Genomic DNA, 56,032 nt, shown 5'->3' on the forward strand with positions numbered 1-56,032 from the left:
GCCAGGATCAAACTCTCCGTTGAAAAACAACACCACCACCAGACACAAAGCCCGACGGCGGAAAAAGAGATGCCCCTGACAGGAGAAACTGACATTCATTGGACCCCCGTAAAGGAGATCCAGCCAGAATCATTGTCAAAGAAACCATCAACCAACCAACCCCACAAAAGAGGGAGATCAGTCGACGGGGCATAACAAACTAATTCGTCGACTATGACACACTGTTGAGTTCTCAAGAATCACACGCACCCGTTCCGGACCCTTTCGGGCCGGCCGCGGGGCAACCTGCAGAAACTTACCGGTTCCGATCCTCCTGCGCAACTCCGGCGAGCTTCGCGTTCCGGTGGACCCGGGCCGGGGCCTGCTGCTCCCTGTCGTGCTGGTCTTCCGACCGGCGGGAGCCGCTTGCCGCGGCGAGGAAGAACGTTACGCGCTCTCCCCCGATGTGCCAAATCCGTTCGTCGCACGCTCGTCACACGCCGGCAACACGCGTGCCGTACGGCGTTCAGCCGGCGGGTCGCGGGAGCCGCGGCTTGGCGGGGCGGTAGGTCGAGACGGTCGGGTGGCCGGTCTCCCAGAACCGCCACGGCCGGTCGGGCGCACCGCGCAGGCCGACGCGCGGGCCGGTCGAGACCGCGGCGACCGGCTCCCCCGGCACCAGCAGCACCGGGCCGGCGGTGAGGTCGTTGCCGTCGTGGTCGAGGCCGATCCCCAGGGCGTTGCAGAGACGTGCCGGTCCCCGCGCGAGGTCCCGGTCGGAGGAGCCCGGGCGACGCTCCCGCGCGGTCGCGATCCCCTCGACGACCTCGCCGGCGCGGAGCAGCACCGCGCTCGGGTCCCCCTCCGGTCCGGTGACCACGTTGCAGCACACGTGCATGCCGTAGGTGAAGTAGCAGTACAGGTGCGCGGGCGGCCCGAACATCGTCGCGTTGCGCCGGGTCATGCCCCGGTAGGCGTGCGAGCCGGGGTCGGCCGGGCCGGCGTACGCCTCGACCTCGGTCAGCCGGACGACGACGTCGCCGTGGCTGACGAGGGCGCCGAGCAGCCTCGGCGCGACCTCGTCGACCGGCCCCCGCAGGAGGTCGGCCAGTCCGTGGGACCGCTCAGCCGAGCCGGGCACGGTACGACGCAGCGCGCTCGACCAGCTCGTCGAGCTGCTCGCGGACCCGGACGGGGGCGGTGCCGCCACGGCCGTCGCGGGAGGCGACCGATCCCTCGGCGGTGAGCACCTCGCGGACCGCGGGCACCAGGTGCGGCGAGATCGCGGCGAGCTGCTCGTCGGAGAGCTCGTGCAGCTCGATCCCGTGCTGCTCGCACTCCCGCACGCACGCACCGGCCAGCTCGTGGGCGACCCGGAACGGGACGTCCTGGCGCACCAGCCACTCCGCCACGTCGGTGGCGAGCGAGAAGCCCTGGGGCGCCAGCTCGGCCAGCCGCTCGCGGTCGAAGACGAGCGTGGCGACCATGCCGGTGAACGCCGGCAGCAGCACCTCGAGGGTGTCCACGGAGTCGAAGACCGGCTCCTTGTCCTCCTGCAGGTCGCGGTTGTAGGCGAGCGGGAGCGCCTTGAGGGTGGCGAGCAGCCCGGACAGGTTGCCCACCAGCCGGCCGGCCTTGCCCCGGGCCAGCTCGGCGATGTCGGGGTTCTTCTTCTGCGGCATGATGCTCGACCCCGTCGACCACGAGTCGTGCAGCGTGACGAAGCCGAACTCCTTGGTCGCCCAGAGGATGACCTCCTCGGCGATCCGGCTGACGTCCACGCCGACCTGTGCGGCGACGAAGGCGAGCTCGGCGACGAAGTCCCGGGACGCGGTGCCGTCGATGGAGTTGGCCGTGGAGCCGGTGAACCCCAGCTCGGCCGCCACCCCGGTCGGGTCGAGCCCCAGCGACTGGCCCGCCAGCGCGCCCGAGCCGTACGGCGAGTCCGCCGCCACCCGGACGTCCCAGTCGAGCAGCCGGTCCACGTCGCGCAGCAGCGGCCACGCGTGGGCCATCAGGTGGTGGGCGAGCAGCACCGGCTGGGCGTGCTGCAGGTGGGTGCGCCCCGGCATGATCGTCGGCCCGGGGTGGAGGTGGTCGCGCGCCTGCCCGGCGAGCACGTCGACGAGGTCGAGCACCTGCCCGGCGACGACCCGCGCGTGGTCGCGCAGGAAGACCTTGAACAGCGTGGCGATCTGGTCGTTGCGGCTGCGCCCCGCGCGGAGCCGGCCGCCGACGTCGGGCCCGACCTCCTCGAGGAGCAGCCGCTCGAGGGCGCCGTGCACGTCCTCGTCGGACGGGTCCGGGTGCAGCTCGCCCGCGGCGTACCGCTCCCCCAGCACGTCGAGGCCGCGCTGCAGCTCGGCGAGGTCGGTGTCGGAGAGCAGGCCGGCCCGGTGCAACGCGTTGGCGTGCGCCCGGGAGCCGGCGAGGTCGTAGGGGGTCAGCCGCCAGTCGAAGTGCGTCGAGCGCGAGAGCGCGTCGAGCTCGGGCGACGGGCCGCCGGCGAACCGGCCGCCCCAGAGCTTGCCCTCGTTGGTGGTGCTCACGTGCTGCCTCCTCCGACCGCGGTGACCGCGGTCCGCATGATCGTCGTGAGCTCCTCGCTCACGGCAGTGCCATCCTCGTCCAGCGCCGCGGGGGTCCACCACGCGGCCCGGTCGATCGTGCCGACCTCGAGCGGCTCGAGCCCGCCGAGGTGGACCTCCTGGCCGGGGGCCAGGTCGACACGCACCGCGAAGTACGTCTGGTCCTGCACCAGGTGCCACGGACCCCAGTCGAACCCCACCGTCTCGCGGTGCAGCGGGCCGACCAGGGCCCCGGGGTCGACCCGCAGGCCGCTCTCCTCGTGCATCTCGCGGGCGGCCGCCTCGACCAGCGACTCCCCCGGCTCGGTTCCGCCGCCGATGGTGAACCAGTACGGCGAGCCGGGGTCGGCGGGGTCCCACCCGTGCAGGAGCAGGACCTCGCCGGCCGTGTTGACCGGCAGCACGCGGGCGCAGACGCGCTCGCGCACCGGCCGGGTGGAACCGCCCATCAGTCCGTGCCCAGCTCCATGGCCGCCGCGTCGAGCGCGACCTCCTCGGTGCCCTCGGCGTACTCCGGGTTGTCGGTGATCCGGTCGTACCCGCCGGCCGGCAGCTCGCCGAAGAGCGTGCCGTTCTCGACCAGCACCTGGCCCTGGTCGAGCGGCTGACCGGCGTACAGCTCGAGCTTGGCGCGGGAGTCGGCGATGTCGAGGTTGCGCATGGTGAGCTGGCCGATCCGGTCGACCGGGCCGAACGCGGCGTTCTCGGTGCGCTCCATCGACAGCTTGTCGGGGTGGTAGGAGAAGGCCGGGCCGTCGGTGGCCAGGACGGTGTAGTCCTCGCCGCGGCGCAGCCGGACCGTCACCTCGCCGGTGACCAGAGAGGCGATCCAGCGCTGGATGGCCTCGCGGATCATCAGCGCCTGCGGGTCGAGCCAGCGGCCCTCGTAGAGGAGCCGGCCGAGACGGCGCCCCTCGTTGTGGTAGCTGGCGATGGTGTCCTCGTTGTGCACCGCGTTGACCAGGCGCTCGTAGGCGATCCACAGCAGCGCCATGCCCGGCGCCTCGTAGATGCCGCGCGACTTGGCCTCGATGATCCGGTTCTCGATCTGGTCGGACATGCCCAGGCCGTGCCGGCCGCCGATCGTGTTGGCCTCGTGGACCAGCGCGACCGGGTCGTCGTACGTCGTGCCGTTGATCGCCACCGGACGACCGGCCTCGAAGCGGATCGTGACGTCCTCGGTGGCGATGTCGACCGAGGGGTCCCAGAACTTCACGCCCATGATCGGCTCGACCGTCTCCAGCGAGACGTCGAGGTGCTCGAGCGTCTTCGCCTCGTGGGTCGCGCCCCAGATGTTGGCGTCGGTGGAGTACGCCTTCTCCTTGCTGTCGCGGTAGGGCAGCCCGTGCTCGGTGAGCCACTGGCTCATCTCGGCGCGTCCGCCCAGCTCGGTGACGAAGTCGTGGTCGAGCCAGGGCTTGTAGATGCGCAGGTTCGGGTTGGCCAGGAGCCCGTAGCGGTAGAACCGCTCGATGTCGTTGCCCTTGAAGGTCGACCCGTCGCCCCAGATGTCGACGCCGTCCTCCTGCATCGCGCGCACCAGCATCGTGCCGGTGACGGCGCGGCCCAGCGGAGTGGTGTTGAAGTAGGCGCGGCCGCCGGAGCGGATGTGGAACGCACCGCACGCGAGCGCGGCCAGGCCCTCCTCGACCAGCTGGCGACGGCAGTCGACCGCGCGGGCGATCTCGGCGCCGTACTGCAGGGCCCGGTCGGGCACGCCGGAGATGTCCGGCTCGTCGTACTGCCCGATGTCGGCGGTGTAGGTGCAGGGCACCGCACCCTTGTCCCGCATCCAGGCGACGGCGACGGAGGTGTCGAGGCCGCCGGAGAACGCGATGCCGACACGCTCGCCCTGGGGCAGCGTGGTGAGGACCTTGCTCACTTAGATCTCCTTGAGAGGACTGGTGGGGAGGGAGGAATCGGCCAGGGCGAGGAAGCGCTGCGCGAGCGCGTCGCCGCCGGCCGGGTCCCGCCCGATGACGAGGATCGTGTCGTCCCCGGCGATGGTGCCGAGGACGTCGGGGAGACCGGCGCCGTCGAAGGCGGAGCCGAGGTACTGGGCGGCGCCCGGCGGGGTGCGCAGGACGACCAGGTTGGCGCTCGCCTCGGCCGAGACGAGCAGCTCGCCGAGGAGGCGGGCCAGGCGGTGGGAGGCCGCCGCGGTGTCGGTCGGCGCCGCCGGCCGGCGGTCACCGCCCTCGGCGGGCACGGCGTACACGAGCGCGCCGGAGGACGCCCGTACCTTGACCGCGTCCAGCTCCACGAGGTCGCGCGAGAGGGTCGCCTGGGTGACCCGGACACCGCTCTGGGCGAGCAGCTCGGCGAGCTCGGACTGGGAGCGGATCTCGTGGTGCGTGACCAGCTCGACGATCCGCCGGTGCCGGGCGTTCTTGGTGGCCGGGCGCAGGGCGTGCTCGGTCATCACCGCTCCCCCGTCCCGGCCCTCTCGAGCAGCCAGGCGAGCACGGCCTTCTGGGCGTGCCGGCGGTTCTCGGCCTCGTCCCACACCACGCTCTGGATCCCGTCGAGCACCTCGGCGGCGATCTCCTTCCCGCGGTAGGCGGGCAGGCAGTGCATGGCGATGGCGTCGGGCTTGGCGGTCTCGAAGAGCGCCTGGGTGACGGAGTACGGCGCGAACACCTCGGTCCGCGCGGCGGCCTCCTCCTCCTTGCCCATCGAGACCCACGTGTCGGTGACGACCACGTCCGTGCCCTCCGCGGCCTCGCGGGGGTCCTCCACCCAGGTCGCGGACCCGCCGGTCTGCTCGCCGATCTCGCCGGCGCGCTCGAAGACCTCCGCGGGCGGGGTGTAGCCCTCGGGCGCGCTGATCCGGACGTGCATGCCCGCGGTGGCGCCGGCGAGCAGCCAGGAGTTGCCCATGTTGCAGGCGCCGTCGCCGAAGAACGTCACGGTGAGGCCGGCGAGCTCGGGCTTGTGCTCGCGCACCGTCACCAGGTCGGCCAGCAGCTGGCAGGGGTGGAAGTCGTCGGTCAGCGCGTTGACGACGGGGACGCCGGCGTGCTCGGCCATGTCCTCGAGGTCGGACTGGGCGAAGGTCCGCCACGCGATCGCCGAGGCCTGCCGGCCCAGGATGCGGGCGACGTCGGCGACCGACTCGCGCTCGCCGATCCCGGCGAGCCGGCCGTCGACGACCATCGGGAAGCCGCCGAGCTCCGCGACGCCGGCCGCGAAGGAGGCCTGCGTGCGCAGCGTGGGCTTGTCGAAGACCATCGCGACCGTCTGCGGCCCCTCGAGCGGGCGGCGCGCGTAGGGCTCGGCCTTCATCGCGGCCGCGAGCTCGAGCACCTCGGCCTGCTCGGCCGGGGTGAGGTCGTCGTCGCGGAGCAGGTGGCGCATCAGGAGTCCTTCCCGGCCGCGAGGGCGGCGAACGCGTCGTCGAGGATCCGCGGCCACGCGGCGAGCAGGGCGTCCGCGTCGGCCTCGGTGAGGACGAGCGGGGGCACGAGCCGGATCCGGCGCGGCGTGGTGTTGTTGAGCACGAACCCGTGCGCCAGACCCGCGGCGACCACCTCGGCCGCCGCGTCCTCGCCCAGGTCGAGCCCGATCATCAGGCCGGCCCCGCGGACCTCGGTCACGCGGGCGTCGGCGCCGAGGCCCTCGCGGAGCCGCCGGCCGAGCACCGTCGCCCGCTCGAGCAGGCCCTCGGACTCGATGGTGGCGATGACGGCCAGGCCGGCGGCGCAGGCCACCGGGTTGCCGCCGAAGGTGGTGCCGTGGTTGCCGGGCTGCAGCAGCGCGCCGGCGTCCCCGAGGCCGATGCAGGCGCCGATCGGGAAGCCGCCGCCGAGGCCCTTGGCCAGGGTCACGACGTCGGGACGCACGCCCTCGCTGGCGAGCCAACGGCCGGTGCGGCCCATGCCGGTCTGCACCTCGTCGATCCACAGCAGCGCGCCGTGCTCGTCGGCGACGGCGCGCGCCGCGGCGAGGTAGCCCTCGGGCGGCACGACGACGCCGGCCTCGCCCTGGATCGGCTCGACCAGGACCGCTGCGGTCTCGTCGGTGACCGCGGCGGCGAGCGCGTCGGCGTCGCCGTACGGCACGAACGTCACGTCCCCGGGCAGCGGCTCGAACGGCGTGCGGTAGGCCTCCTTGGACGTGAGCGCCAGGGCGCCCATCGTCCGGCCGTGGAAGCCGCCCTCGGTGGCCACGACGTGGGTGCGGCCGGTGCGGCGGGTGAGCTTGAACGCCGCCTCGTTGGCCTCGGTGCCGGAGTTGGTGAAGAAGACCCGGCCCTCGGCACGCGTGCCGCCGCCGACCAGCTCGAGGAGCTTCTCGGCGAGGTCGAGCTGGGGGCCGGTGGTGAAGAAGTTCGAGACGTGGCCGAGGGTCCCCAGCTGGGTGGCCACGGCCTCGACGAGCGCCGGGTGTGCGTGGCCGAGCGCGTTGACCGCGATCCCGCCGAGGTAGTCGACGTACTCGTTGCCGTCGGCGTCCCAGACGTGGGCACCCTCGCCGCGGACCAGCTGCAGCTTCGGCGGGCCGAAGGTGTTCATCAGGCTGGCGGCGTACCGCTCCTGGGCCTGGGTGACGGTGCTGGGGGTGCTGGTGGTGGTCACTGGCTGTCCCTGACCTTCCGGGTCTTGGTCTCCACACCGGGGAGCACCTGCGTGCCGACCCCCTCCTGGGTGAAGAGCTCGAGGATGACGGCGTGCGGCTCGCGGCCGTCGACGACGGTCGCGCGCGGGACGCCGTTCTGCACGGCCGCCAGGCAGGCGCCCATCTTCGGGACCATGCCGGAGGCCAGGGTCGGCATCAGCTCCTCGAGGGCCTCGGGGCTGATCTCGCCGATGACGTCGGTGGGGTCCGGCCAGTCGAGGTACAGGCCCTCGACGTCGGTGAGGACCAGCAGCTTCTCCGCTCCCAGCGCGACCGCGAGCGCCGCGGCGGCGGTGTCGGCGTTGACGTTGTGGACGGTGCCGTCCACGTCGGGCGCGACGCTGGAGACGACCGGGATCCGGCCCGCCTCGATCAGGTCGAGCACCGACTCCGGGCGGACGCTGGTCACCTCGCCGACGAGGCCGAGGTCCACCTCCTCGCCGTCCACGACGGTGGTCGCCGGCACCGCGGTGAAGAGGCCGGCGTCCTCGCCGGAGCACCCGACCGCCAGCGGCCCGTGCTCGTTGATGAGCCCGACCAGCTCGCGCTGGACCTGCCCGACGAGGACCATCCGGACCACGTCCATCGCCTCGGGCGTGGTCACGCGCAGGCCGCCGCGGAACTCCGACTCGATGCCGAGCCGGTCGAGCATCGAGGAGATCTGCGGACCGCCGCCGTGCACGACGACCGGCTTGAAGCCGGCGAACCGGAGGAACGCGATGTCCTCGGCGAAGGCCTGCTTGAGGGCGTCGTCGGTCATGGCGTTGCCGCCGTACTTCACCACGACGATCTTGCCGTGGTACCGCTTCATCCACGGCAGGGCCGCCGCGAGCGTGCGGGCCTTGGCCTGGTCGGGCTTGCTGGTGTCGAAGGCGCCCGTGGGGCTGCTGGAGTCGTTCATGAGGAGTACGCGCTGTTCTCGTGGACGTAGGCGTGGGTGAGGTCGTTGGTCCAGACGGTCGCCCGCTCGGACCCGGACTTGAGGTCGATGGTCACGCTGACCTCGCGGGCGCTCAGGTCGACGCCGGCCGGGTCCGCGTGCGGCGTGGACTGCCGGCAGACCCAGACTCCGTTCATCGCGACGTCGAGGTCGGCGGGGTCGAACCGCGCGGACGTGGTGCCGATGCTGGCCAGGACGCGACCCCAGTTGGGGTCGTTGCCGAAGATCGCGGCCTTGAACAGGTTGCTCCGGGCCACGCTGCGGCTGACCTCGACCGCCTCGTCCTCGGACGCCGCTCCGACCGTCGTGATCGCGATCTCGTGGTCGGCGCCCTCGGCGTCCTTGAGCAGCTGCATCGCCAGGTCCGTGCAGGCCTGGGTGAGCGCCTGGGTGAAGTCGTCGAGGCTGGGCGTGATCCCGCTCGCGCCGCTGGCCATGACCGTGACCGTGTCGTTGGTCGACATGCAGCCGTCGGAGTCGAGCCGGTCGAAGGAGACCCGGGTCGCCGCGCGGAGCGCGGTGTCGAGGTCGGCGGCCGGGACCACCGCGTCGGTGGTGAGCACGACGAGCATCGTGGCCAGCTGCGGGGCCAGCATGCCCGCGCCCTTGGCCATGCCGCCGATCGACCAGCCCGCGCCCTCGACGACGACCTGCTTGCTGACCGAGTCGGTGGTCATGATCGCCTCGGCCGCGTCCTGGCCGCCGTCGGCCGCCAGGGCGGCGTACGCCGCGTCGACGCCGGCGAGCACCTGCTGCCGGTCGTTGGTGAGGCCGATCAGCCCGGTCGAGCAGACGACGACGTCGATCGCGCCGGCGCCCAGGTGGCCGGCGACCTGCTCGGCGACCGCGTGGGTGGTCTGGAAGCCCTCAGGCCCGGTGTAGCAGTTGGCGCCGCCGGAGTTCAGCACGACCGCCCGGACGGTGCCGTCCTTGACGACCTCCTGGCTCCACAGGACCGGGTTGGCCTTGCAGCGGTTGACGGTGAAGACGGTGGCGGAGTCGAAGGTGGGCCCGTCGTTGACGACCAGCGCGACGTCCTTGCCGCCGCTGTTCTTCAGCCCGGCCTCGACGCCGGCGGCCCGGAAGCCCTGGGGGGTGGTCACGCTCATTACGGGGCGACTCCGATCGTGGTGAGGCCGGTGCCCTCGTCGAGGCCGAGGGCGAGGTTCATGCACTGCACGGCCGCGCCGGCCGTGCCCTTGGCGAGGTTGTCGACGGCGCCGACGGCGACCATGCGCCCGGCGGCCTCGTCGACCGTCGCCTGCACGTGGACGGCGTTCGACCCGGTCACGGACTTGGTCTGCGGCCAGAGCCCCTCGGGGAGCACGTGGACGAACGGCTCGTCGGCGTAGGCCTTCAGGTAGGTCTCGCGGACGTCCTCCGCGGTGACGCCGGCGACGAGGCGGGCCGAGCAGGTCGCGAGGATGCCGCGCGACATCGGGACGAGCAGCGGCGTGAAGCTGACGGTGACCGGCTGGCTGGTCAGCAGCCCCGTGAGGTTCTGGGTGATCTCCGGGGTGTGCCGGTGGGTGCCGCCCACGCCGTACGCGCTGGCGTTGCCCATCACCTCGCTGCCGAGGAGGTGCGGCTTGGCGGCCTTGCCCGCGCCGCTGGTGCCCGAGGCGGCCACCACCACGACGTCGGGCTCGATGATCCCCGCGGCGATCGCCGGTGCGAGCGTCAGCGTGGAGACGGTCGGGTAGCAGCCGGGCACGGCGACGCGCGTGGCGCCGCGCAGGGCGTCGCGCTGGCCGGGCAGCTCGGGGAGGCCGTAGGGCCAGGTGCCGGCGTGGTCGCCGCCGTAGAACCTCTCCCACTCCGCGGCGTCCTGCAGCCGGAAGTCGGCGCCGCAGTCGATGACGACCGTGCTCGGGTCGGCGGCCTGCAGCTCGTTCGCGATCGCGCCGGACTGCCCGTGCGGGAGCGCGAGGAACACCACGTCGTGCCCGCCGAGGGTCTCGGCGTTCGTCGGCTCGAGCACGCGCTCGGCGATCGGCACGAGGTGCGGCTGGAGCACGCCGAGGCGCTCCCCCGCGTTCGAGGCGCCCGTGAGGGCACCGATCTCGACATCGGGATGGGCGAGGAGGTGGCGCAGGAGCTCCCCCCCGGCGTACCCGCTGGCTCCGGCGACAGCGACGCGCTTCCTGGTCATGTGCATGACCATACCGAAGTCGGAATGACTATGCGAAGCGGGGTGCCGGTGCATGTTCCGTGGTGCTCGTCACGCGGGCGACGCCCGTGCGCAGCGTGCTCGACCCCACTGGTGCCCGGACGGGCGATTTCCATGCGTCGCCGCGTGAGGGGTCTGCGCGGTCGCTCCATCAAGGGATGCAGGTGAACCGGCTCGCGGAGCGGTTCGGCTGCATCCCTGGGGAGACCGTCGCTCCCCACGGTGAGCTCACCGTGGGGAGCGAGGGTCCGGCGACATCCCTTGGCGGACAGCCCGGCGGGGCGCTCCTCAGCTCCGCTGGGTCGCGCCGGTGAGCTCGGCGGCGCGGGCGACCGCGGCGTCGCGGGCGGCGGCCGTCTCGTCCTCGGTGAGGGTCCGGTCCGGTGCGCGGAACCGGAGCGCGAAGGCCAGCGACTTGCGTCCCTCGCCGACCTGCTCGCCGGTGTAGACGTCGAAGAGCCGCAGCGACTCCAGCAGCTCACCCGCGCCCTCGCGCAGGGCCGACCCGACGTCCGCGGCGCGGACGGAGGCGTCGACGACGAGCGCGACGTCCTCCTTCGCGACCGGGTACGTCGAGAACTCCGGCGCCGGCGCCACGTCGACGGCCGTGCGCAGCAGTGCGTCGAGGTCGAGCTCGACGGCGGCCGACCGCGCGGGCAGGCCGAACGCCTTGCACACCTTGGGGTGCAGCTCGCCGGCGTGGCCGAGCACGACCTCCCCGACGCTCAGCCGGGCGCACCGGCCCGGGTGCCACGGCGTGCGTGCCTCCGCGTCGACGGTGAGCTCCACGCCCAGCTCGTCGGCCAGCCGGCGGACCACGGCGATCGCGTCGGCCCAGCCGGCCTCGCGGCCCGCGCCCCACCAGCCGGCGCGCTCGCGCTCGCCGGCGAGGACGACGGCGAGGTGCAGCGGCTGGAGCGGCAGCGCGTCGACCAGCGCCGCGAGCTCCTCGGCCGTGGGTCGCCGGTCGACGCCGTAGATCGGGGCGGGGCCCCGGTCGACGGGGAACGCGACGGTCCCGGTCTCGAACAGCGCGACGCCCGTCGCGCCGCGACCCACGTTGCGGGCGGCGGCCTTGAGCAGGCCCGGGAGGAGCGTCGTGGTGTACGACGGCTCCTCGGCCGAGAGCGGGTTCGCGAGCCGCACCGTGTGGCGGCGCGGGTCGTCGGCGGCGAGCCCGAGCTGGTCGAAGGCCGCGTCGCCGACGAACGGGAAGCTGAGCACCTCGACGCAGCCCGCGCCGGCCAGGGTGCGACCGACGCGGCGACGCAGCCGCTGCTCGCGGGTGAGGCCACGCCCGGCGCCGGGGGTGGGCAGGACCGACGGCACGTTGCGGTAGCCGACGATCCGGGCGACCTCCTCGACGAGGTCGAAGGGGTCGGCGAGGTCCGGGCGCCACGGCGGGACCGTCGCGGTGAGCCGTCCGCCGTCCTCGACGACCTCGCACCCGACAGCGCGCAGGTGCGCCACGGTCGTGGCGGTGTCGATGTCCATGCCGGTCACGCGGGCGGGCAGGTCGGCGTCGACGGCGATGCTGCCGGCAGCCGGCGGCGTGCCGACCACGGTCACACCCGGCTCCGCCGTCGCGCCGCCGTACGTCGTCAGCAGCTCGACCACGCGGTCGGCCGCAGCCTCGCAGATCGTCGGGTCGACCCCGCGCTCGTTGCGCTTGCCGGCCTCGGAGGAGATCTTGTGCCGCTTGCCGGTGCGGAACATCGAGACCGCGTCCCAGTGCGCGGCCTCCACGAGCACGCGGGTGGTGGTCGCCGACATCTCGGTCGCCTCGCCGCCCATGACGCCGCCGAGGCCGATGATCCCGGAGTCGTCGGTGACGACGAGGTCCTCCGGGGAGAGCACACGGTCGGTGCCGTCGAGGGTGGTGAGCCGCTCGCCGGGCTCGGCCCGGCGGACGCGGATCGCGCCCTGCAGCTTGTCGGCGTCGTAGCCGTGGATGGGCCGACCGGTCTCGAGCATCACGTAGTTCGTGACGTCGACGGCCAGCGAGATCGGTCGCATGCCCGCGAGCTGGATGCGACGCGCCATCCAGTCCGGCGTCGGCGCGGCCGGGTCGAACCCGGAGACCGTGCGGGCCACGAAGACCGGGCACCCGGTGGGGTCGTCGACCACGACCGGGTGGCCCTGGTCGTCGGCCGGAGGGACCTCGCGCCGCGTCGGGTCGCGGTACGCCGCGTCGTACGCCAAGGCGGCCTCGCGGGCGACCCCGCGCAGCGACATCGCGTAGGCCCGGTCGGGGTTGATCTCGAACTCGATGACCTCCTCGTCGAGGCCGAGCACGCCGAAGGCGCTCTGCCCCGGCTCGCCGGCGCCCTCGGGGAGCACGATGATGCCCTCGTGGTCCTCGCCCAGGCCGAGCTCACGGGCCGAGCAGATCATCCCGGCGGAGAGGTGGCCGTAGGTCTTGCGCGCGGAGATCGCGAAGTCACCGGGGAGCACCGCGCCGGGCAGCACGACCACCACGAGGTCGCCGGGCGCGAAGTTGTGCGCGCCGCACACGATGCCCTGCGGCTCGCCGGTGCCGTTGGCGTCGCCGACGTCGACGGTGCACCAGTTGATGGTCTTGCCGTTCTTCTGGGGCTCGGGCTCCATGGTGAGCACTCGACCGACGACGAGCGGACCGGTGATCTGGTCGCCGGGCTTCTCGATCGCCTCGAGCTTGAGCCCGAGGTCGGTCAGCTCGGCGGCCAGCGCCTCGGTGGTGACGTCGGCCGGGAGATCGACGTACTCGCGGATCCAGGAGACAGGGGTCTTCACGGGGTGCTCAGAGCTCGCTTCCGAAAGCGGTGGTGAACCGGACGTCGCCCTCGAAGAACCCGCGGAGGTCCTCCACGCCGTGGCGGAACATCAGGGTGCGGTCGATGCCCATGCCGAACGCGAAGCCGGTGTAGCGCTCGCTGTCGACGCCGCAGGCGGCCAGCACACGCGGGTTGACCACGCCGCAGCCACCCCACTCGATCCAGCCCTCGCCGCGGCAGGTGCGGCAGCGGGCGCCCTCGAGGTCCCCGGCACCGCGGCACACGAAGCACAGCAGGTCGACCTCGGCGGACGGCTCGGTGAAGGGGAAGTACGACGGGCGGAACCGCGTCGTCGAGCCCTCGCCGAACATCGCCGTGGCGAAGTGGTCGAGGGTCCCCTTGAGGTGCGCCATGGTGATGCCCTCGTCGATGGCGAGGCCCTCGACCTGGTGGAACATCGGGCTGTGCGTGGCGTCGTACTCGTCGGTCCGGAAGACCCGGCCGGGGCACACGACGTAGATGGGCGGCGTCCGGGTGAGCATGGTCCGCGCCTGCACCGGCGACGTGTGGGTCCGGAGCACCACGCCGTCGTCCTGCGGGTCGGTCCAGAAGGTGTCCTGCATCGTCCGTGCCGGGTGGTCGGGACCGAGGTTGAGCGCGTCGAAGTTCAGCCACTCGGCCTCGATGACCGGACCCTCGGCGACCTCCCAGCCCATCGCCACGAAGATGTCGGCGATCAGCTCCGCGCCGGTGGTCAGCGGGTGCCGCGCACCAGCGGGCAGGCGGTCGGTGGGCAGGGTGACGTCCACGGTCTCCTCGACCAGCATCCGCTCCTCGTGCTCGACCTCGAGCACCGCCTGCCGCTCGCCCAGCGCCTTGGCCACGGCACCACGGGCCTGGCCGATCCGCTGGCCGGCCTCCTTGCGGGCCTGCGGCGGCAGTGCGCCGATCTCACGGTTGGCGAGCGCCAGCGGCGAGCGGTCGCCGGTGTGGTCGATGCGCACCTGCTTGAGCTCGGCGAGGTCGGTCGCGGCGGCGATGGCGGCGAGCGCGGCGTCGCGTGCCGACTCGACCTCCTCGGGCTTCAAGGCAGTGACCTCCACGGGGTCGTAGTCGGTGTTGGGTCCGGACATGGCACGCCTCTCCAGCTGGTGACCGGCCGGTCGAGGGGCAAGTCTAGGAAGCCGCACGCGCCGCGCTCCACCCGGTTGCCGTTCCGGTCACCGGCGGCCCGCCCGGCGCCTCGCCGGCACCTCACCGGCACCTCACCGGCACCTCACCGGCACCTCACCGGCCGGGGGCGCTCTCCCGGACCAGCAGCTCGTGGGGGACGACGACGTCGCGACCGGGCAGCGAGGGGTCGGCCATCCGCTCGGCGAGCGTCTGGAGGGCGAGCGCGGCGAGCCGCTGCTTGTCGGGCGCCACCGTCGTCAGCGACGGCACCGAGTAGCGGCCGGCCTCGATGTCGTCGAAGCCGACGACGTCGAGGTCGCCGGGGACGGCGACCTCGCGGGACGCGCACGCCCGCAGGGCGCCGAGCGCGAGCTGGTCGGTGAAGCAGAAGACGGCGTCCGGCGGGTCGGCGAGGTCGAGCAGGGCCGCCATGGCCCGTACGCCGTCGGCGTGGTGCAGCCGCTCGACGCCCACCTCGAGCGCCGGGTCCTCCGGCAGCCCGCCGGCGGCGAGCGCGGCCCGGTAGCCGGCGAGCCGGTGCCGGGCCGTCTCGTTGCTCAGGTGCGGCTGCAGGCCGACGGCTGCGACCCGGCGCCGCCCGGAGGCGACGAGGTGCGCCGTCGCCTCGCGCGCGGCCGCCTGGTTGTCGATGGCGACGCGGTCGACGTGCCCGAAGCCGGCCTGCTCCCCCAGCATCACCACCGGCGGCGCGCTCGAGCGGCGCGAGACCTCGGCCGGCGTCATCGACCACGGGCTGAACACCACGCCGTCCACGCCCTGCCCGCGGGCACCGTCGAGGAGGTCGCGCTCCCGCCGGGGGTCGCCGTCGGTCTGCTCGACCAGGACCGTCCAGCCCCGCTCCTCGGCGGCGCGGACGACGTGGGCGGCCAGCTCGGCGAAGTACGGCGAGTCGATCTCCGGCACGACCAGCCCGATGACGTCGCCGCGCCCGCGGCGCAGCTGGCGGGCCGCGATGTTGGGCCGGTAGCCGACCTCGTCGATCACGCGCTGGACCCGCTCCCGGGTGGCCGGGGCGACGACCTCGGGGGTGTTCACGACGTTCGACACGGTGCGGACGCTCACGCCCGCGCGCTCGGCCACGTCCCGCAGGTTCGCCCTCATGCCGCCTCCTCGCCCGTTCGTCGCGGATTTCTCGACGCAGGGTATTGCAACGTGGCATTGCAACGTTGCAAACTGGGTACCGAACGTCACACCACTTTCCCGGGAGGACCACATGACCGCCGCAGCACTCGACGTGCCGATCGACACGGACGTCATCCGCGAGACCATCCAGACCGACGGCATCATCGGCTGCAAGGGCGCCTTCTCCCGCGAGTGGGTCGAGCAGCTCCGCGAGGACGTCGAGGCGGCCTTCGCCGAGGCCCAGTCCCGCGAGGGCGGCTCCGTCGGCCGCGGGCCGAACCGGTACTACGTCGAGATCCACCCCGAGGCCCTGCGCGGCTTCGTCGACCTCGTCGACCACCCGTGGGTCCGCGCGACCTGCGAGGCCGTCCTCGGCCCGGACTACAAGATCGTCGAGGTCGGCTTCGACATCCCGTTCGAGGGCGCCAAGAACCAGCCGTGGCACCGCGACTTCCCGAGCCCGAAGGAGACCCTCGAGGAGGGCCGGCTCACCTCGCTCGCCTTCAACGTGACCTGCGTCGACACCGAGGAGGACATGGGTCCCTTCGAGGTCGCGCCGGGCACCCACTGGGACAAGGGCGAGGAGTTCAACCACGGGATGTTCCCGCTGAAGAAGGAGTACTCCCGCTTCGAGGAGCGCGCCGTGCGCAAGTACCCGCAGATGGGTGACATCTCGGCGCGCTCCGCGCTCACGGTCCACCGCGGGACCAAGAACGAGTCGGCGAAGTCCCGTCCGGTCCTGGTGCTCGGCGTGGACGCCCCCGGCGCCGGCAACGACGAGAAGCACGACCTCGCCGTGACCCGCCAGTACTGGGAGAACCTCCCCCAGCGCGTCCGCGACCACCTCGACTGCCCCGTCGTCGACGAGCTCACGCCGATCACCCAGAAGCACACCATCGAGGGCCTGGTGATGGGCGAGGCCTGAGCCTCCGTCCCACCCGGTCCCACGCCGACGGCCCGGCACCCGCAAGGGGTGCCGGGCCGTCGGCGTCTGCGTGTGCCTCTGCGTGTGCGTGTGCGTGACCCCAGGGACATGGCCCGAACGGGTGGGTGCCCGGACCGTTCGGCCACACGTGCGCCGATGGCCGGACAGCCGCCACCCCGGCAAAGTAAAAACGGACCGTCGGCCACCCGGACCGACGGTGGGGGGAAGACCATGGAGAGCGGCACGATCGTCACCTACTGCGACGGCGGCTTCTGGTGGAACGACGTCGCCGGGTCGCGGTACGACCAGGACACCGCCCTGCGGCACCAGACCTTCCAGGACGCCGAGCGCCTCGGGCGCGCCATGGCCCGGCGCCAGGGCGTCGCGCACGTCGTGCGGTACGCCTGAGTCGTTGCTCGGGCTGGGTCCCGCGGGTGCCGGGTGGCTGCCGGATTTCCCGGGGCCCCGGGGATTCCGGCACCTCTCAGGGGTTGCAACCCCTGAGAAGTGCCGGTTCTGCCTGAGAAGTGGCCGGGCTGGGGCGGCGCGGCGCGGCGGGGGCGGCCTGCGGGAGTCCCCGGTGCACCGGGGACTCCCTCGCTCACCGGGGTAGATCTGCCCTGGTAAGCGAGGGACTGCCCCGGGGAGCACCGGTGAGGAACGCGTCGTGCCCCTCACCGGCCGGAGCCGGTGAGGGGCACGATCAGGCGGTACCGCGCTGTGACGGTCGCTAGGTCCGGTCGACGCGGGTGAGCCAGCGCTGCAGCGTGACGACCAGCAGCAGGATGGTGCCGCTGACCACGGACTGCCAGTCGGAGTCCAGCGAGCCGATCTGGTTGATGACGTTCTTGATCACCTGCAGCAGCAGGACGCCGATGAGCGTGCCGAGCACGGTGCCGGCGCCGCCGGTGAGCAGCGTGCCGCCGAGGACCACCGCGGCGATCGCCTCGAGCTCGGTGCCGACACCGAGGATCGTGACGCCCGAGGAGGTGTAGCTGGCGATCATGATGCCGCCGAAGCCGGCGAGCAGCGAGGAGGCGACGTACGTCAGCACCTTGGTGCGCTGCACCGGGAGGCCCATCAGGTCGGCCGCGTCCTCCTGGCCGCCGATCGCGAGCACGGAGGCGCCGTAGGACGTGCGGTGCAGCACCAGGGCGCCGATCGCGAAGAACAGCACCACCAGCAGGACCGGGTAGGGGATGCCGAACAGCTCCCCCTGGGCGAGCTTCCGGAACGCCGAGCCCCGCGGGACCTTGTACGTCGTGGCGCCCTCGTCGCTGAGGAGCAGCAGCAGCCCGCGGGCGAACAGCAGACCCGCCAGCGTGACGATGAACGGTGGCAGCCCGCCGCGGGCGATGATCAGCCCCTGGGTGAGCCCGATCGCGCCGCAGACCGCCAGTGGCAGGACGAACGCGACGAGCGTGCCGTGCTGGCTGCCCCAGGCGGCGAGGACGCCGCCGAGGGCGAAGACGCTGCCGACCGACAGGTCGATGCCGCCGGTCATGATCACGAACGTCATGCCGAGGGCGAGCATCGCGAGGAACGACGCCTGCACCGCGATGCCGGTCAGGTTGCCCCGGCTCGCGAAGGTGTCGAAGCTGACGCTCGCCACGGCGACCACGACCACGAAGATCGCCAGCGCGCCCTGGCGCTGGACCAGCGAGGCGAACCGGGCCCGGGAGGCCGCGGCGGCCTCTGGCGCGTTCGACGTCGCCGGGTCGACGACGGTGGAGGTGCTCATGTGCGTCGCGCCTTTCCTCGGCCGAGCTGGACGTAGACGGCGGCGATGACGATGACCGCCTGCACGATCTGGGCCGTCGAGTCCGGGATGTTGTGGAAGATCAAGGTGGCGGTGATCAGCTGCATGAGCAGCGCTCCGGCGATGGTGCCGAGGATCCGCACCTGGCCGCCGGAGAGCGGCGTGCCACCGATGACGACCGCGGTGATGGCCGAGAGCTCCATCAGCTGACCGAGCTTCGTCGGGTCGCTCGCCTGGGAGCGGGCCGCCAGCAGGATGCCGGCCATCGCGGCGAGCAGCCCGGAGACGACGTACGTCGTCACGAGCACGCGCCGCACGGGCAGGCCGGCGAGCTGGGCGGCGAGCTTGTTGCCGCCGATCGCCACGAGCTGGCGCCCGTAGGTCGAGCGCCGCACGAGGAGCCAGACCACGATCGACGCGGCCGCGGCGATGAGCACGACGTAGGGGATGCCGAGGACGCTCCCCGTGCCGAGCTCGACGATCCCGGGCTCGCGGATGCTCTTGATCTCCCCGCCGAAGAGGTTCGCGACGCCGCGACCGACGACCATCAGGCCGAGGGTCGCGACGATCGGTTGCACCCCGACGACGGCGACCAGCACACCGGCGATCAGGCCGACCACGACGCCGGCGACGAGGCCGATGACGATCGCGCCGACCGAGCCGTACCCGACGTAGAGCGGGATGAGGGCGGCGGCGAGCGCCATCACGGCGCCCACGGACAGGTCGATGCCCTCGGTGCCGATCACCAGCGCCATGCCGAGCGCGACGATCACGACCGGCGCGACCTGGACGAGCTGCAGCCGCAGGGTCCCGGTGCTGACGAAGTTGTCGGTCAGCAGCACGTTGGCCAGGAGCAGCAGGCCCAGCGCGACGAACACGCCGTTGCGCCGCACCCAGTCCTGGTCGAAGCGCGGTCGGGTGCGGGTGGTGGCGTCCTCGGCCGTGGTGGCCGACGGGGCCGTGGCAGTGCCGTCACTCACGGCTGCTCCCCTCCATCTCTCGGTCTCCCGCCAGCGCGGTCAGCAGCTCGGAGCTGCTCAGGTTGGTGCTGTCGAGCTCGGCCTGGACGTGCCCGTCGTGCAGCACGACGATCCGGTCCGCGCCCTCGACGAGCTCGTCCATCTCGCTGGAGATCAGCACGACGGCGAGCCCCTGCTCGGCGAGCTCGTCGATGAGCGCCTGCACCTCGCTCTTGGCGCCGACGTCGATGCCTCGGGTCGGCTCGTCGAGGAGGAACACGGTGGGCTCGGTGGCCAGCCAGCGGGCGATCAGCACCTTCTGCTGGTTGCCGCCGGAGAGCTCGCGGACCTTCTGGTCCGGGCTCGACGCCTTGATCCGCAGCCGCTTCATGAAGGTGTCGACGAGCCGGTCGATCTTGGCCTCCGACACGACCCCGGCGCGCGACATCCGCGGGAGCACGGCGAGCGCGATGTTGTCGCGGACCGAGAGGTCCGGGACGATCCCCTCCGCCTTGCGGTCCTCCGACAGCAGCGCCACGCCGGAGGCGAGCGCGCCCCTCACCGAGTTGGCCTTGACCTTCGACCCGGCGACGGTGACGTCACCGGACTGGGCGCGCAGGGCGCCGTAGATGGCCTTGACGGTCTCGCTGCGCCCGGAGCCGAGGAGGCCGGCCAGGCCGACCACCTCGCCGGGGCGCACCTCGAGGTCGATGCCGTGCAGGCGGTTGCGGACGTCGAGCCCGGAGACCACCAGCGCCGGCTCCTCCGACTGGCGGTGGGACGCGCCGAACTCGGTGGCGCCCTCGGCCTGGACCTCCTCGACGTCGCGACCGAGCATCTTCGAGACCAGCTCGAGCCGGCTCATCTCGGCCATCGTGCCGGTGTGGACCCACTGGCCGTCGCGCAGGATGGTGACCCGGTCGCACAGCTCCCACAGCTCGTCGAGCCGGTGGGAGACGAAGACCAGCCCCACGCCCCGGTCCCGCAGGCCGCGGGCGACGCGGAACAGGGTCTCGACCTCCTTGGTCTCCAGCGAGGACGTCGGCTCGTCCATGATCACGACCCGGCTGTCGACCGACATGGCCCGGGCGAGGGCGACCATCTGCTGCGACCCGAGCCCGAGCCGGCCGAGCTCGGCGGTGACGTCGATGTCGATGCCGAGCTCCTCGACGAGCTCACGGGCCCGGCGGTTCATCGCGCGTACGTCGATGAGCCCGAACCTGCGCGGCTCGCGCCCCAGGAAGATGTTCCGGGCCACGCTGAGCAGCGGGACCAGGTTCACCTCCTGGTAGATGGTCGAGATCCCGGCGTGCTGGGCGTCGGAGGGACGGCGGAAGTGCACCGTCTCGCCGGCGTACCGGACCTCCCCCTCGTCGGGGGTGTAGACGCCGGTCAGGACCTTGATCAGCGTCGACTTGCCGGCGCCGTTCTCCCCCACGAGCGTGTGGATCTCCCCCGCCCGGAGCTCGAAGTCGACGCCGCGGAGGGCGTGGACGCCGCCGAAGGACTTGGTGACCCCGACCGTCTGGAGGACGGGGTCACCACCGCCCCGCGGCGGCGTGCTGCTGGTGGTCTGCGTCACGGGTGGCTCAGAACGCCTTGCCGAGGTCCTGCTCGGCGTTCTCGGTGGTGTAGGAGTCGTCCTCGATGATGACGTCCTCGGGGATCTCCTCACCGTCGTAGAACTTCGTCGCGGTCTCGAAGGCGAGCGGGCCGAAGCGCGGGTTGGACTCGATGACGGCGTTGATGTCGCCGTCGACGATGGCCTGGACGGCGTTGCGCGTGCCGTCGATCGACACGATCTTGATGTCGCTGCCCGGGTCCTTGCCTGCGGCGCGGACGGCCGTGACGGCGCCGAGCGCCATCTCGTCGTTGTGGGCGTAGATCGCGGTGATCTCCGGGTTGGACTGGAGCAGCTGCTCGGTCACCGACTGGCCCTCGTCACGCGCGAAGTTCGCCGTCTGCTCGACGATGATCTCCAGGTCGGGGTACTCCTCCTCGACGCGGTCCTTGAAGCCGGCGTTGCGCTCGTCGGTGACGTTGTTGCCCGAGGAGCCGAGCAGCACCGCGACCTTGCCCTCGCCACCGGTGGCGTCGGCCATCGCGTCGGCGGCGCGCATCCCCTGGTCGTAGAAGTCCGAGCCCAGGAACGCGATGTAGTCCGAGCAGGGCTCGTTGGTCACCTTGCGGTCGATGGTGAGGACCGGGACGCCCTTCTTCTTGGCGGCGTCGAGGGCGGGGTCGAGGCCGTCAGAGTTGACCGGCGCGACGATGAGGAACTGCGCGCCCTGGTTGAGCATGTCCTGGATGTCGGCGATCTGCTTGGGCAGCTCGGCGTTCGCGTTGGTGGTGATCAGCTTCTTGACGCCGGCCTCCTTCGCGGCCTCCTTGATCGACTCGGTCTCCGCCGCGCGGAAGGCGGCGGTGTCCGGCTCGGACTGGGAGAACCCGACGGTGGCGTTCTTCAGGTCGAGCTTCTCGGCGCCGTACTTGTCCAGCGTGCAGCCGGGACCGGTGTTCTCGGTCTCCTTGACGACCTGCTCGTCCTTGCCGCTGCCGGCGTCGTCCGAGGCGCTGTCGTCGCCGGAGTTGGTGCAGCCGGTCAGGGCGAGACCGGCCACCGCCGCTGCGGCGATCGTCTTCCAGGGCGCCGTGCGGTTCATGGTCTTCATCGATGCTCCCGTGGGGTGAGGTGGGCGGGCCCGGCGTGAGATAGCCGTCACAAGTGCCTTCGCGCAAGCAAACATGACCGCACACAAAAGCGCAATCACCCGGGGAGACGAACTGCAAAGGATTCTGCTCGCCGAGGCCCGGACGACGTCGCGAATACGGCACTCGGCGCGGATCCGAGCGTGGATCCCACGGCAACTCGAGACGAACTGGCCCTTGCCACCTCGCCCACCCCACCCTCAGGATGTGCACATCGGACCTCAAGTCCGAACATCCCCTCACAGTCCGCGATGAGGGGGCACGGGGGTCGAGGAGAGGGGCCGCATTGCTCGCCGCCGAACGCCAGGCACGCATCCTGCACGAGGTGCAGCAGCGCGGAGCAGCCCGCGTCAGCCAGCTCGCCCGGCTGCTCGAGGTCTCGGAGATGACCATCCGGCGGGACCTGGACAACCTCGCCTCCCAGGGCCGCCTGGACAAGGTCCACGGCGGCGCGACGATCGCGGGCGGCACCAAGCCCAGCACCGACGAGCCGGGGTTCGAGGCCAAGTGGGCGCGCCAGACCGCGGAGAAGGAGGCGATCGCCGCCGCCGCCGCGGCGATGGTGCGTCCGGGCTCCGCCGTCGGGCTGTCGGCCGGCACGACGACCTGGACCCTGGCGCACCACCTGCGCACGATCCCGGACCTGACGGTCGTGACGAACTCGATGCGGGTCGCGGAGGTGCTGCACAAGACGGGCGGCGCTGCCCCCAACGTCGTCCTCACCGGCGGCGTGCGCACGCCCTCCGACGCCCTCGTCGGACCGGTGGCGGTCTCCTCGCTGCGGCTGCTCCACCTGGACCTGGTCTTCCTGGGCGTGCACGGGATGGACGCGCGCGCCGGCTACACCACGCCCAACCTGCTCGAGGCCGACACCGACCAGGCGCTCGTCGCCGCCGGCCAGCGCCTCGTGGTCCTGGCCGACCACACCAAGTGGGGGATCATCGGCATCTCGACGATCGTCCCGCTGGACCGGGCCGACGTCGTCGTCACCGACGACGGGCTCGACCCAGACGGCCGGGCGACCATGCGCGAGCTGGGGGTCGACCTCGTGCTCGCACCGCTGGCCGGCGGCCGGTCCGCCGGCACCGCCGACGGCGTCGGGAACGCCTCGTGAGCCGGGGCGGGGCCGAGCACGAGCTCACCCACGGTGGGCTCCGCGCCGTCGTCACCGAGGTCGGTGGCGGGGTGCGGCTGCTCCAGCACGACGGCCGCGACCTGGTCCGTCCCTACGCCGCGGACGAGGTGCGTCCGCGCTTCCGCGGGTCGGTGCTGCTCCCGTGGCCGAACCGGGTCGCCGACGGGCGCTACCGCTTCGGCGGGCAGGACCACCAGCTGCCCCTCACCGAGCCCGACCGCGGCAACGCGCTGCACGGCCTGGTGTGCTGGGTCCGCTTCGACCTGCTCGACTCCACCTCCGACTCAGCGACCTTCGGCCACCGGCTGGTGCCGCAGCCGGGCTACCCCTTCGAGCTCGACGTGACCGTCCGCCACGCGCTCGCCGAGGACGGGCTCACCACGACGGTGACGGCCCGGAACGCCGGCGCCGAGGACGCGCCGTACGGCGTGGCGCCGCACCCCTACCTCGTCGCGGGCCCGGGCGTGGTCGACGACTGGACCCTGCAGCTGCCCGTCACCGAGGTGCTCGAGGTGACCCCCGACCGGCTGCTCCCGCTGGACCGCTCCCCCGTGGCCGGCACCGACCGCGACTTCCTCGCGGCCCGTCCCATCGCCGGCACCGCGGTGGACCACGCCTTCACCGGCGTGCGTCCGGACCCCGACGGGCTGGCCCGCGTGCGCCTGCACGACGCCACCGGCACCGGCGTGCAGTGCGTGTGGGACCCGACCCGCCTGCCCTGGCTCCAGGTCCACACCGGCGACCTCCCCGACGAGCCCGAGAACGACCGTCGCGGCCTGGCCGTCGAGCCGATGACCTGCCCGCCGGACGCGTTCCGTTCCGGCGAGGACCTCGTCGTGCTGCGTCCCGGTGACGAGCACACCGTGTCCTGGACCGTCGGCCCGCTCTGACCGGGGTGCCTCGGAGCGGTCAGTCGGCCCGGAGGTCCTCCGCCGGCCACGTGGTGACCAGGCGGGCGCCGCCGCCGGGGGCGTCGGCGATGGTGACCGTGCCGCCGTGCGCGCGCACCAGCCCGTGCACGATGTAGAGCCCCAGGCCGGAGCCGCCGCGGGCGCCGCCCTTCCAGAACTTGGTGAACACCCGTCGGCGCATCTCCTCGGGGACGCCCTCGCCCTGGTCGTCCACGGTGACGCGGACGCCGGCCGGGTCGCTGCCCTGCCCCTCGGCGACGGCCTCGACGTGCACGCGCACGGACCCGTCGCCGTGCCGCACGCCGTTCTCGACGAGGTTGGTCACGACCTGGGTGAACTTGTCGGGGTCGACGTGCACCGCCGGGAGGTCGTCGTCGAGCGAGAGGTCGATCGGCCGGGCGGTGCCGGCGGCGACCGACTCCACGATCCGGGTGACCAGCACACCGGCGTCGGAGGGCCGGGGGTAGAGCTGGAGCCGGCCCGTGTCGATGCGGGCGACGTCGAGCAGCTCGGCGATCAGCCGGCTGAGCCGGTCGGAGTCGGCGGCGACGGTGGTGAGCATGAGCTTCTTCTGCTCGTCGTTGAGCTTGTCCCAGCGGTTGAGCAGCGCCTGCACGAAGCCCTTCACCCCGGTCAGCGGCGAGCGCAGCTCGTGCGCCACGGTCGCGACGAGGTCCGAGCGCTCCCGGTCGAGCCGGGCGCGGCCACGGCCGGAGCGGATGGTCACCGCGACCTGGCGCACCGGCTCGCGGACGCCGTCGCGGTGGATGCGGGCCGCGACGAGCACCTCGGTGCCGTCCGGGAGCAGCCAGGACTGCTCCGGGACGGCGGTGCGGGTGGCGATCCCGCCGTACGGGCGGTTGCACGCCGTCCAGGCGCGGCCGTCCTGGTCGCGCAGCGCCAGCACCTCGGGCAGCGGGCGGCCGACGGCTCCGGGGGCGTCGAGCCCCAGCATCCGCGCCGCCGGTGCCGAGACGAGCACCACCCGCTGGTCGGCGTCGGCGACGACGACGCCGTCCGGCAGCGAGTCGGCCAGTGCCTGGGCGTCCACGCACGCCACCCTAGGCGGCGAGGGTCGGCCGGGTGCGCTCAGCGCGGGTAGTTCTCGTTGCGCAGCGTCACCACGACGTTCTGGAGCACCACCTCCGGCGGCAGCGTCACCGCGGTGCGGACGAGGCCGGCGACGATCGCGGGGTCCATCATCCGCTCGGGCGGGAGGCCCCACTGGTCCATCATCGGCGTGGCCATGGCCGCCGGGTCGATGATGCTGACCCGCGCCGGCCAGCCGCGCTCGCGGGACTCGGTCTGCATGACCTCCGCCAGCTTGTGCATCGCGGCCTTGGAGGCGTTGTAGGCACCGGCACCCGCGCCGACCGTGAGCGCGCTGATCGACACGACGCACACGATGTCGCCGGTCTCGGCGCCGAGCGCCTGCTGGTGCCGCACGAAGGCGCGGCTGAGGTACATCGGCCCGTGGACGTTGACGGCGAAGACCCCGTGCCACTGGTCGTCGTCGACCTCGACGACGTCCGCGCCGCGGTCGGTGCCGGCGTTGTTCACGAGCAGGTCGAAGCGCGCACCGTGCTCCTCGCCCGCGCGCCGGACCACCTCGTCGACGGCCGCGCGGTCGGTGACGTCCAGGGCCACCGCCTCGGCGCTGCCGCCGCCCGCGTCCGCCGCGAGCTCCGCGGTCCGCTTGGCGCCGTCGACGTCGATGTCGGCGACGAGTACGTGCGCGCCGCGTCCGGACAGGTCGAGGCTGATCGCGCGGCCGAGGCCGCTGCCGCCACCGGTGACGAGCGCGACGCGCCCCTCGAGCTCCTGAGTCGTCATGGCTGCGCTGTACCCGCGGCGCCGGCGCCGAGACCTGCCACTCCCGCCCGGAGGGATGAAGTGGTCGGCCCCGGGTACCCCCGCGGCACCGAGCGTTCCGAGCGCCCCGGCACGAGGGGTGCGCACGTCGACGGGAGAGGCGGACAACGGATGAGGCGCACAGCAGGCACCGCGGTGGTCACCGGTGGAGCGGGTTTCGTCGGGTCCTGGCTGTGCCAGCGGCTCCTCGCCGACGGTCACGAGGTGTGGTGCGTCGACTCCTTCGTCACCGGTGGCCGCGACAACGTCGCGCACCTGCTGCACGACCCGGGCTTCCACCTGGTCGTCGCGGACGTGTGCCAGCCCTTCGACGTCCCCGGCGAGGTGGACCTCGTCCTGCACCTCGCCTCGCCGGCCTCGCCGGTCCACTACCTGCGGATGCCGGTCGAGACGCTGATGGTCGGCAGCCGGGGCACCACGAACGCGCTCGACCTGGCCGAGCGCAAGGGCGCCCGCTTCCTCATGGCCTCGACCTCGGAGGTGTACGGCGACCCGCTGGAGCACCCGCAGCGCGAGACCTACTGGGGCAACGTCAACCCGATCGGCCCGCGCAGCGTGTACGACGAGGCGAAGCGGTTCTCCGAGGCCCTCACCACCGCCTACCGCGAGCACCGCGGCGTGGACACCGTGATCGCCCGGATCTTCAACACCTACGGCCCGCGGATGGCCGACCAGGACGGCCGGGTCGTGCCGACCTTCGTCCACCAGGCGCTCGCCGGCGAGCCGCTGACCGTCGCCGGCGACGGCAGCCAGACCCGTTCCCTGTGCTTCGTGGAGGACACCGTCGACGGCCTCCTGCGGCTGGCGGCCTCGGGCGAGCCGGGGCCGGTCAACATCGGCAACGACCAGGAGCTGACGGTGCTCCAGATCGCCGAGCTGATCACCGAGCTCACCGGTTCGGACTCCCGGGTCGACTTCGTCGACCTCCCGACCGACGACCCCAAGGTGCGGCGCCCCGACATCGGCCGCGCCGAGCAGCTGCTGGGCTGGCGCCCGTCCACACCGGTCCGCGAGGGGCTCAGCCGGACGGTGCGGTGGATGGCCGGCGAGCGGACCCAGCCCGCGACAGCCTGACGCGGCACGCCTCGAGCACCTCCTCCACGCCGATCGCGGCGAGGGCCGGGTCGAGCTCGGTCGCGTGCGGGTCGCCGGGCCCGGTGCCGTGCCACAGCACGGTGTGCGGGCCGCGCGCCGGTGGCCCCCAGCGGTGCGGAGGGGTGGGCCCGAAGAGCAGCACCGACGGGGTCGCGTACGCCGAGGCGAGGTGCGCGGTGCCGGTGTCGCCGCAGACCACCAGCCGCGCGGCCGCGACGAGGGCGGCCAGCCCGCCGAGGTCGGTGCGCCCCGCGAGGACGGCCGCCGCCGGGAGGCCGGCCGCGCGGCGTACCTCCTCGGCCAGGGGCGCCTCGGCGGCCGAGCCGGTGACCACCACCCGGTGACCCGCCGCGGCGAGCGCGCGGGCGACCTGCGCGAACCGGACGGGCGGCCACCGCCGCCCGGGGTAGGCCGCGCCGGGGTGCACGACGACGGCCCCGGCGACCTGCGGGGCGGCCGGCGGCGCGTCGAGCGAGACGTCGTCGGGATCCGCCTCCACCGGTGGGAGGGCGAAGGCGGTCGTCACCAGCCGGCACCACCGCGCGCGCTCGTGCTCCTCGGGGTCCCACCGGGGGCCGTCCGCCGTCTCGTAGGCGACCAGCCGGCCCGGCCCGAGGTCCTCGAGCAGCCGCCGGCTCGCCGGCCCGTTGCCGTGCAGGTCGACCGCCACGTCCGGCGGCGGCCCGGTCCACGGGACCGGCGCGAGCTCGGCGACGGGGAGGTGGGTGTCGACGGCCGGGACCAGCGCCACCAGCGGTGCGAGCGGCGCCGGCGCGGCGAGGACCAGCTCGTGGTCGGGGAGCGCCCGGCGCAGCGCCTTGAGCGCCGGGACCCCGGCCAGGTGGTCGCCGAGGCCGATCGCCCGGAGCACGAGCGCTCGCGGCCGCCCGGGGCTCACCCGCCCAGCCCGGCGCGCTCCGCCGCGGTGGCCACCAGGTTCGTCGTGGACCGTCCCTGCAGGTAGGGCAGCACGACGGACTGGCCGCCCCACTCGCGCAGCAGCGCCGCCTCGGGCAGCTCCACGCCGGCGTAGTCGCCGCCCTTGGCCCACACGTCCGGCCGGACCCGCCGCAGCGCCTCGGTCGGGGTGTCCTCGTCGAAGGCCACGACGGCGTCGACCGGTTCCAGGGCGGCCAGCACGCGGGCGCGGTCGTCCTGCGGCACCAGGGGTCGGGCCTCCCCCTTCAGCCGGCGCACGGAGGCGTCGGAGTTCAGGCAGACGACCAGGCAGTCGCCGAGGGCGCGGGCGGCCTCGAGCGTCGCGACATGGCCGGCGTGCAGGAGGTCGAAGCAGCCCCCGGTCGCCACCACCGTGCCGCCCGCGGCCCGGACCCGCTCCACGCGCTCCAGGCCGCGAGGGGCGTGCTCGGCCGGGTCGCCGTCGGTCCCGGGCCGGCCGAAGGCCGCCGCTCCCCCGGCGGCGACGAAGTCCGCGGCCGCCAGCACCGCGGCCTGCACCGCCTCGGTCGTCACCGCCCCCGAGGCCAGGGCCCCGGCCGCGGCGCTGGCGAACCGGTCGCCGGCGCCGCAGGGGTCGGCCGCCGCCACCCGCGGCGCGGGCAGGACCGACGGCGAGGACTCTCCGTGGCTCAGCAGCGCCCCCTGGGCGCCGAGGGTGATCGCGACGGCCGAGGCCGACCAGCGCTCGACCAGCGCGGCCGCGCGGGCGCTCGCCTGGCCGAGCGGGGTGCGCGCGTCCCGGCCCACGTCGCCGGCGAAGTGCGCGGCCTCGTCGCGGTTCGGGGTCACCAGGCGCACGCCGGGGACCGGCGCCGACCCGCGCGGGTGCGGGTCCCACACCACCGGCACCCGGCCCGCGACGCCGGACAGCGCCTCCCGGACGGCCGGCTCGTCGGTCAGCCCGCGTCCGTAGTCGGCGACCAGCACCGCGCCGGCCGAGCGGATCGCCTCGAGCGCGGACTCCGGGGCGGGGCCGACGGCACCGGCCGTGCCGGTGTCGAGCCGCAGCAGCGACTGCCCGGCCGAGCGCACCCGCTTCTTGACCGGCGTGCTGCCGGCGTGGGGCACCGTGACCAGCCGCACGCCGTACGCCGCCAGCAGCGTCGCGAGGTGCCCGCCGTCGGCGTCGTCGGCCACCGCGGACACCAGCACGACGTCGTGCCCGTCGCGAGCGGCCAACGCCGCCGCGAGCCCGGCGCCGCCGGGACGGGCGTGCTCGACGAGGTCGTCGAGCACCGGCACCGGGGCGTCGGGGCACAGGCGCCCGGCGCGCCCCTCCAGGTCGACGTCGAGCAGCGCGTCGCCCACGACGACGAGCGGCCCGCGGCTCACGCGCTGGCCCCCGATCGGCACACGAGGTCCTCGTTCGACATCCGGGTCCGCGAGACGCCGACGCCCAGGGTGCGGTCCAGCGCCGCGCAGGTGATGTGCAGCGCCACCAGGTGAAGCTCCTGGACGGTGGCGGTGTACGGCGCGTCGACGCAGCACGACTCCTCGGCGGCCTCGGCCAGCGGGTTGGGCCGGGGGCCGGTCATCGCCCAGACCTGCATCCCGACCGCCCGCCCACGCTCCGCGGCGGCCACCATGTTGGGGCTGCGGCCGCTGGTCGACATCAGCACCAGCACGTCGCCGGGGCGGCCGTGCGCCTCGACCTGCCGGGCGAAGAGCTCCTCGGGCGGGTAGTCGTTGGCGATCGCGGTGAGGCTCGAGGTCTCCGCGGTCAGGCAGATCGCCGAGAACGGCGGCCGGTCCTCGCGGTACCGGCCGACGAGCTCGGCGGTGAGGTGCTGGGCCTGCGCGGCGCTGCCGCCGTTCCCCGCCGCGAGCAACCGGCCGCCGCCGTCGAGGACCTCGGCCAGGCGCACGCCCCAGTCGTCCGCGACGTCGACGCACTGCCCGAACTTCTCCAGCGCGCGCGACAGCTCCAGCAGGTGCTCGTGGTCGCAGGGCGTGTGCAGGGGGCGGGTGGAGCTCATCGGGTCACCTCCGAGGTCAGGCGCTCGGTGGCGCCGACGAGTGCTTGGTAGACGTGCTCGGTCTGCTCGACGACGCAGCGCCAGTCGTAGCGCTCCAGCGCCCGGCGCCGCCCCGCCCGGCCGTACGCCGCGCGCCGGACGTCGTCGGCGAGCAGGCCGCCGAGGGCCGCGACGAGGGCGTCGGGGTCCCGCGGCGGGACCAGCTCGCCGGTGACGCCGGGGACGACGGTGTCGAGCAGCCCGCCGACCGCGGACCCGACCACCGGCCGGCCGCAGGCCATGGCCTCCAGCGGGACGATGCCGAACGGCTCGTACCAGGGGACCGTCACGACCAGGTCGCTGCTGCGGATGAGGTCCGGCACCCCGGCGCGCGGGACCGCACCGACGAGCTCGACCCGGTCGGCGGCGCCCAGCTCGGCGGCCAGCGCGCGGAGGCGGCCGGCCTCGGGGTCGGCGTCCAGCGCGTCGGCCCGTGGCCCGCCGGCGACCACCAGCTCGACGTCGGGCAGAGCGGCGACCGCCCGGACCGCGTCGTCGATGCCCTTGCGGGCGACCAGGCGGCCGATGACCAGCACCCTCCGGCGGCCGGACGCCGCCGGGGCGCGCCCGGGCCGGAAGTGCTCGACGTCGACGCCGCACGGGATCACCTCGGCCCGCGCCGGGTCCAGCCCGAGCGCGGACAGCTCCTGGACCTCGTCGGAGCAGGTGGCGACGACCCGGTCCGCGTCACGGCAGATCCGGCGCTCCAGCGCGATCCGGTCGGCGGGGCTGGTGTCGTCCGCGCCCTGCCAGCGGCGCTTGACCGACCCGAGCGCGTGGAAGGTCTGCACCACCGGCACGCCGGTCCCGGCGGCCGCGTCGAGGGCCGCCAGCCCGCTCATCCAGAAGTGGGCGTGCACCACGTCGGGCCGCCATCCGCGCCACCGGTCGCGGAGCACCTCCGCGAAGCGACCCATGTGCGGCAGCAGGTCGTCCTTGGGCACCTCGGTGGGCGGGCCGGCCGGCACGTGGTCGACGACGTACCCGTCGGGGGTGCGCACGCGGGCGGGGCCGGCGGTGCTGTCCTGCCGGGTGTGGACGACGACGTCGTGGCCCCGGCGGGCCAGGCCGGCGGCGAGCGCCGCGACGTGGACGTTCTGGCCGCCCGCGTCGACCCCGCCGAGGGTCGCCAGCGGGTCGGCGTGCTCGGAGACGAGTGCGATCTTCACGGGATCCTCCTCAGGGTCGCGCCCGCGGCACGGCTCGGCGCGGTGCCGGGCAGGTCGCCGAGCGCGGTGGCGGCGGCGACGACCTCCTCGGCGGTCACCGACGTCAGGCAGGGGTGCCCGGGGACGGGGCAGGTCGTCGCGCGGGTGCCGCGGCACGCCGCGGTCGGGTCACCCAGCAGCACCCGGTGCGGGGTGTACGGCGCCCAGCGCTCGGCCGCGACGGTCGGGGCGAAGAGGGACACGACCGGCACCCCGACCGCGGCGGCGAGGTGGGCCGGCCCGGTGTTGCCGACGACGACGACGCGCGCCCCGGCCAGGAGCCCGGCGAGCTCGCCGAGGTCGGTGCAGCCGCCGCGGTCGATGCCTCCCCCGCCGGCGACGAACGCGGTCAGGTCGCGCTCGTCGGGTCCGCCGGTCACCACCACGGTCACCCCGCGGGCGGTGAGCAGGTGGCAGGCCTCGCGGAACCGCTCGGCCGGCCAGGCACGCGCCGGCACCGACGTGCCCGGGTGCAGCACGACGTACGGCACCGGCGAGGCCTCGGGCACCGCCGTGCGGACCGCCAGGCCTCCCCCGTCCCCGGCCGGCAGGTCGAAGCCACAGGCCCGGGCGAGCGAGAGGGCGCGCTCGGGCTCCGGGACGTCCTCGTCGAAGCGGTGCCGCACGTCGAGCAGCGAGCCGGGGTAGTCCTCGCTGATCGCGCCCACCCACGGGATGCCGGCCATCCGGAGCAGCAGCGCGGTGGGGAGCGCGGACTGGTGGAAGGAGGTGAAGACGACCGCCCGGTCGAAGCAGCGCTCCGCCAGCCGCCGCACCAGGTCCTCGACGTCGGCGCGGTCGACCGGGTCCGGCTCGGGGTCGATCCACGGCGAGCGCCAGCAGAGCAGCTCGTCCACCCCGGGCAGCAGCTCCGCGGCGGCGCGTCCGCGCGGTCCGCACAACAGGGTCACGTGGTCGGACCCGGCCGCCAGGGCACGCACCGCCGGGCCGGTGACGAGGACGTCCCCCAGGCTGTCGAGGCGTACGGCGAGCGTGCGGGTCACCAGCGCCCCCCGACGATCGCGTCCACGGCCGCCGGCAGCGACCGCTCCACACGGGCGGCGCGGGCCACCTCCTCGGCCCGGGTCACCGGCGTCGGCACCAGCACCCCCACCGCGCCCGCTGCCTCGGCGGCCTGCACGTCGGCCTCGATGTCACCGACGAGCACCGTCCGCGCCGGGTCGACGTCGAGCTCGGCGCAGGCCTGCTTGACCATGCCGGGCGCCGGCTTGCGGCAGCCGCATCCGTCGTCGGGGCCGTGCGGGCACAGCAGCACGACCTCGAACGGCCCGAGCAGCTCCGCGACGCGGGCGTTGACCGCCTCGACCTGCTCGCGGGTGACCAGGCCGCGGGCGATGCCGGACTGGTTGGTCACGACGCCCAGGCGGACGCCGAGCGCGCGCAGCCGGTCCAGCGCCTCGCGGGCGCCGTCGACGGGCCGCACGAGTGCCGGGTCGCCGTTGTAGGGGACGTCGTGGACCAGCGTGCCGTCCCGGTCCAGCAGCACCAGGTCGGGCAGGCCGCGCCACGGGCCGGCGTGGCGGTGCCGCACGATGCCGCGGGCGGAGTGCCAGGTCGCGGCGAACGGGATCGCGGCGCTGGTGAGCAGCATGCGTCGTACCTCCGCGGCGTCCCGGGGGCCCGGCGCGATCCGGGCCCAGGCGAAGTCGGCGGTGCCGACCGCCCAGGCGGCTACCGCCGCCACCGCCGTGCGTCGCCGCCCGCCGAGCAGGGCCCCGATCGCGGCCACCCCGGCTGCGGCGATCGCGACGTGCCGCGGGCGCCGGCCCAGCGGCGCCTCGGCGCGGACGTGCCAGTCGGGTCCGTGGACGGCCCGCATCAGGTAGTCGTCGGCGTTGCCTGCCTGCTGCCGCAGGCTCGCGAGGTCGTCGGCCGGGCGGACCGGGTGCACGGTGAGCCGCGACCCGTCGAGCACGCGCCCGCGGTCGGCGCCGAGCCGCAGCGCGAGGTCGGCGTCCTCGCGGAAGGCACGGGGGAAGCGCTCGTCGAAGCCGCCCACGGCGGCCAGGTCGCGGCGTCGGTAGGTCAGGTCGGCGGTGATCCAGCGCGCGGTCTCCAGGCCGGCGGTCCCGCGCTCCCAGTCGGTCGGTCGGCGGTCGGTGGGCAGCGGCACGCGGATGCGCCCCTCGGACCCGACGGCCTCGCGCGCGTCCGCCAGCTCGAGGTCGACGCGGAGGTGCTCGTGCCAGTCCCGCTCGGGGAGGACGTCGTCGTCGAGGAAGGAGACCCAGGTGGTGCGGGCGTGCCGCCAGCCGATGTTCCGGGCCCGCGCCGGGCCTCCGCCACCGGCCCGCACCACCCGCAGGTCCAGCCCGTGGCCCGGCAGCCCGCGGCGCACCAGCCCGGCCAGGTCGGGCCCCTCGCGGCGGTCGTCGACGAGCACGACGGGCACGTCGAGCGGGACGGTCTGCTCGGAGAGCCGCTGGAGCAGGACGAGCAGGCTGGGCCGCCCGACGGTGGGGACGACGACGGTGGTGTCGGTGCGGGCGTGGCGCCCCGTCACGCGACGCCTGCCAGCCCCCGGCGGCGGACCACGAACGGGCCGATCGCGAGCATCGTCACCTGCGCGGAGCCGAAGCACTCCAGCGCGTCGCGCGGGTCGTCGACCATCGGGCGGCCCGCGGTGTTGAGGCTGGTGTTGATGACCACCGGGAGCCCCGTGCGCTGCTCGAAGACCTCGAGCATCCGGCCGAGCAGCGGGTGGTCCTCGGACTCCACGGTCTGCACCCGGGCCGTGCCGTCGACGTGGACGACCGCCGGGATCCGGTCGCGCCAGTCGGGCGCGACGTCGTGCACGAAGAGCATGTACGGCGAGGGCAGCGGCCCGCGGCTGAAGATCTCGGCCGCGCGCTCGGCCCGCACCATCGGCGCGACCGGTCGGAACTGCTCGCGGCCCTTGACGTCGTTGAGCCGCTCGAGGTTCTCCTTCCGGCCCGGGTGGGCCAGCAGCGAGCGGTGCCCGAGCGCGCGGGGGCCGTACTCGCTGCGGCCCTGGAACCAGGCGACGACGCCGTCGGCCGCGAGGCACTCCGCGACCTCCACGGCCACGTCCGCAGGTCGCTCGTAGGGCACCTGCGCCGTGCGCAGCCACGCCTCGACCTCCTCCTCGGAGAACCCGCGGCCGAGGTCGGCGCCGCGCATCGGGGTCAGCGTGTCCCCGTGGGTGTAGGCGTGGTGCAGGGCGCTCCCCAGCGCCGTGCCGGCGTCGCCGGCCGCGGGCTGCACCCACACCGACTCGTAGCCGGTCTCGCCGTGCAGCCGGGTGTTCGCGACGCAGTTGAGCGCCACGCCGCCGGCGAGGGTCAGCGTGGTGCCACCGGTGCGCCGACGGAGCCACTCGGCGAGGTCGATGAGGACCTCCTCGAGCCGCGTCTGCACGGTGGCGGCCAGGTCGGCGTGGTCCTGGGTCCACTCCTCCCCCGGCGCCAGCCGCTTGGCCAGCGCGGACCAGTCGACGCCCTGGGTGCGGAAGCCGCCCTCGCCGTCGGCGCGGACCAGGTCGCGGATCTCGTCCATGAACCGCGGCCTGCCGTAGGAGGCCATCGCCATGACCTTGTACTCGTCGGAGGAGCGCAGGAAGCCCAGGTGCTCGGTGAGGTCCTCGTAGAGCAGGCCGAGCGACTGGGGCAGCTCCTGGGCCGCGTGGACGGTGAGGCCGCCGCCCTCGTAGCGCCCGGCCAGGTGGCTGGCGCACTCGCCACGTCCGTCGAGGACCAGCACGTCGGTGTCGGGGTGGGGCGAGGCCAGTGCGCTGGACGCGCCGTGCGAGACGTGGTGCGGCACGAAGCGCACCGTGGCGGGGTCCAGGCCGGGCAGCGCGGTCGCGAGGAAGCCCGGTGCCTGGCGCGCGTACGTCTGGCGCAGGTGGTCCCAGGGGTCGAACAGCCCCATGTCCTCGGCCGGGCGGGCCCGCTCGGGGTCGTAGGAGTACGTCACGGCGTCGAGCTCGGAGACGTCGATGCCGGCCTGCTCGAGACACCAGCGCGCCGCGAGCTCGGGCTGCTCCCACGCCGCGAACGGCACCGGGCGCTTGCCGTGCTTGCGCCGGGAGAACCGCTCCTCCTCGGCCGCGGCGACCGTCACGCCGTCGACCACGAGGGCGGCCGCCGGGTCGTGGAACAAGGCGTTGATGCCGAGGACCTTCACGCGCGCTCCTGTTGTCGGGTGCCCTCGCAGTTCCCGCGCGGCACGAAGGCATACCCGCGCTGACCTGCACTGCTCGAAGTGCTCTCGCCCCGTCGGGTGAATGTCCTCCCGCACCCGGGGAACCGTCGCCAGGTGACCCCTTCGAGCCCGCTGCCCGCCCGCTGATGCGCGTCCTGCTCTGGCACGTGCACGGGTCGTGGACCACCTCCTTCGTCCAGGGCCGCCACGAGTACGTCGTGCCGGTGACGCCCGACCGCGGACCGGACGGCCTCGGGCGGGCGCGCACGTGGGACTGGCCCGCGAGCGTCGTCGAGCTGCCGCCGGAGGAGCTGGCCGGCGCCGGGATCGACCTGGTGGTGCTGCAGCGGCCGCACGAGCTGGAGCTGGCCGAGCGCTGGCTCGGCCGCCGGCCCGGGGTCGACCTGCCGGCGGTCTACCTCGAGCACAACACCCCGCTGCACGGGCATCCCGACGTGCCGGACACCCGTCACCCGATGGCCGACCAGGCCGCGGTGCCGGTGGTGCACGTGACCGGCTTCAACGAGCTGTTCTGGGACACCGGTGACGCCCGCACCACGGTCATCGACCACGGCATCGTGGACCCCGGCCAGCGCTGGACCGGCGAGCTGCCGCACGCCGCGGTCGTGGTCAACGACCCGGTGCGGCGGGGCCGCTCGGTCGGCACCGACCTGCTGCCCGACCTGCTCGCCGCGGGTCCGGTCGACGTGTTCGGCATGCGGGTCGACCAGCTCCCGTCCGCCGACGGCCTGACCACCCACGAGGACCTCCCCCAGGCCTCGATGCACGACGAGCTCTCGCGGCGTCGCGTCTACGTGCACACCGCACGGTGGACGTCGCTGGGGCTCTCCCTGCTCGAGGCGATGCACCTCGGCTTGCCCGTGGTCGCCCTCGCCACCACCGAGGCGTCCGTGGCCGTGCCGCCGGAGGCCGGGGTGGTCACCACGCGCCGCTCGGAGCTCCGCGCCGCCGTCGCCCGGTTCCTCGCGGACCCCGCGCTCGCCGCCGAGGCGGGTGCGCACGCACGCAAGCACGCCCTGGAGCACTACGGGCTGCCGCGGTTCCTCGAGCGCTGGGACGACGTGCTCGAGGACGCCCTCCGCGGTGGAGGCGCTGCGGGGTGAGCGCACGGGTCACCACCGTCGTCATCAGCCGGGACCGCTGGCCGGACCTGCAGGGCTCGCTCCCGCACCACGAGCCCCCGGTGGTGCTCGTCGACAACGGCTCGCGCGACGGCACCCCGTGGCACGTGGGCCGGGCGTTCCCCGACGTCGAGGTCATCGCGCTCCCGCACAACCTGGCGGCGCCGGCACGGAACCTCGGCGTCGAGGCCGCCGGCACGCCGTACGTCGCCTTCGCCGACGACGACTCGTGGTGGGCCCCTGGCGCGCTGGAGCGGGCGGCGGACCTCCTCGACGCCCACCCGCGCCTGGCCGTCGTCCACGCCCGGATCCTCGTCGGGCCCGAGGAGCGCCTCGACGGCCTCTGCGCCCGGCTGGCCGACAGCCCGCTCCCGCGCACGCGCGAACTGCCCGGACCCGCGATCGTGGGGTTCGTGGCCTGCGGCGCGGTCGTGCGGCGCGAGGCGTTCCTCGAGGTCGGCGGGTTCGACGCGGTGGTGGAGTTCCCCGGCGAGGAGGAGCGGGTCGCCCTGGACCTGGTGGCCCGGGGCTGGGACCTCGCCTACGTCGACGACGTCGTCGCCCACCACCACCCCTCACCGGTCCGCGACCCGGGCGGGCACCGGCGCACGCGGATCGTGCGCAACCACCTGCTGACCACGCTCATGCGCCGTCCCTGGCCGGTGGTGCTGCGCGAGGTGGGCGCGGTCCTCCACGAGCGTGACCTCCCGGCCGCCCGGGGGCTCGTGCACGCCGTGCGCCGCTCCCCCCGCGCCCTCGCCGCCCGGCGCGTCGTGCCCGAGCACGTCGAGGACCTCCTCGCGCTCCTGTCCTGAGCCCGGCTCCTCAGGGTCGGGGGTTCGTGCGCGTCCAGCGCTTCTCGTCACGCCGGTGCCCCGTCGCCGCGAGGCACCGGTGGCAGACCGAGGAGACCCGGTCGGCGTCCCGGCCGGTCGCAGGCTGCACGTCGGCCCACTCGACGTGGGAGAACCGCCCCAGCCCCGCCTTCTTCACCGGGATCCCGCACAGCGTCTGGTTCGTGCCCGGCAACCACGCGTGCACCTCGCCGGCCGGGGTCCGGAACCCGTCGGGGTCGGTCCAGGAGTCCGTCGCGGCCACCATCGTGCGCATGCCGTGCGGGTTCCCCGGCCGGGGGCCGGCATACGGTCGGGCGCTGTCAGGCCCGGTCAGGCCCGGTGGGCCCGGGCCGAGGCGTAGAGGCAGAGCGCGGCGGCCGTGGAGAGGTTCAGGCTCTCGGCGCGGCCGTGGATCGGGATGCGGACCCGGTGGTCGGCCAGCCCGGCCAGCTCCGCCGGGAGACCCCAGGCCTCGTTGCCGAAGAGCCAGGCGGTCGGCCGGGCGAGCAGGTCCGCGGTGGCCGGGGCGTCGAGGTCCACCTCGCCGGCACCGTCCGCCGCGAGGACGACGAGACCGGCGTCCTGGGCTGCGCGCACGGCCGCGGCCGCGTCGGGCTCGACGGCCAGCGGCAGGTGGAAGAGGCTGCCGACGCTGGCCCGGACCGTCTTGGGGTTGTAGGCGTCGACCGAGCTGCCGGCGAGCACCACGAGGTCGGCGCCGGCCGCGTCGGCGCAGCGCACGACCGTGCCGGCGTTGCCGGGGTCGCGCACGTCGGCGCAGATCGCGACGAGGCGGGCCGCGCGGTCACCGGACAGCAGGTCGGTCAGCGGGCGGTCGAGGTGGCGGCAGAGGCCGACCACGCCCGCCGGCGTCACGCTGTCGCTCAGCGAGGCCAGCGCCTTGTCCTCGACGAGGGTCCAGCGGACCTGCGCGCGCTCGGCGGCGGCCGCCAGCGCGGCGTACGTCCCGGTGGCCTCGGAGGTCGCGAAGACCTCGACGACGGCGCCGGGCAGCTCCAGGGCCCCCTCGACCGCCTTCGGGCCGTCAGCGAGGAACAGCCGCCGCTCGGTGCGTACCGAGCGGCGGCTGAGCCTGCGTGCGTCCTTGACGCGGGCGTTGCCCGCGACGAGGGGCGGCGGGGTCGTCAGGCCGACGCCTCCGCCTTGGGCGCGTTGACGTCCTCGGGGAGAGCGTTCTTCGCGACCTCGACAAGGGCGTTGAACGCCGCGACGTCGTTGACGGCCAGCTCGGCCAGGATCTTGCGGTCGACCTCGACACCGGCGAGGTTGAGGCCCTGGATGAAGCGGTTGTAGGTCATCCCCTGGGCGCGGGCCGCAGCGTTGATGCGCTGGATCCACAGCTTGCGGAAGTTGCCCTTGTTCTTGCGCCGGTCGTTGTAGCTGTAGACCAGCGAGTGGGTGACCTGCTCCTTGGCCTTGCGGTACAGGCGCGAGCGCTGGCCGCGGTAGCCGCTGGCGCGCTCGAGGGTCGTACGGCGCTTCTTCTGGGCGTTCACTGCCCGCTTGACGCGTGCCATCTGTCTTGCTCCTTGGTGCTCATGGTCTCGACGGGCTCATCGGCTGCTGCCGACGACCCACCGTGGATTCGGGTGGGGCGAGGTCAGAGACCCAGCATCTTCTTCGCGCGCTTGACGTCGGACTTGGCCAGCTCGACCGTCCCGGTCATCCGGCGGGTGACCTTCGAGGGCTTCTTCTCGAGGTTGTGGCGCTTGCCGGCCTTCTCGCGAAGGATCTTGCCGGAGCCGGTCACCTTGAAGCGCTTGCTGGCACCGGAGTGCGTCTTGTTCTTCGGCATCTCTGTCTCTCTCTCGTCGTCCTGCCGACGGCACGGTGGTGCCACGGCGGAAGTCTCTGGGCGGTCGGGGTCTGCACCCCCGTCCGCATGACGTCAGGCGTCGATCTCGGGGTCGAGGTTCTCGGAGCGGCGGCGCTCCTTCTTCTGCGCCACCGGACCCGCCGCGTGGGCGGCCTCGCGCTCTGCCTGCTCCTCGGCCTCGGCCGCGGCGCGCTCGGCGGTGCGGGCGTCCTTGGCGGCCTGCACGTCGACCTTGGCGTCGGCCTTCTTCTTGTGCGGGCCGAGCACCATGATCATGTTGCGGCCGTCCTGCTTGGGGGCCGACTCCACGAAGCCGAGCTCGGTGACGTCCTCGGCCAGGCGCTGGAGCAGGCGGAAGCCCAGCTCGGGGCGGTGCTGCTCACGACCGCGGAACATGATCGTGATCTTGACCTTGTCCCCCGCCTTGAGGAACCGCACGACGTGACCCTTCTTGGTCTCGTAGTCGTGGGCGTCGATCTTCGGACGAAGCTTCATCTCCTTGATGATCACGTTCGTCTGGTTCCGACGCGCCTCGCGGGCCTTCTGGGCGTTCTCGTACTTGAACTTGCCGTAGTCCATGAGCTTGCAGACCGGCGGGCGCGCCATGGGTGCCACCTCGACCAGGTCGAGGTCGGCCTCCTGCGCGAGGCGGAGGGCGTCGGCCGTCGGGACGATGCCGACGGTCTCGCCGTTGGGTCCAACGAGGCGGACCTCGGAAACCCGGATCCGGTCGTTGATACGAAGCTCGGTGCTGATGTGTCCTCCTGGTGGCTACGTGGCCGGCGGCCCCGACGCCTCCCCGGATCGGTTCCGGAAATGACGAAAGGCCTCCGCTGACGCAAGCGGAGGCCTGTCACTGCCCATCACCACGGCGCCACGCACGACGTACGTGCAGGTGCCACGGCCGGAGCCTTCAGGACCGGACCCGACGACCTGTGCCCGAGTGGTGCTGGGCGGCGGTCGCTGCGGGTGGGAGACGGATGGTGCTGGTCCCCGCTTGTGGATCTGCTCCCCGGTCCAGGCACGCCTGGCCCAGGTCACTGATCGGTCAACACGGAAGACTAGCCGATCATTCCGTCCCGGGCCGAATCCATGCCTGCCGGTCGCCCACCCGCGCCAGCGTCCACCCGGCCGCCAGGGCGTGCAGGTCCTCGCCCTCGACGACCAACCGCACCGGGCCGGCCACGTCGACCAGCAGCGCCGCGGCATCCTCCTGCACCGCCGACTGTGCGGCGACCCGGGCCGGCACCGGCACCGGGCGCGCCGCCGGGTCCCACGCCGCCATCGCGGCGGTGCCGGAGAAGGCGAGCAGCGCGAGCCGGCCGTCGGCGCCGGTGAGCAGCACGGCCGCCATGTCGGAGGTCTTGTCGTGGGCCAGCCCGTGCTCGTCGACCTCGACCTCGCCGAGCACCGCCACCACCGGCACGAGGAGCCGGCACGTGGTCAGGGCGGCGAGCACGTCGCCGTACCGCGTGCGGTCCGTCGCGTACGCCGTGGCCGCCGCGACGAGCCCGGGCGGCGCCCCGCCGTCGTCGTCGGGGAAGCCGGGGCCCAGGAGCCGCTTCTGGTCGGGACGCTCACTCACGCCCGTGATGGTCTCAGACGCGCGACCGGCACGCCCGGCACGCCCAAAGTCGAGCGAGTCGCTTGATTTAAGTACCCAACTTCCGTAGACATACGCCCATGGACACGACCACCGCCGTCGCCGGCGTCCCCGCCGGCGCACGCCTGCAGCAGGCGTCGCCCCCGAGGCGGCGCCGCCGGGCACCCCTGCACCTGCTCCGTCGATGGGTGTCCCCCGTCGCACTCGTCGCCCTGTGGCAGCTGGCCTCCTCGACCGGGGTGCTGGACGAGCGCAAGCTCGCCTCCCCCGCGCAGGTCGCGACCACCGCGCTCGACCTGGTCCAGGCCGGCACGCTGGGCACCCAGACGCTGATCTCGCTGCAGCGGGTCGGCCTCGGCTTCGCGATCGGCGCCACGATCGGACTGGCGCTCGCCGTGGTCGCCGGGCTCAGCCGCGTGGGCGAGGACGCGATCGACCCGCCCATGCAGATGCTCCGGACGCTGCCGCACTTCGGACTCGTCACGCTCTTCATCATCTGGTTCGGGATCGGGGAGACGCCGAAGGTGGCGCTCATCGCGCTGGGAGCGACGTTCCCGCTCTACCTCAACACGCTCGGCGGCATCCGCGGCATCGAGCGCAAGACCCTCGAGGCCGCCCAGGCGCTGCACCTCACCTGGGCGCAGCGGATCCGGCACGTCGTCATCCCCGGCGCGCTGCCCCAGACCCTGGTGGGCCTGCGGCAGAGCCTCGGCATCGCGTGGCTGTCGCTGATCGTCGCGGAGACCATCGCCTCCCAGTCCGGGCTCGGCTACATGATCAACCACGCCAAGGACTTCCTCCAGACCGACGTCATCGTCGTCGGCCTCGCCGTCTACAGCCTGCTCGGTCTCGCCACCGACGCCGTCGTCCGCTACCTCGAGAGGAAGGCCCTCGCATGGCGCTCCTGACCCCCGGCACGACCACCGCCAGCCCGCCCGCTCCCCCGTCGCCCGGCGGTGAGCACGTCGCCCGAGTGCGCCGCCACAACCGCTCCTTCGGCGACACCCACGTCCTGCGCGACATCGACCTCGACGTCCGGCACGGCGAGATCGTCGCCCTCCTGGGCCGCAGCGGCTGCGGCAAGTCGACCCTCCTGCGCAGCCTCGCGCACCTCGACCCGGCCCCGGCCGGCGAGATCGAGGTCAACGGCCGCACCGGCGTCGCCTTCCAGGAGCCGCGCCTGCTCAACTGGCGCACGGTCCAGCAGAACGTCGCGCTGGCCCTGCTCAACAGCCCCGAGCGCAAGCAGCGCTTCACGCTCGCCGAGGAGACCCTCGCCGAGGTCGGGCTCGGCGCGAAGCTGGACGCCTGGCCCCTGCAGCTCTCCGGCGGCCAGGCCCAGCGGGTGTCCCTGGCCCGGGCACTGGTGAGCAACCCGGCGCTGCTGCTGCTCGACGAGCCGTTCAGCGCCCTCGACGCCCTGACCCGGATCGAGATGCACCAGCTCGTCATCGAGCTGTGGCGTCGCCACTCCATGGCGATCCTGCTCGTCACCCACGACGTGGACGAGGCGCTCGCGCTCGCCGACCGGATGGTCGTGATGGACGAGGGACGGATCGCCCGCACCTGGGAGATCTCCCTGCCGCGGTCGGACCGCGCCCCCTCCCAGCCGGACATCGCCCGGACCCGCGCCGAGGTGCTCGGGGCCCTCGGCGTCAAGCCCACCCCGCCGAACCCCCGACGGGACCCCGTCACCGGGGAGCTCGGCCCCGCCCACCCCACCCAGCCCGCGAAGCGAGGAGCAGCATGACCCGCACCACCACCCCGAGGCCCGGCCGCCGGCGCGGCCTGCGCACCGCCCTGACCGCGGTGCTCGCCGCCACGACCCTGGCGCTCGCCGCCTGCGGCGGCTCGGCGACCGGCAACGAGGCCGCCGTGGGCGACGACGGCGAGGTCGACCTCTCCCAGGTGACCCTGATCGTCGGCGACCAGAAGGGCACCAGCGCCAAGGCGCTGCTGACCGCCGCCGGCCTCGACGACACCGAGTACGCCATCGAGTGGAAGGAGTTCACCTCCGGCCCGCCGATCCTCGAGGCCCTCAACTCCGACGCGATCCACGTCGGCATGGTCGGCAACACCCCACCGGTCTTCGCGGCCGCCGCCGGCGGCACCTTCAAGATGGTGGCCACCGCCTCCTACACCGGCAAGGGCGACACCATCCTGGTACCGAAGGACTCCACCATCCAGGACGTCTCGGAGCTGAAGGGCAAGAAGGTCGCCGTCGCCGAGGGGAGCTCGGCCAACTACAACCTGCTCGCCCAGCTCGAGGAGGCCGGCCTGACCTACGACGACATCGAGGTCCAGAACCTCCAGCCCGCCGACGCGCTCGCGGCGTTCGCCAACGGCCACGTCGACGCCTGGGCCGTGTGGGACCCCTACACCTCCCAGGCCGTGGTCGACGAGGGCGCACGCGTCCTCGTCGACGGCGACGGGCTGGTCAACGGACTGAACTTCCAGGTCGCCTCGCAGTCCGCACTCGACGACGAGGCCACCACGGCGGCGCTCGAGGACTACCTGACCCGGATCACCAAGGCCCAGATCTGGTCGGCGGAGAACCAGCAGGACTGGGCGAAGGTGTGGGCCGAGCAGACCGGCCTGAGCGAGGAGGTCACCCTCGCCGCCGCGAAGAACCGCCCCGTGACACCGCAGCCGATCGACCAGGAGGTCATCGACTCCGAGCAGCAGATGGCCGACACCTTCACCGCCAACGGGCTGATCCCCGAGGAGGTCGACGTGTCGGGCTTCTTCAGCGACCAGTTCGCGGACGCGACCACCGGCGACGCCGTCCAGTGACCGCACCGCTGACGCTGCACTGGTTCCTGCCGACCTCCGGCGACAGCCGGGGGTTGGTGGGTGCCGGGCAGGGCGTCCCCCACGACCTCACCACCGGGCTCGCGGACACCCTCGGGGACTCGGTGCGCGACCGGTTCCGGCCCCCGACCCTCGACTACCTCGCCGACGTCGCGCGGACCGCCGAGAAGCTCGGGTTCGAGGGCGTGCTCACGCCGACCGGCACCTTCTGCGAGGACGCGTGGCTGACCACCGCCGCGCTCGTGCGGGAGACCACCCGGCTGAAGTTCCTCGTGGCCTTCCGCCCCGGCGTGGTCAACCCGGTGCTCGCCGCCCAGATGGCGGCCACCTACCAGCGCATCTCGGACGGGCGGCTGATGCTCAACGTCGTCACCGGCGGGGAGCCCAAGGAGCAGGCCCGGTTCGGCGACCTCGCACCCAAGGACGAGCGTTACGCCCGCACCGACGAGTTCCTCGAGGTCGTCCGCGGCACCTGGTCGCAGGCGCCGTACGACTTCGAGGGCACGCACTACCGCGCCGAGGGCGCGCTGGTCAGCGACGGGATCGACCCGGTCCCGCCCGTCTACTTCGGCGGCTCGTCCGCAGCGGCAGGTCCGGTGGCCGCTCGGCACGCCGACGTCTACCTGACCTGGGGCGAGCCGCCGGACCAGGTGGCCGAGAAGGTCGCCTGGGTCCGGGACCTGGCCGCGGCGCAGGGGCGCACGATGCGCTTCGGGCTGCGGGTGCACACGCTGTCGCGGGACACCTCCGAGGACGCCTGGCGGCACGCGCAGTGGCTGCTCGACGGGCTCGACCCGGCGACGGTCGAGGCCGCCCAGGCCGCGCAGGCACGCAGCGAGTCGACCGGCCAGCAGCGCATGTCCGCGCTGCGCCGGTCGGGCGCGTCGTACTCCTCGGCGCACGACCTGGAGGTCCACCCCGGCCTCTGGTCGGGCGTCGGGCTGGTGCGCGGCGGTGCGGGCACCTCGCTGGTGGGCAGCCACGAGGAGGTCGCCGACCTCGTCGAGGCCTACCACCGCGCCGGCATCGACGAGCTGGTGCTCTCGGGCTACCCGCACGTGGAGGAGGCCTACTGGTTCGCCGAGGGGGTCGTCCCGCACCTGCGTCGTCGGGGCCTGCTCGGCGCGGCCGCCGGCGCGGCCCCGGCCCTGGCGCCCGCCTGACCGCCACCGGACCGGCCTGCTCGGCGCTCCTGGAGTAGGTACGCCGGGCCGCGTGGCAGGCTGGTCCCGTGGACGACGCGACGTGGGCCGCCCTCGCACTCACCCTGACCGTGCTCGGGGCGGTGTGGACCTGGCACGCGTTCCGGCGCAGCGGGCTGGCCTCCGGGCTGCGCGGCGCGGGCCTGACCCTGCTGCCGGTCGCGGCGTACCTCACCGACACCCTGCGGATGTTCACCCGGATCGGCACCGCCGTCGGCGACTGGGCCACCGGCCTGGTGCTCAGCCCCGTGGTCTGGTCCGGCATCGTCCTGGCGGGCGTCGCCGCGGTGCTGCTGGTGGTCTCGGGCGTGGTCCGCGACCGTGAGCGCGCCAAGGCCGTGGACGGCGCGCCGCGGTCCGACCCCGAGCCGCGCCGGGCGACGGGCAAGGGGAAGCCCGCGATCGGCACGCCCGACGGCGGCGACGACGACCTCGCCGACATCGAGGCGCTGCTGCGCAAGCGCGGCATCTCCTGACCGGGGTGACCGCGTCTCCTAGGCTCCTGCGATGACCCACCTCGACGACGTCAGCCGCAACCGGCTCTGGACCCGGCTCTCCACGGCCGTCGCGGCCACCGAGGGAGACCTGCCGACCCCCGTCGTGGTGGTCGACCTCGACGCCTTCGACACCAACGCCGCCGACCTGGTGCGCCGGGCCGGCGGCAAGCCGGTCCGCGTCGCGTCCAAGTCCATCCGGGTCCCCGCGCTGCTGCGCCGGGCGCTGGCGACCGAGGGCTTCCAGGGCGTGCTCGCCTACACCTTGCGCGAGGCGCTGTGGCTGGAGGAGCAGGGCGTCACCGACGACGTGCTCGTGGCGTACCCCACCGTCGACCGCGGCGCGCTCGCCCGGCTCGTGTCCTCCCCCGCTGCCGCGGCCCACGTGACGCTGATGGTCGACGACGTCGCCCACCTCGACGTCGTGGACTCGGTCCGGGCCTCCTCCGCCGTCCCCGTCCGGGTCGCGCTGGAGGTCGACGCCGGCCTGTGGGTGCGCGGGCGGCACGTCGGGCCCAAGCGCAGCCCCCTGCACGACCCCGAGGACGTCGCCCGGCTGGCGCGCGACGTCCTGGAGCGACCGGGCTTCCGGCTCGTGGGCGTGATGACGTACGAGGGCCAGGTCGCGGGCGTGCCGGACGCGGTGCCGACCAGCCGCGCCCGCTCGACGGTCGTGCGCGGCCTGAAGGCGGCCTCCCGCACCCAGCTCTCCGAGCGCCGGCGGGCGGTCGCGGACGCGCTCGCTCCGCTGGTCGACCTCGAGCTGTGGAACGGTGGCGGTTCGGGATCGGTGGAGTCGACCGTCGCGGACCCGGTCGTGACCGAGGTCGCCGCCGGCTCGGGCCTGCTCGTGCCGACCCTGTTCGACCACTACCGCTCCTTCGACCCGCGCCCGGCGGCGTACTACGGCGTGCCGGTGGTCCGTCGCCCGTCGGCGGACGTCGCGACCGTGCACGGTGGCGGCTTCGCGGCCTCGGGCGCCGCCGGCCGGGACCGGCTGCCGACGCCGTGGGCGCCGGCCGGCCTCCGGCTCACCGGACTCGAGGGCGCCGGCGAGGTGCAGACGCCCCTGACCGGCCCCACCGCCGGCCGCCTCTCGATCGGCGACCTGGTGTGGTTCCGGCACGCCAAGTCCGGGGAGCTCTTCGAGCACACCGACCGCGTCCACCTGCTGCGCGGCGACCGGTTCGTCGAGGAGGTCCCCACCTACCGTGGGCACGGCCTCGTCTTCTGACCCGGCCGCGGTCGTCCTGGGGCTGGCCCGGGCGCGCCCGGCCACCCTGGGCGGCGGCCGCCTCGTCTGCGTCGACGGACCGGCGGGCTCGGGCAAGACGACGCTGGCCGGGCGGATCGGCGCCCTCGGCGACGCGCCGGTGCTGCACATGGACGACCTGTACGACGGCTGGGACGGCCTGCCCCGCGTCGGCGACCAGCTCGGCACGCTCCTCCTCCCGCTCGCGCGGGGCGAGGCCGGCCGCTACCGACGCTACGACTGGCACGCCGGCGCGTACGCCGGGACGGTCACGGTGCCGCCCGCCCCGCTGCGCGTGCTCGAGGGCGTGGGCGCCGGCTCCGCGGCGTACGCCGCCCTGGCCACGGTCCTGGTGTGGGTCGAGGCCCCGGCCGACCTGCGCCTGGCCCGCGGCCTCGCCCGCGACGGCGCCGCCGTCGAGCCGCACTGGCACCGCTGGGGGGTGGCGGAGGCGGCCCACTTCGCCGCCGACGGGACCCGGGCGCGCGCCGACGTGCTGGTGGACGGGACCGGCCGCACCCCCGCCGTCCACCTAGGGTGACCAGGTGCTCCCTCCCAGCGGCGAACAGTTCGAGATCGAGGGCGGCGGCTACCGCGCCGTCGTGACCGAGAGCGGCGCAGCGCTGCGCGGCCTCTCCTTCCGCGGGCGCGACCTGGTCGACGGGTTCGGCGAGGACGAGATGTCCGCCGGCGGGCGCGGGCAGCTCCTCGTGCCCTGGCCCAACCGGGTCCGCGACGGGCAGTACGCCTTCGCCGGGCGCGACCTCCAGCTGCCGCTGACCGAGCCCGCCCGGCACAACGCCTCCCACGGGCTGGCCCGCTGGGTCGCCTGGAGCGTCGAGGAGCACACCGGCCACTCGGTCTCGCTGCAGTACCGGCTGATGGCCCAGACCGGCTACCCCTGGACCCTCGACCTGCACGTCGCCTACGACCTCTCCGCCGACGGGCTCACCGTCACCCAGACCGCGACGAACGACTCCGGCGCGCCCGCGCCGTACGCGTCCGGCGCGCACCCGTACCTGCGGGTCGGCGACGGCCCGGTCGACACCTGGGAGCTCACGCTCCCGGCGGCGACCCGCCTGCTGGTCGACGACGAGCGGCTGCTGCCGGTCGGGCGCGAGGCGGTCGAGGGCACGGCGTACGACTTCCGCGTGGCGCGGCCTCTGCGCGACCTCGCGCTCAACCACTGCTTCACCGACCTCCAGCGCGACCCGGAGGGGAACACCACCGCGGTGCTGCGCGACCCCGCCAGTGGCGACGGCGTCACGCTCTGGGTCGACGGCCACCACCCGTGGCTCCTGCTCTACACCGCCGACGACGTGCCGGCCACCGCCCGCCGGTCACTGGCCGTCGAGCCGATGACGGCGCCTCCGGACGCCCTGCGCTCCGGCGAGGACCTCTTCACCCTGGCCCCCGACGAGACCGTCTCCGTGGTCTGGGGCGTCCGCGCGCTCGAGGACTGACCGGGCCGGAGGGCCCTCGACCGGTCCGGGATCGGAGGCCCTCAGGACGGTCCAGTGCCGTCCACCGCGTACCGGGCGGTGGTGGTGCGGACGGCCTCGTCGACCACCTGCGTGACGCGTTCGTCGCCCACCTCCCAGCCCGGCACGAGGAGGGTCGGCCAGAAGACGTAGTTGGAGATCATCCCCAGGAACTGCGTGGCGGCGAGGTCGACGTCCTCGACCCGCACGGTCCCCGCCTCGTGCTCGGCCCGCAGGTAGTCCCGCACGGACTCGAAGTAGGGCATCTTGCCGTGCGAGAACTGCGCGCTGGCGAGCTCGGGGAACCGCGGCAGCTCGGCGATGACGATCCGGAACAAGTCGGTCATCCGGGCGCGGCCCAGCAGCTCGGCGTAGCGGCGACCGATGGTGCCGAGCCCGGCGACGACGTCGCCCACCGGCGGCGGGGCCTCGTCGTCCCCGGTCGACCAGGACTCGGTGACCATCGCGTCGAAGAGGGCGGCCTTGGTCGGGAACTGCTTGAACAACGTGGCGCGAGAGACGCCCGAACGCTCGGCGATCCGCGCCAGCGACGTCCGGTCGTAGCCCAGCTCGAGGAACAGGGCGGTCGCGGCCGCCAGGATCAGCGCGCGCTTCTCCTGCGCGATGCGCTGGTGGTACGTCGTCACAGCCCTGCTCATGGGCCGAGCATACGAGGTGAGTGGCTTGACTCGCCTCTATGGGCGGTTTAGGGTCACCAGTGGTGAGCCACTCGACTCACCACTGGCCGGCCCCCACCGGGACCGGCCGGTCACCCCGTACCGGAGGACCAGCAGATGCACCGCTTCAACGACCAGACCGTGCTCGTGACGGGTGGGACGGGGGGCCAGGGGGCGAGCCACGTGCGCGCCTTCCACGCGGAGGGGGCGAGCGTGGTGATCGCCGACATCGACCCCGGACGCGGCGTCGCCCTCGCCGCCGAGCTCGGGGACCGCGCGCGCTTCGCCCACCTCGACGTCACCGACGAGGACTCGTGGTCCGCCGCCGTGCTCGCCGCCGAGCGCGCCTTCGGCACCCTCGACGTGCTCGTCAACAACGCCGGCGTGCAGAACCCGCCGGCACCCATCGAGGAGACCGACCGGGCGACCTGGTCGCGCATCCTCGGCGTCAACCTCACCGGGACCTTCCTCGGCACCAAGGTCGCGGCCCCCGCCCTGCGCCGCGCAGGAGGCGGAGCCATCGTCAACATCGCCTCGACCATGGCACTGGGCGGCACGGCCCACTACGCGCCGTACGTCGCCAGCAAGTGGGCCGTGCGGGGCCTGACCCGGACGGCGGCGCTCGAGCTCGGCCGCGACGGCATCCGGGTCAACACCATCCACCCCGGCGTGATCGCGACGCCGTTCATCCACGAGCCGGCAGCCGGTGCCACCGCGGCGATCGCCGACTTCTACTCCCCCGAGCCGTTCGCGGTCCCCCGGCTCGGAGAGCCGACCGACGTCACCCGTCTCCTGCTGTTCCTCGCCTCCTCGGAGGCGTCGTTCGTCACCGGCTCGGAGCACGTCGTCGACGGCGGTCTGCTGCTCGGTCCCGCGCTGCAGGCCGAGACCGCGTGGGCACCCCGAGCGCCACCGGGCCGAGTGACCCGGCCCCGGACGACTCCCTGGCGCACCTGCCCGACCACGTCCGGCGCGCCATCGAGATCACCCCCGCCGCTGGCACCCGGGAGCGGATCATCGACATCACGACGCGGGGGCGCCGCACCGGCCGGCCGCGCCGCATCGAGATCTTCTTCTACCGGGCCGCGGGCGCCACCTACCTGTGCAGCGGCGCCGGCGGCGCCGCGACCGACTGGCACGCCAACCTCCTGGCCGAGCCCGCCTTCACCTTCCACCTCAAGAACGGGGTCCGTGCCGACCTGCCCGCGCGGGCCACGCCTGTCACCGACCCCGCGGAGCGCCGGGCCGTGCTGGCGGAGATCGTCGCCGACCTCAACCAGCCGCACGACCCGGGCACCATCCGGCCGACCCGGCTCGAGGACTGGGCCGCCAGTCGGCTCGTGCGGATCAGGTTCCTGCGATCCTGACCGCGGTTCCCGGGCAGACCGGGGGTCGCGGGACGCGTCAGCGGGAGAGCTCGTCGGCGAGCCGGCGGAGCTCGCGAACGGCCTCGCGGGACTTCGCCCCGTCGGAGCCCTGGATGCCCATGGCCGACACCGTCCGTCCGTCGGAGAGGTCGATGGTGACCCACGGGGCGCCGGCCGGGAGGTTGACCGCGACGACCTCCGCCCACTCGTAGCGGCGGCTGCGGTAGCCGTTGACGACCGTCAGGCCGTCCCGGTCGGCCGTGACCCGCGAGCGGGTCAGCGCGTGCAGCACCGCTCCCCCGAGCAGCACGAAGAAGACGACCGTGCCCCGCTGGAACGTCGTGAACTTCGACCGCACCTCGTCGCCGAAGGAGATCCAGGCCATCGCCAGGATGACGAGGAGGCCGACGCCCAGCACGATCGCGACGATGCGCGGTCCGAGCGGTCGCCACGTGCGCGGCAGGCCCGGGCCCGGGGCGTCAGAGCCGGCAGGCATGGATGTCGGTGAGGAGGATGCCGCGGGCACCGAGCTCCCAGAGCTCGTCCATCAGCCGCTGGGCGCCGTCGCGGGGCACCATCGCGCGGACCGCGACCCAGCCGTCCTTGTGCAGCGGGGACACCGTCGGGCTCTCGATGCCGGGCGTGAGGGCCACGGCGGAGCTGACGTGCTGGCTCTCGATGTCGTAGTCCATCATCACGTAGCTGCGCGCCACGAGGACACCGTCGAGTCGTCGCTTGAACACCTCGAAGCCGGCGGGCGGCTCGGCGGCCGAGCGGGTGATGAGCACCGCCTCGGACTCCAGGATCGTGCCGCCGAAGACCTCGAGGCCCGCCTGGCGCAGGGTGCTGCCGGTCTCGACGACGTCGGCGACGACGTCGGCGACGCCGAGCTGGATGCTGGTCTCGACCGCCCCGTCGAGCCGCACCACCGACGCCTCGATGCCCTGCTCGACGAGGAACGCACCGACCACGCCGACGTACGACGTGGCGATCCGGAGGCCCGCCAGCTCGGACAGGTCGGTGTAGCGGCCGGCGGGGCCGGCGAACCGGAAGCGGCTGCGGCCGAAGCCGAGGGACCGGACCTCGTCGGCCTGGGCGCCGGAGTCGCGCAGCAGGTCGCGGCCGGTGATGCCGACGTCGAGGGTGCCCTCGCCGACGTAGAGCGCGATGTCGCGCGGACGCAGGTAGAAGAACTCGACGCCGTTCTCGTCGTCGATCAGCGTCAGCTGCTTGCTGTCGTCGCGCTGGCGGTAGCCGGACTCCCGGAGGATCTCGGACGCGGACTGCGAGAGCGAACCCTTGTTCGGGACGGCGACACGGAGGAGGGACATGCGGGTCCTGTTCGGGGCCGGGTCAGGCTGGGTCAGAGGTGGGCGTAGACGTCGTCGAGCTCGAGGCCGCTGGCGATCATCAGGCACTGCGCGTGGTAGAGCAGCTGGCTGATCTCCTCGGCCGTGCGCTCCTTGCCCTCGTGCTCGGCCGCCATCCAGGACTCGGCGGCCTCCTCGACCAGCTTCTTCCCGATCGCGTGCACACCCGCGTCGAGCTGTCGCACGGTGCCGGAACCGGCGGGCCGGGTCCGTGCCTTCTCCTGCAGCTCGGCCCACAGCTCGTCGAACGTCTTCACGGGCGACCAGCCTAGGCGACGCGCCGGTCGACGGCTTGACCGGGCGACGGTTAAGACGGGTCTGACCTGCTGATACCTTCCGGGGTATGGGCAGATCGCTGTCGCTCGCCGCGCAGCGACGCCGTTTCCGGGTGGCCGCACCCGCTGCCGTCCTCACCGTGGGGCTGTTCGCGGTGCTGCTCCAACCGGGGTTCTCCGCCTCCTTCCGCGAGGGCGCGAGCGCGCTGGGGCTGATGGCCGCCGGCACCACCACCGGGGTGAGCGTCTGGCTGCGCGCCCGGTGGTCGACCGGGCGGCGCCGCCGCGGCTGGCTCTGGCTGTTGGCCGCCGCGGTCTGCGCGGTGCTGGGCAACGTCTGGGCCGCGATCGCCGGTTACGACCCGGTGACCGACCCCAGCCTGGTCAGCGACCTGAGCGTGTCGCTCGCACTGGCGCTCTCGATCGTGGGACTGCTGACCTTCCCGACCGCGCGCCGCCGGGGCCGCAACCTCACGATCATGGTCCTCGACGGGATCGTGGGCGGGTCCGCGGTGCTGATCATGGCCTCGGTGCTCGTCTACGACGAGCTGCTGGCGTCGGTGGACCAGGTCTTCGGCCCCGAGTTCTTCAGCCTGCTCATCCCGTTCCTCGACGTGGCCCTGGTGACCTTCGGCCTCTTCCTGGTCCTGCGCAGCCGGGGCGAGAGCCGGCCCGCGCTCGCCCTCGTGGCGCTGGGCTTCCTGCTGTACGCCATCGCGGACCTGTCCTTCGCGGTGCGGGTCGCCCAGGGGACCTTCACCTGGGGCGACTTCCCCGACCTCGGGTGGATCGCGGGCTACCTGCTGATCGCTGTCGCGTCCTGGTACCCCGCCGGCGACGAGGACGAGGAGGTCGAGGACGCCCACACCGCCGCTGACGCACGGGACACCCTGCTGGTCTTCTCGGTCGTCGGCGTCGCGGGGATCGTGCAGATCTTCTTCAGCGGCGGCGAGGAGATGCAGCGGGCCCAGGAGGTCCTCTGGCTGACGCTCGCGGTCGCCACCGGTGCCCGCCAGGTGCTGCTCACCGCGGACAACGCCCAGCTGCGACGGGGCCTCGAGCGGCGGGTCGCGGAGCAGACCGCCGACCTGCGGCGCCTCGCGCGGCGTACCGAGACGCTGCTGACCTCCGTGGGCGACGGCATCTACGGCGTGGACGCCCGCGGACGGATCACCTCGATGAACCCCTCCGGCGCCCGCGCGCTCGGCTACACCCCCGAGGCGCTGCTCGGGCAGCCGGCCCACGAGCTCTTCCACGCCCCGGGGGTCGACGGCGTCCCGTTCCCCTACGAGGGCTGCTACATCGCCGAGGCGATCGCCTCCGGCACGGTGACCAGCGCCGAGGAGGACGTCTACGTCTGCGCCGACGGGGCGGAGTTCCCCGTGGAGATCACCGCGAGCCCGCTCGTCGACGACGACGTGGTCACGGGCGCGGTCGTCGTGTTCCGCGACGTCACGCAGCGGCGCGAGGTCGACCGGATGAAGAACGAGTTCCTCTCCGTGGTCAGCCACGAGCTGCGCACGCCGCTGACGTCGATCCGCGGCTCCCTCGGCCTGCTCGCGGGCGGCCAGCTCGGCGAGCTGAGCCCGCGGGCCACGTCGATGGCGCGGATCGCGCTGGAGAGCAGCGAGCGGCTGACCCGGCTGATCAACGACATCCTCGACCTCGAGCGCATCGAGTCCGGCGCCCGCCCGATGGAGCTGGCCGTCATCGACGCGCGGGCCCTCGTGGAGGCGGCGACCGCGGAGCTGGACGCCATGGCGCGCGGCGCGGACGTCCGGCTCGAGGTCGGCGACACCGCCGGGACCGTCCTCGCCGACCGCGACCGGATCGTCCAGACGCTGATCAACCTGCTCAACAACGCGATCAAGTTCTCCTCCGCCGGGGGCCGGGTCGTCGTCGACGCGCAGCCGCGCGACGGCGGGACCGTGCTCTTCCGCGTGCACGACGAGGGACGCGGGATCCCGGCGGACCAGATCGGCACGATCTTCGACCGGTTCCACCAGGTCGACTCCTCCGACGCCCGCCAGAAGGGCGGCACCGGGCTCGGGCTGGCGATCAGCCGCGGCATCGTGGACCGGCACGGCGGGCGGATCTGGGCGGAGAGCGAGCCGGGGCGGAGCACGACCGTGCAGTTCACCCTGCCGGCGCCGCACCGCTCCCGCCTCGCGGGCGAGGCCGTGCCCGCCGACGCCCCCACGATCCTCGTCTGCGACGACGAGCCCGCGGTGGTCGGCACGCTGTCGGCGATGCTCGCCCAGCACGGCTACCGCCCGGTGGGCGTCGGCGACGGCGACGAGGCGATCGCCCGGGCCACCGCGGAGCGCCCGGCCGCCGTCCTCCTCGACCTCCGCATGTCCGGCACGTCCGGCGCGGAGGTCCTCGCCGAGCTGCGGCGAGGCGAGCGGACCCGCAACATCCCGGTCGTGGTCGTCTCCGGCCTCGCTCCCGAGAGCGACCCCGAGCTGAGCCCGCAGGCCGACGGCTGGCTGGTCAAGCCGGTCACCGAGGGCCAGCTCGTGCAGGCCGTCGAGGTGGCCCTGGCCGGGCGGCTCAGCGAGAGCGCCGTGCTGCTCGTCGAGGACGACGAGGACCTGGCCGAGGTGATCAGCGCACTGCTGCACGCCCACGGCCTCCGCGTCGACCACGCCACCACGGCCGCCTCGGCGATCGAGACCGGGCGGGCGGTGCGCCCGCAGGTCATCGTCCTGGACCTGCACCTGCCCGACGACGACGGCTCGGCGGTCGTCGCCGCCTTCCGCCGCGACCCCGCGCTGGCGGCGACGCCCCTCGTCGTCTACAGCGCCGCGGACGTCGAGGTCGAGCGCCGGGCCTCCCTCGAGCTGGGGCCGACCGTCTTCCTCACCAAGGGACGCACCGCGCCCGAGGACCTCGAGCAGCGGGTCCTCGGCCTGCTCGACGCCGTCACCGGACGGCCCGCCGAGGCACGCGTCCCCACCAGCCCCACCACGACGAGCACCACCACCACGGGCACCACGACCACCACCACGTCGCGAACAGCGTCCGACACCATCCCCAAGGAGGAGCGGTGACCACCCGACTCGAGATCACGGTCCGCGCAGCAACCGGGACCGGCCGCACGCCGCTGGCGGCGTACGACCACGCCCTGCTCAACGCCGGCGTCGGCAACCTCAACCTGATCAAGCTCTCCTCGGTCATCCCGCCGCACAGCACTGTGCGGGTGCTGGAGGACCCCGCGGCCGAGGTCCTCGCCGGCGGCCACGGCGACAAGCTCTACTGCGTGGAGTCGGCCTCCTTCGCCGAGCACAGCGGCGAGACCGTGTGGGCCGGCCTCGGCTGGACCCGGGACCACACGACCGGCGGCCTCTTCGTGGAGCACCACGGCGGCAGCGAGGAGTCGCTGCTCGAGCAGATCACCTTCAGCCTCCACGACATGGACGTCAACCGCGGCGGCGGCTACGGGCCGGTCGAGCACGCCACCGCCTCCGCGCACTGCGTGGACCGGCCGGTCTGCGCGCTCGTCGTGGCGGCGTACTCCGTCGAGGACTGGTCGCCCAAGGAGAGCACCCGTGGCTGACCGCGGGGCCGGGTCGCCGGCGATCACCGTGGAGACCGAGCTGGACGAGTCGACCGTCGCGGCGTACTGGAAGCTCTACCGCGAGACCTTCGCCGAGCTCGAGACCCGGGCGATGGCCCGGCACCTCCTCCACGAGCACGAGTTCGTCGAGGAGATGACCGACCCCCGCGTCATGAAGTACGTCGCCCGCAACGCCGACGGCGAGGTCGTGGGCCTCTCCACGCTCACCCGGGACCTCGAGACCGTGCCGTGGATCAGCCCCGGCTGGTGGGCGCACCACTACCCCGAGCACACCGCCCGCAACGCCGTCTACTACCTCGGCTTCACGCTGGTGCGCCAGGACCAGCGACAGACCAGCGTCATGTGGGCCATGATCTCCACCATCGTGGAGATGCTGGTCGCCGAGAAGGCGGTCTGCGGCTACGACTACTGCAAGTTCAACAACGAGGTGCTCCGGCTCGGTCCGGGTACCGAGGCGCTGCTGCACCGGATCGCCGACGTGGAGGTGGAGGCTACGGACACCCAGACGTACTACACCGCGCTCTTCTCCGGACCGCCGCGGTCGAGCTGATGCCGCGCGCCCTCGTCGTCGACGACGACGACTCGATCCGCGAGATCACCCAGCTGGCCCTCGAGGTCGTGGCCGGCTGGGAGGTCGTGACCGCCGACGGCGGTCAGCTCGCGATCGAGATGGCCGACGAGCACCTGCCCGACGTCATCGTGCTGGACCTGATGATGCCCGACATGGACGGGCTGACGACGTTCCGCCACCTGCAGGCCCAGCAGTCCACCGCGCACATCCCCGTGGTGCTGCTGACCGCCAAGGTGCAGGTCGGCGACCGTCAGCTCTGGGACGAGATGGCCGTCGCCGGCGTCATCTCCAAGCCGTTCGACCCCATGAGCCTCGCCGGCGAGATCTCCACGATGCTCGGCTGGCCCTGACCGTTCCTCAGCGCCCGGTGATGCCGCGCAGCGTGTGGGCGGTCTGCAGGGCGGCGGCGGTGGCCTCGTAGCCCTTGTCCTCCGAGGA

The 56,032-nt window shown here is 73.8% G+C and carries 57 protein-coding genes and 1 pseudogene (1 of these 58 cut by a window edge); 21 read left to right on the plus strand and 37 right to left on the minus strand.

The genetic code is table 11. The features are described from left to right. Positions 1-505: 505 nt before the first annotated feature. The 13 genes from AB0N29_RS20285 to AB0N29_RS20345 form a co-directional block, all read right to left on the minus strand. On the minus strand, positions 506-1,120 hold the full coding sequence (locus AB0N29_RS20285) for a DNA-3-methyladenine glycosylase (protein ID WP_364869935.1): 615 nt from the start codon (positions 1,118-1,120) through the stop codon (positions 506-508). After that, on the minus strand, positions 1,104-2,528 hold the full coding sequence (gene argH / locus AB0N29_RS20290) for an argininosuccinate lyase (RefSeq protein ID WP_364869938.1): 1,425 nt from the start codon (positions 2,526-2,528) through the stop codon (positions 1,104-1,106). Before argH ends, AB0N29_RS20285 begins: the two co-directional genes overlap by 17 nt. After that, entirely contained in the window at positions 2,525-3,016 is a 492-nt protein-coding gene (locus AB0N29_RS20295; protein WP_302266746.1) for an NUDIX domain-containing protein, read from the minus strand. Before AB0N29_RS20295 ends, argH begins: the two co-directional genes overlap by 4 nt. Further along, positions 3,016-4,449 (minus strand): argininosuccinate synthase, encoded by a 1,434-nt coding sequence (gene argG, locus AB0N29_RS20300; RefSeq protein WP_302266747.1) that lies wholly within the window; start codon positions 4,447-4,449, stop codon positions 3,016-3,018. The genes AB0N29_RS20295 and argG overlap by 1 nt, the downstream gene beginning before the upstream one ends. Beyond that, positions 4,450-4,989 carry an arginine repressor gene (locus tag AB0N29_RS20305; protein ID WP_364869943.1) on the minus strand — a complete coding sequence of 180 codons (540 nt, stop codon included), beginning with the start codon at positions 4,987-4,989 and terminating at the stop codon, positions 4,450-4,452. Next, the gene (argF, locus tag AB0N29_RS20310) at positions 4,989-5,927 is read right to left on the minus strand and encodes an ornithine carbamoyltransferase (protein ID WP_364870095.1); all 939 of its coding nucleotides are present in this window, start codon (positions 5,925-5,927) and stop codon (positions 4,989-4,991) included. Before argF ends, AB0N29_RS20305 begins: the two co-directional genes overlap by 1 nt. Beyond that, positions 5,924-7,144, minus strand: a complete 1,221-nt coding sequence (locus AB0N29_RS20315; protein ID WP_364869946.1) for an acetylornithine transaminase — start codon at positions 7,142-7,144, stop codon at positions 5,924-5,926. The genes argF and AB0N29_RS20315 overlap by 4 nt, the downstream gene beginning before the upstream one ends. Then, positions 7,141-8,085, minus strand: a complete 945-nt coding sequence (argB, locus tag AB0N29_RS20320) for an acetylglutamate kinase (RefSeq protein WP_302266750.1) — start codon at positions 8,083-8,085, stop codon at positions 7,141-7,143. The genes AB0N29_RS20315 and argB overlap by 4 nt, the downstream gene beginning before the upstream one ends. After that, positions 8,082-9,233 (minus strand): bifunctional glutamate N-acetyltransferase/amino-acid acetyltransferase ArgJ, encoded by a 1,152-nt coding sequence (gene argJ / locus AB0N29_RS20325; RefSeq protein ID WP_364869950.1) that lies wholly within the window; start codon positions 9,231-9,233, stop codon positions 8,082-8,084. Before argJ ends, argB begins: the two co-directional genes overlap by 4 nt. Then, complete coding sequence (gene argC, locus AB0N29_RS20330; RefSeq protein WP_364869953.1) at positions 9,233-10,276, minus strand: N-acetyl-gamma-glutamyl-phosphate reductase; 1,044 nt, start codon at positions 10,274-10,276, stop codon at positions 9,233-9,235. The genes argJ and argC overlap by 1 nt, the downstream gene beginning before the upstream one ends. A gap of 306 nt (positions 10,277-10,582) precedes the next feature. Beyond that, the gene (gene pheT / locus AB0N29_RS20335; RefSeq protein WP_364869956.1) at positions 10,583-13,066 is read right to left on the minus strand and encodes a phenylalanine--tRNA ligase subunit beta; all 2,484 of its coding nucleotides are present in this window, start codon (positions 13,064-13,066) and stop codon (positions 10,583-10,585) included. Between the two features lie 7 nt (positions 13,067-13,073). Then, a complete protein-coding gene (pheS, locus tag AB0N29_RS20340) occupies positions 13,074-14,180 on the minus strand; it encodes a phenylalanine--tRNA ligase subunit alpha (protein WP_364869959.1) in 1,107 nt (368 codons plus the stop codon). Positions 14,181-14,334: 154 nt separating this feature from the next. Then, a complete protein-coding gene (locus tag AB0N29_RS20345) occupies positions 14,335-15,342 on the minus strand; it encodes a LacI family DNA-binding transcriptional regulator (RefSeq protein ID WP_302266755.1) in 1,008 nt (335 codons plus the stop codon). A gap of 112 nt (positions 15,343-15,454) precedes the next feature. Between AB0N29_RS20345 and AB0N29_RS20350 the strand changes: the two genes are divergently transcribed. Continuing rightward, a complete protein-coding gene (locus AB0N29_RS20350; protein WP_364869963.1) occupies positions 15,455-16,288 on the plus strand; it encodes a phytanoyl-CoA dioxygenase family protein in 834 nt (277 codons plus the stop codon). Between the two features lie 231 nt (positions 16,289-16,519). Next, the gene (locus AB0N29_RS20355) at positions 16,520-16,696 is read left to right on the plus strand and encodes a hypothetical protein (RefSeq protein ID WP_302266757.1); all 177 of its coding nucleotides are present in this window, start codon (positions 16,520-16,522) and stop codon (positions 16,694-16,696) included. Positions 16,697-17,018: 322 nt separating this feature from the next. Here the strand turns inward: AB0N29_RS20355 and AB0N29_RS20360 are convergent, their stop codons facing one another. Genes AB0N29_RS20360 through AB0N29_RS20375 form a run of 4 tightly spaced genes read right to left on the minus strand, consistent with a single transcriptional unit; the run spans position 17,019 to position 21,678 of the window. After that, positions 17,019-18,029, minus strand: coding sequence for an ABC transporter permease (locus tag AB0N29_RS20360; protein ID WP_302266758.1), 1,011 nt, complete (start codon positions 18,027-18,029; stop codon positions 17,019-17,021). Continuing rightward, the gene (locus AB0N29_RS20365) at positions 18,026-19,027 is read right to left on the minus strand and encodes an ABC transporter permease (protein ID WP_302266759.1); all 1,002 of its coding nucleotides are present in this window, start codon (positions 19,025-19,027) and stop codon (positions 18,026-18,028) included. The genes AB0N29_RS20360 and AB0N29_RS20365 overlap by 4 nt, the downstream gene beginning before the upstream one ends. Next, complete coding sequence (locus tag AB0N29_RS20370) at positions 19,020-20,588, minus strand: sugar ABC transporter ATP-binding protein (protein WP_364869969.1); 1,569 nt, start codon at positions 20,586-20,588, stop codon at positions 19,020-19,022. The genes AB0N29_RS20365 and AB0N29_RS20370 overlap by 8 nt, the downstream gene beginning before the upstream one ends. Before the next feature lie 7 nt (positions 20,589-20,595). Then, positions 20,596-21,678, minus strand: a complete 1,083-nt coding sequence (locus tag AB0N29_RS20375) for an ABC transporter substrate-binding protein (protein WP_364869972.1) — start codon at positions 21,676-21,678, stop codon at positions 20,596-20,598. Positions 21,679-22,001: 323 nt separating this feature from the next. Here AB0N29_RS20375 and AB0N29_RS20380 point away from each other — a divergent pair, with 323 nt between their 5' ends. Both AB0N29_RS20380 and AB0N29_RS20385 read left to right on the plus strand, forming a co-directional pair. Beyond that, a complete protein-coding gene (locus AB0N29_RS20380; protein WP_364869975.1) occupies positions 22,002-22,829 on the plus strand; it encodes a DeoR/GlpR family DNA-binding transcription regulator in 828 nt (275 codons plus the stop codon). Beyond that, complete coding sequence (locus tag AB0N29_RS20385; protein ID WP_364869977.1) at positions 22,826-23,740, plus strand: aldose 1-epimerase family protein; 915 nt, start codon at positions 22,826-22,828, stop codon at positions 23,738-23,740. The genes AB0N29_RS20380 and AB0N29_RS20385 overlap by 4 nt, the downstream gene beginning before the upstream one ends. A gap of 19 nt (positions 23,741-23,759) precedes the next feature. Here AB0N29_RS20385 and AB0N29_RS20390 read toward each other — a convergent pair whose 3' ends face one another. Both AB0N29_RS20390 and AB0N29_RS20395 read right to left on the minus strand, forming a co-directional pair. Beyond that, positions 23,760-24,812: an ATP-binding protein gene (locus AB0N29_RS20390; RefSeq protein ID WP_364869979.1), complete on the minus strand. Its 1,053-nt coding sequence runs from the start codon at positions 24,810-24,812 to the stop codon at positions 23,760-23,762. Between the two features lie 38 nt (positions 24,813-24,850). Beyond that, complete coding sequence (locus AB0N29_RS20395; protein ID WP_364869982.1) at positions 24,851-25,594, minus strand: SDR family oxidoreductase; 744 nt, start codon at positions 25,592-25,594, stop codon at positions 24,851-24,853. 150 nt (positions 25,595-25,744) lie between these two features. On the opposite strand from AB0N29_RS20395, the gene AB0N29_RS20400 reads away from it, so the two are divergent. Beyond that, positions 25,745-26,707, plus strand: a complete 963-nt coding sequence (locus tag AB0N29_RS20400; protein WP_364869985.1) for a UDP-glucuronic acid decarboxylase family protein — start codon at positions 25,745-25,747, stop codon at positions 26,705-26,707. Here AB0N29_RS20400 and AB0N29_RS20405 read toward each other — a convergent pair. The 7 genes from AB0N29_RS20405 to AB0N29_RS20435 are packed head-to-tail and all read right to left on the minus strand — an operon-like array spanning position 26,652 to position 35,078. Continuing rightward, positions 26,652-27,626 (minus strand): glycosyltransferase family 9 protein, encoded by a 975-nt coding sequence (locus AB0N29_RS20405; RefSeq protein WP_364869988.1) that lies wholly within the window; start codon positions 27,624-27,626, stop codon positions 26,652-26,654. The genes AB0N29_RS20400 and AB0N29_RS20405 overlap by 56 nt on opposite strands. Next, positions 27,623-29,020 carry a D-glycero-beta-D-manno-heptose 1-phosphate adenylyltransferase gene (gene rfaE2, locus AB0N29_RS20410; protein WP_364869990.1) on the minus strand — a complete coding sequence of 466 codons (1,398 nt, stop codon included), beginning with the start codon at positions 29,018-29,020 and terminating at the stop codon, positions 27,623-27,625. The genes AB0N29_RS20405 and rfaE2 overlap by 4 nt, the downstream gene beginning before the upstream one ends. After that, positions 29,017-29,664, minus strand: coding sequence for an SIS domain-containing protein (locus AB0N29_RS20415; RefSeq protein ID WP_364869993.1), 648 nt, complete (start codon positions 29,662-29,664; stop codon positions 29,017-29,019). Before AB0N29_RS20415 ends, rfaE2 begins: the two co-directional genes overlap by 4 nt. Continuing rightward, a complete protein-coding gene (locus tag AB0N29_RS20420) occupies positions 29,661-30,872 on the minus strand; it encodes a glycosyltransferase (RefSeq protein WP_364869996.1) in 1,212 nt (403 codons plus the stop codon). Before AB0N29_RS20420 ends, AB0N29_RS20415 begins: the two co-directional genes overlap by 4 nt. Beyond that, positions 30,869-31,915, minus strand: a complete 1,047-nt coding sequence (locus AB0N29_RS20425) for a glycosyltransferase family 9 protein (protein WP_364869999.1) — start codon at positions 31,913-31,915, stop codon at positions 30,869-30,871. Before AB0N29_RS20425 ends, AB0N29_RS20420 begins: the two co-directional genes overlap by 4 nt. Then, a complete protein-coding gene (locus AB0N29_RS20430; protein ID WP_364870002.1) occupies positions 31,912-33,435 on the minus strand; it encodes an HAD-IIIA family hydrolase in 1,524 nt (507 codons plus the stop codon). The genes AB0N29_RS20425 and AB0N29_RS20430 overlap by 4 nt, the downstream gene beginning before the upstream one ends. Continuing rightward, entirely contained in the window at positions 33,432-35,078 is a 1,647-nt protein-coding gene (locus AB0N29_RS20435) for a carbamoyltransferase C-terminal domain-containing protein (protein ID WP_364870004.1), read from the minus strand. The genes AB0N29_RS20430 and AB0N29_RS20435 overlap by 4 nt, the downstream gene beginning before the upstream one ends. 164 nt (positions 35,079-35,242) lie before the next feature. Here AB0N29_RS20435 and AB0N29_RS20440 point away from each other — a divergent pair, with 164 nt between their 5' ends. Beyond that, entirely contained in the window at positions 35,243-36,220 is a 978-nt protein-coding gene (locus AB0N29_RS20440) for a glycosyltransferase (RefSeq protein ID WP_364870007.1), read from the plus strand. Then, a complete protein-coding gene (locus AB0N29_RS20445) occupies positions 36,217-37,053 on the plus strand; it encodes a glycosyltransferase (protein ID WP_364870010.1) in 837 nt (278 codons plus the stop codon). The genes AB0N29_RS20440 and AB0N29_RS20445 overlap by 4 nt, the downstream gene beginning before the upstream one ends. Before the next feature lie 10 nt (positions 37,054-37,063). On the opposite strand, the gene AB0N29_RS20450 is transcribed toward AB0N29_RS20445, so the two are convergent. The 6 genes from AB0N29_RS20450 to AB0N29_RS20475 all read right to left on the minus strand — a co-directional run bounded on the left by AB0N29_RS20450 (position 37,064) and on the right by AB0N29_RS20475 (position 40,496). After that, positions 37,064-37,348 (minus strand): hypothetical protein, encoded by a 285-nt coding sequence (locus AB0N29_RS20450; RefSeq protein WP_364870012.1) that lies wholly within the window; start codon positions 37,346-37,348, stop codon positions 37,064-37,066. Between the two features lie 56 nt (positions 37,349-37,404). After that, the gene (locus AB0N29_RS20455) at positions 37,405-38,223 is read right to left on the minus strand and encodes an RNA methyltransferase (protein ID WP_364870098.1); all 819 of its coding nucleotides are present in this window, start codon (positions 38,221-38,223) and stop codon (positions 37,405-37,407) included. Next, positions 38,220-38,612, minus strand: a complete 393-nt coding sequence (rplT, locus tag AB0N29_RS20460; protein ID WP_154617256.1) for a 50S ribosomal protein L20 — start codon at positions 38,610-38,612, stop codon at positions 38,220-38,222. The genes AB0N29_RS20455 and rplT overlap by 4 nt, the downstream gene beginning before the upstream one ends. Before the next feature lie 83 nt (positions 38,613-38,695). Next, the gene (rpmI, locus tag AB0N29_RS20465) at positions 38,696-38,890 is read right to left on the minus strand and encodes a 50S ribosomal protein L35 (protein ID WP_302266778.1); all 195 of its coding nucleotides are present in this window, start codon (positions 38,888-38,890) and stop codon (positions 38,696-38,698) included. 93 nt (positions 38,891-38,983) lie between these two features. Beyond that, on the minus strand, positions 38,984-39,667 hold the full coding sequence (gene infC, locus AB0N29_RS20470) for a translation initiation factor IF-3 (RefSeq protein ID WP_364870101.1): 684 nt from the start codon (positions 39,665-39,667) through the stop codon (positions 38,984-38,986). Positions 39,668-39,980: 313 nt separating this feature from the next. Continuing rightward, complete coding sequence (locus tag AB0N29_RS20475; RefSeq protein ID WP_364870017.1) at positions 39,981-40,496, minus strand: SseB family protein; 516 nt, start codon at positions 40,494-40,496, stop codon at positions 39,981-39,983. A 98-nt stretch (positions 40,497-40,594) separates the two neighbouring features. Between AB0N29_RS20475 and AB0N29_RS20480 the strand changes: the two genes are divergently transcribed. The 8 genes from AB0N29_RS20480 to AB0N29_RS20515 all read left to right on the plus strand — a co-directional run bounded on the left by AB0N29_RS20480 (position 40,595) and on the right by AB0N29_RS20515 (position 47,736). Further along, the gene (locus AB0N29_RS20480; RefSeq protein WP_302266780.1) at positions 40,595-41,422 is read left to right on the plus strand and encodes an ABC transporter permease; all 828 of its coding nucleotides are present in this window, start codon (positions 40,595-40,597) and stop codon (positions 41,420-41,422) included. Next, positions 41,410-42,264, plus strand: coding sequence for an ABC transporter ATP-binding protein (locus AB0N29_RS20485; RefSeq protein WP_364870021.1), 855 nt, complete (start codon positions 41,410-41,412; stop codon positions 42,262-42,264). The genes AB0N29_RS20480 and AB0N29_RS20485 overlap by 13 nt, the downstream gene beginning before the upstream one ends. Continuing rightward, positions 42,261-43,307 carry an ABC transporter substrate-binding protein gene (locus AB0N29_RS20490; protein WP_302266782.1) on the plus strand — a complete coding sequence of 349 codons (1,047 nt, stop codon included), beginning with the start codon at positions 42,261-42,263 and terminating at the stop codon, positions 43,305-43,307. The genes AB0N29_RS20485 and AB0N29_RS20490 overlap by 4 nt, the downstream gene beginning before the upstream one ends. Beyond that, positions 43,304-44,488 carry an LLM class flavin-dependent oxidoreductase gene (locus tag AB0N29_RS20495; protein ID WP_364870025.1) on the plus strand — a complete coding sequence of 395 codons (1,185 nt, stop codon included), beginning with the start codon at positions 43,304-43,306 and terminating at the stop codon, positions 44,486-44,488. The genes AB0N29_RS20490 and AB0N29_RS20495 overlap by 4 nt, the downstream gene beginning before the upstream one ends. 68 nt (positions 44,489-44,556) lie before the next feature. Then, positions 44,557-45,003 carry a hypothetical protein gene (locus AB0N29_RS20500; protein WP_364870028.1) on the plus strand — a complete coding sequence of 149 codons (447 nt, stop codon included), beginning with the start codon at positions 44,557-44,559 and terminating at the stop codon, positions 45,001-45,003. A 31-nt stretch (positions 45,004-45,034) separates the two neighbouring features. After that, positions 45,035-46,255 (plus strand): amino acid deaminase/aldolase, encoded by a 1,221-nt coding sequence (locus AB0N29_RS20505; protein ID WP_302266785.1) that lies wholly within the window; start codon positions 45,035-45,037, stop codon positions 46,253-46,255. Next, positions 46,233-46,814: a 4-amino-4-deoxy-L-arabinose transferase gene (locus AB0N29_RS20510; RefSeq protein WP_302266786.1), complete on the plus strand. Its 582-nt coding sequence runs from the start codon at positions 46,233-46,235 to the stop codon at positions 46,812-46,814. Before AB0N29_RS20505 ends, AB0N29_RS20510 begins: the two co-directional genes overlap by 23 nt. Before the next feature lie 4 nt (positions 46,815-46,818). After that, the gene (locus AB0N29_RS20515; RefSeq protein ID WP_364870032.1) at positions 46,819-47,736 is read left to right on the plus strand and encodes an aldose 1-epimerase family protein; all 918 of its coding nucleotides are present in this window, start codon (positions 46,819-46,821) and stop codon (positions 47,734-47,736) included. A 41-nt stretch (positions 47,737-47,777) separates the two neighbouring features. Here AB0N29_RS20515 and AB0N29_RS20520 read toward each other — a convergent pair whose 3' ends face one another. Then, on the minus strand, positions 47,778-48,413 hold the full coding sequence (locus AB0N29_RS20520; RefSeq protein WP_302266788.1) for a TetR/AcrR family transcriptional regulator: 636 nt from the start codon (positions 48,411-48,413) through the stop codon (positions 47,778-47,780). Positions 48,414-48,548: 135 nt separating this feature from the next. Between AB0N29_RS20520 and AB0N29_RS20525 the strand changes: the two are divergent. Together AB0N29_RS20525 and AB0N29_RS20530 are read left to right on the plus strand one after the other, a co-directional pair. Beyond that, positions 48,549-49,283, plus strand: a pseudogene (locus AB0N29_RS20525) (SDR family oxidoreductase); the annotation flags it as partial. 41 nt (positions 49,284-49,324) lie between these two features. Next, complete coding sequence (locus AB0N29_RS20530) at positions 49,325-49,798, plus strand: nitroreductase/quinone reductase family protein (protein WP_364870035.1); 474 nt, start codon at positions 49,325-49,327, stop codon at positions 49,796-49,798. A gap of 37 nt (positions 49,799-49,835) precedes the next feature. Here AB0N29_RS20530 and AB0N29_RS20535 read toward each other — a convergent pair whose 3' ends face one another. The 3 genes from AB0N29_RS20535 to AB0N29_RS20545 are packed head-to-tail and all read right to left on the minus strand — an operon-like array spanning position 49,836 to position 51,425. Then, complete coding sequence (locus AB0N29_RS20535) at positions 49,836-50,294, minus strand: PH domain-containing protein (protein WP_364870038.1); 459 nt, start codon at positions 50,292-50,294, stop codon at positions 49,836-49,838. Further along, positions 50,278-51,129: an ATP phosphoribosyltransferase gene (gene hisG / locus AB0N29_RS20540; RefSeq protein WP_364870041.1), complete on the minus strand. Its 852-nt coding sequence runs from the start codon at positions 51,127-51,129 to the stop codon at positions 50,278-50,280. Before hisG ends, AB0N29_RS20535 begins: the two co-directional genes overlap by 17 nt. A 32-nt stretch (positions 51,130-51,161) precedes the next feature. Beyond that, a complete protein-coding gene (locus AB0N29_RS20545; protein WP_364870044.1) occupies positions 51,162-51,425 on the minus strand; it encodes a phosphoribosyl-ATP diphosphatase in 264 nt (87 codons plus the stop codon). A gap of 86 nt (positions 51,426-51,511) precedes the next feature. Between AB0N29_RS20545 and AB0N29_RS20550 the strand changes: the two genes are divergently transcribed. Genes AB0N29_RS20550 through AB0N29_RS20565 form a run of 4 tightly spaced genes read left to right on the plus strand, consistent with a single transcriptional unit; the run spans position 51,512 to position 55,944 of the window. Further along, the gene (locus AB0N29_RS20550; protein WP_364870047.1) at positions 51,512-54,496 is read left to right on the plus strand and encodes a response regulator; all 2,985 of its coding nucleotides are present in this window, start codon (positions 51,512-51,514) and stop codon (positions 54,494-54,496) included. Then, positions 54,493-55,002 carry a pyruvoyl-dependent arginine decarboxylase gene (locus AB0N29_RS20555; RefSeq protein WP_302266795.1) on the plus strand — a complete coding sequence of 170 codons (510 nt, stop codon included), beginning with the start codon at positions 54,493-54,495 and terminating at the stop codon, positions 55,000-55,002. The genes AB0N29_RS20550 and AB0N29_RS20555 overlap by 4 nt, the downstream gene beginning before the upstream one ends. After that, entirely contained in the window at positions 54,995-55,573 is a 579-nt protein-coding gene (locus AB0N29_RS20560) for a hypothetical protein (RefSeq protein ID WP_364870051.1), read from the plus strand. The genes AB0N29_RS20555 and AB0N29_RS20560 overlap by 8 nt, the downstream gene beginning before the upstream one ends. Further along, on the plus strand, positions 55,573-55,944 hold the full coding sequence (locus tag AB0N29_RS20565) for a response regulator (RefSeq protein WP_364870054.1): 372 nt from the start codon (positions 55,573-55,575) through the stop codon (positions 55,942-55,944). Before AB0N29_RS20560 ends, AB0N29_RS20565 begins: the two co-directional genes overlap by 1 nt. Positions 55,945-55,951: 7 nt before the next feature. Here AB0N29_RS20565 and ribH read toward each other — a convergent pair whose 3' ends face one another. After that, positions 55,952-56,032, minus strand: the 3' portion of a protein-coding gene (ribH, locus tag AB0N29_RS20570; protein ID WP_302266798.1) for a 6,7-dimethyl-8-ribityllumazine synthase. 399 nt of this gene lie beyond the right edge of the window; 81 of the gene's 480 nt are visible here — the last part of the coding sequence; the start codon falls outside the window, past its right edge; its stop codon occupies positions 55,952-55,954.

It is taken from the genome of Nocardioides sp. NPDC092400 (assembly GCF_040684155.1).
In the GTDB taxonomy this organism is placed as follows: Bacteria; Actinomycetota; Actinomycetes; order Propionibacteriales; family Nocardioidaceae; genus Nocardioides.

Bases quoted from the DNA above. Each gene is read 5' to 3' on its own strand.
- AB0N29_RS20295 (WP_302266746.1), bottom strand. From the start codon at position 3,016: ATGGGCGGTTCCACCCGGCCGGTGCGCGAGCGCGTCTGCGCCCGCGTG.
- AB0N29_RS20305 (WP_364869943.1), bottom strand. From the start codon at position 4,989: ATGACCGAGCACGCCCTGCGCCCGGCCACCAAGAACGCCCGGCACCGG.
- argB (WP_302266750.1), bottom strand. From the start codon at position 8,085: ATGAACGACTCCAGCAGCCCCACGGGCGCCTTCGACACCAGCAAGCCC.
- argJ (WP_364869950.1), bottom strand. From the start codon at position 9,233: ATGAGCGTGACCACCCCCCAGGGCTTCCGGGCCGCCGGCGTCGAGGCC.
- argC (WP_364869953.1), bottom strand. From the start codon at position 10,276: ATGACCAGGAAGCGCGTCGCTGTCGCCGGAGCCAGCGGGTACGCCGGG.
- pheS (WP_364869959.1), bottom strand. From the start codon at position 14,180: ATGTCCGGACCCAACACCGACTACGACCCCGTGGAGGTCACTGCCTTG.
- AB0N29_RS20345 (WP_302266755.1), bottom strand. From the start codon at position 15,342: ATGAGGGCGAACCTGCGGGACGTGGCCGAGCGCGCGGGCGTGAGCGTC.
- AB0N29_RS20350 (WP_364869963.1), top strand. From the start codon at position 15,455: ATGACCGCCGCAGCACTCGACGTGCCGATCGACACGGACGTCATCCGC.
- AB0N29_RS20355 (WP_302266757.1), top strand. From the start codon at position 16,520: ATGGAGAGCGGCACGATCGTCACCTACTGCGACGGCGGCTTCTGGTGG.
- AB0N29_RS20360 (WP_302266758.1), bottom strand. From the start codon at position 18,029: ATGAGCACCTCCACCGTCGTCGACCCGGCGACGTCGAACGCGCCAGAG.
- AB0N29_RS20375 (WP_364869972.1), bottom strand. From the start codon at position 21,678: ATGAAGACCATGAACCGCACGGCGCCCTGGAAGACGATCGCCGCAGCG.
- AB0N29_RS20395 (WP_364869982.1), bottom strand. From the start codon at position 25,594: ATGACGACTCAGGAGCTCGAGGGGCGCGTCGCGCTCGTCACCGGTGGC.
- AB0N29_RS20400 (WP_364869985.1), top strand. From the start codon at position 25,745: ATGAGGCGCACAGCAGGCACCGCGGTGGTCACCGGTGGAGCGGGTTTC.
- AB0N29_RS20415 (WP_364869993.1), bottom strand. From the start codon at position 29,664: ATGAGCTCCACCCGCCCCCTGCACACGCCCTGCGACCACGAGCACCTG.
- AB0N29_RS20440 (WP_364870007.1), top strand. From the start codon at position 35,243: ATGCGCGTCCTGCTCTGGCACGTGCACGGGTCGTGGACCACCTCCTTC.
- AB0N29_RS20450 (WP_364870012.1), bottom strand. From the start codon at position 37,348: ATGCGCACGATGGTGGCCGCGACGGACTCCTGGACCGACCCCGACGGG.
- rplT (WP_154617256.1), bottom strand. From the start codon at position 38,612: ATGGCACGCGTCAAGCGGGCAGTGAACGCCCAGAAGAAGCGCCGTACG.
- rpmI (WP_302266778.1), bottom strand. From the start codon at position 38,890: ATGCCGAAGAACAAGACGCACTCCGGTGCCAGCAAGCGCTTCAAGGTG.
- AB0N29_RS20480 (WP_302266780.1), top strand. From the start codon at position 40,595: ATGGACACGACCACCGCCGTCGCCGGCGTCCCCGCCGGCGCACGCCTG.
- AB0N29_RS20485 (WP_364870021.1), top strand. From the start codon at position 41,410: ATGGCGCTCCTGACCCCCGGCACGACCACCGCCAGCCCGCCCGCTCCC.
- AB0N29_RS20490 (WP_302266782.1), top strand. From the start codon at position 42,261: ATGACCCGCACCACCACCCCGAGGCCCGGCCGCCGGCGCGGCCTGCGC.
- AB0N29_RS20505 (WP_302266785.1), top strand. From the start codon at position 45,035: ATGACCCACCTCGACGACGTCAGCCGCAACCGGCTCTGGACCCGGCTC.
- AB0N29_RS20520 (WP_302266788.1), bottom strand. From the start codon at position 48,413: ATGAGCAGGGCTGTGACGACGTACCACCAGCGCATCGCGCAGGAGAAG.
- AB0N29_RS20535 (WP_364870038.1), bottom strand. From the start codon at position 50,294: ATGCCTGCCGGCTCTGACGCCCCGGGCCCGGGCCTGCCGCGCACGTGG.
- hisG (WP_364870041.1), bottom strand. From the start codon at position 51,129: ATGTCCCTCCTCCGTGTCGCCGTCCCGAACAAGGGTTCGCTCTCGCAG.
- AB0N29_RS20550 (WP_364870047.1), top strand. From the start codon at position 51,512: ATGGGCAGATCGCTGTCGCTCGCCGCGCAGCGACGCCGTTTCCGGGTG.
- AB0N29_RS20565 (WP_364870054.1), top strand. From the start codon at position 55,573: ATGCCGCGCGCCCTCGTCGTCGACGACGACGACTCGATCCGCGAGATC.